Raw genomic sequence first — 57671 nt, forward strand, 5'->3', positions numbered from 1 at the left:
CATCGACAACTATGTCCAGGCGGGCCTGGTCTACAAGGGGCTGTTCGATGCCCGGGCCAAGGATGACATCGGCTTTGCCCTGGCCCGGGTCCATGTCAACCCGGCGTACCGCAAGAACGCCCAGGCCAGCAACCAGGCCCGGGCGCTCTACGACTACGACAACCCGAGCTACCTGCCACCCCAGGACACCGAATACAGCGCCGAGCTGTACTACGGCGTGCACCTGGCCAACTGGCTGACCGTGCGCCCCAACCTGCAATACATCCGCCACCCCGGGGGCGTGAGCCGGGTGGACGACGCCCTGATCGGCGGGATCAAGATCCAGAGTTCGTTCTAAGGCCGACAGGCACACAACGACGCCATTCACAGTTTTCAGCTGAACCAAGCCCGCGCCTGATCGTCATCTACAGTGAACATGCGCGGGAACACTCTAAACGTCACGGAGAACCACACTATGAGCACTGAGGGTGCTTCAAGTCCGAGCCGCTTGCTGCCAAGCCTGCTCGGGATCTTGCTGCTGCTAATGGGCCTGGCCTTGCTGGCCGGGGGGATCAAGCTGAGCATGCTCGGCGGCTCGCTGTACTACGTTTTGGCCGGTATCGGCCTGACGTTGACCGGCCTCTTGCTGCTGGCCGGTAAACGCGCAGCACTGGGCCTGTACGCCCTGGTACTGTTCGCCAGTACCGTCTGGTCGCTATGGGAAATCGGCCTGGACTGGTGGCAACTGGTGCCACGCCTGTCGCTGTGGTTCGCCCTCGGCGTGGTCCTGCTGCTGCCCTGGTTCCGTCGCCCGCTGCTGCGCGATGGCCCGGCCCCGCTGGGCACCGCTGCCCTGAGCGTGGCCGTGGTCCTGGCCGGTGGCGCCGCCATTGGCAGCCAGTTCACCAACCCCGGGGAAATCTCCGGTGACCTGGGCCGCGACACCGCGGACATGACCAGCACCGCGCCGGCCATCCCCGACGGTGAATGGCAGGCCTACGGCCGCACCGAGTTCGGCGATCGCTACTCGCCGCTGAAGCAGATCACCCCGGCCAACATCGGCAAGCTGCAGGAAGCCTGGCGCATCCGCACCGGCGACATGCCGACCGACAAGGACCCGGTGGAAATCACCAACCAAAACACCCCGCTGAAGGTCAACGGCAAGCTCTATGCCTGCACCGCCCACAGCAAGGTGCTGGCCCTGGACCCGGATACCGGCAAGGAAATCTGGCGCTTCGACCCGCAGATCCAGGGCCCCAACGGCGACGACTTCCGTGGCTGGGCACACATGACCTGCCGTGGCGTGTCGTACTACGACGAAGCCAACTTCAAGAACGCCGACGCCATCAGCCAGCCGGCCACCCTGTCCCCCGCGGGCCAGGCCATCGCTACCAGCTGCCCGCGTCGCCTGTTCCTGCCTACCGCCGATGCGCGCCTGATCGCCATCAACGCCGACACCGGCAAGGTCTGCGAAGACTTCGGCACCAAGGGCGCCGTGGACCTGAAGGCCGGTATCGGCCCATTCACCCCGGGCGGCTACTACTCCACCTCCCCGGCGGCCATCACCCGTAACCTGGTGATCATTGGCGGCCACGTGACCGACAACGAGTCGACCAACGAGCCGTCCGGCGTGATCCGCGCCTTCGACGTGCACGACGGCCACCTGGTGTGGAACTGGGATTCGGGCAACCCGGACGAGACCACTCCGCTGCCGGAAGGCAAGACCTATACCCGCAACTCGCCGAACATGTGGTCCCTGGCCAGCGTCGACGAGAAACTGGGCATGGTCTACCTGCCACTGGGCAACCAGATGCCTGACCAATGGGGCGGCAACCGCACCGCGGGCGCCGAGAAATTCAGCGCCGGCACCGTGGCCCTGGACATCGACACCGGCAAGCTGCGCTGGAACTACCAGTTCACCCACCACGACCTGTGGGACATGGACGTGGGCAGCCAGCCGACCCTGCTCGACATGAAGACTGCGGACGGCGTCAAGCCGGCGCTGATCCAGCCGACCAAGCAAGGCAGCCTGTACGTGCTGGACCGTCGCGATGGCACCCCGATCGTGCCGATCCGTGAAGTACCGGCCCCCACCGGCGCTGTCGAAGGCGACCACACCGCGCCAACCCAGGCCCGTTCGGACCTGAACCTGCTGCCGCCGCCACTGGACGAGAAAGCCATGTGGGGCGCGACGCCGTTCGACCAGATGCTGTGCCGCATCCAGTTCAAGGAGCTGCGCTATGAAGGCCAGTACACCCCGCCGTCGGTGCAGGGCAGCCTGATCTACCCGGGTAACGTGGGCGTGTTCAACTGGGGCAGCGTGTCCCTGGACCCGGTTCGCCAACTGCTGTTCACCAGCCCGAACTACATGGCCTTCGTTTCCAAGCTGGTGCCGCGTGCCGAAGTGGCTGCCGGGAGCAAGCGCGAAAGCGAGACCTCGGGCGTGCAACCCAACACCGGCGCGCCTTACGCGGTGATCATGCACCCGTTCATGTCGCCGCTCGGCGTACCTTGCCAGGCTCCGGCCTGGGGCTACGTGGCCGGTATCGACCTGACCACCAACAAAGTGGTGTGGAAGCACAAGAACGGCACCAGCCGTGACAGCTCGCCGATCCCGATCGGGCTGCCGATGGGCGTGCCGAGCATGGGCGGCTCCATGGTTACCGGTGGTGGCGTGGGCTTCCTCAGCGGCACCTTGGACCAGTACATCCGCGCCTATGACGTGAAGAACGGCAAGGAGCTGTGGAAGTCCCGCCTGCCAGCGGGTGGCCAGGCCACGCCGATGAGCTACACCGGCAAGGATGGCAAGCAGTATGTGCTGGTGGTCGTGGGCGGCCACGGCTCCCTGGGCACCAAGATGGGCGACTACATCATTGCCTACAAACTGTCGGAATAAGCTTTACCGGCAGGCATGAAAAAGGTGGCTACCTTCTGGTAGCCGCCTTTTTTTGTGCCGTTCGCCCTCTGCGTAGGAGCTGGCTTGCCAGCGAAGGCGCGGGCCCGGGCGCTGCATGGCTTGCGGGCCTCTTCGCCGGCGAGCCGGCTCCTACAAGGGGCTTGTCATTCCATCTTGCTCGACCGGCAGCCCTTCAAAGGAAGGTCACCGAAAATTCCTACAACTCACGTCCCATCGCATCACCTTGCCCCTCAAGGGCTCTGCCCTTAAGGTCTGGGGGGTCATTGAAAACTCAGTGACAGGGGTGTGGAAGCCCCCCATATCGTCAGGCGCGCAAAGCACCAGCAAATGCCTGACCTGTTTGTAGCCTGCACTTTGGACAAAGCCGTGGAGCAATACATGCCCCTCACCAGCAACGACTACAACATCCCCGCCCTGCTGGTGGACACCCAGGCCCCGCTGGACGCTCTCCACGAAGCCGCCGCGCACCGCATCCGCTCGGCCACCCAGTTGCTGGAGAACATCGCCAGCCACGACAACCTGCAGAGCAACCCGGCCCTGCTCCAGGACTTCGCCCAGCTGTGCGTCATCCCCCTGCGCGATGGCTGCGACCTGCTGGACGTACTGGGCCGACGCCTGCAGGAACAACTGCTGACCTGACCCCGGCTCCAGGACCGGCAGCGCCTCGCCGGCCCTCTCAAGCGGCCGTGCTCGCCTGCCCAGCAGTCCCGTAATTGCAAAGAGACATTAGCCCATTTGTGCTAATCGACCCTCCCCCAACCCAGGGCTATAGTGCCGGGCAACCATCTGATCTCCCCACCGCTGCCAGCCTGCCGTGTCGGGAGCGGCTGCGCCGTTGAAAACACAACAACACCAAGGAAGATTCATCATGAAACTCCAGTCCAGCCTCCGCCCCGTTGCCCTGCTCAGCCTCCTGGCACTCGCCCTGGGCGGTTGCGCCATCGCCAAACCGAGCAACGACGACCTCAAGAACCGCGCCCAGATCACCCTTGGCAAGCCGGTTTCCACGGTTTCCAACGTACGCAGCGACGCGTCCCAGACCTACTTCACCGCCAGCACCAGTGCCGGCGAATACAATTGCGTACTGCCCAGCGGCGGCATGGTCGCCTTCGCCACCATGGGTGGAGCGGTAGCGCTGCCGGCCGAGTGCAGCAAACAATAAACCGCTAGCCCCTGGGCCAACCAGGTTCGCCGCGGCGGGCTGCCCCGGTGTAGCAGCGGGACAGCGTCGGGCGAGCACCGCTCCCTCCTGAAAAGGTCCTGAGTTGATGAAACCCCGTCTCTTCATGGTGACAGGCCTGGCCCTGCTCGCCTGTACCCTGATTGCCTGCGCGCCGCGCCAAGGGCGAACCCTGGATGAATACCCGCCTGTCAAGATTCCCACCGTGCAGTACCCCGACGAGCCCTTCGACACCCAGGCCGCGCGCGCCGCGCTGCAACCCGGCACCGCAACGCTCACCGGCAAGTTCTGTATCGTCGGCAATGACGGTATCGAAGACAGCCGCGACGTCGAGATCTATCTCTACCCGGCCACCCCGCACCTGCAGGCCTGGCACAAGTTGCGCGCGTCCCAACCCGAAGGCGCCCCGGTGAGCATGGTCCCCGAGGCCCTGGCCGTGCACCGGGTGACCCGCACCGACGGCAACGGCATCTTCCAGTTCACGGGGCTGCAACCGGGCCGCTACTTCGTCCAGGGCCACGATATGGTGTACGGCACCAGCCGCTGGAACGAGTACGTGGGCACCGGCCAGAGCAACACCAACTACGGGCCGGTGACCACTCACTACTACACCGAGCGCAGTTCGATCTCTTCGTACTCGGGCATGCTGGATGACTTCGTCGAACTGGCCAGCGGCGAGAACAAGAAGCTGACCATGACCAACTACCCCCTGCTTATCCCGTGCCGGACCTGGTAACCGTCTCTGGCGCCGCAGCCCTGTGGGCAGGCACCAGCGGTGCCTCGCGCAGGGCTCGCAAGGTGCTGCGCAGTTCCACCGGCCGCACCGGCTTGGACAGGATGGCGATGTTGCGGTCGTGCAGGGCGGCGTGGATTTTCTCGATGTCGTGCCCGGTGATGATCAGCGCCGGCACTTCCCAGCCCCGCTGCTGGCGGATGCTGTCGATGCATTCGATACCCGAGGCCCGGGTGCCCAGGTCATAGTCGGCGACGATAATGTCGCAATCGGTCAGTAGGTTCTCCCCGCTCGATTCGGCCTGGACCACGCAGCCCCAGCGCTCCAGCAGCGCCGAAGTGGCCAGCAGCACGTTACGGTCATCCTCCACCAGACAGACCCGCAGCCCGGTCAGCAAGCCGCTCTGCAACGCCTCGTCACGACCGTGCAAACGCTGTGGCGCGGCCAGTGACAGGCCGTGCAGGCTGACCGTGGTGCCGTGGTCGACCCGCGAACGAATCGTCACCTGCAGGTCAGTCATCTGCCCCAGGCGCTTGACGATGGACAGGCCCAGGCCGACGCCTTCGACGTCCTTGTCCCGTACCTGGCGAACCCGGTAGAACTCATCGAAGATCTTCGGCAGATGCTCCTCGGCAATCCCCCGGCCCTGGTCATAGATGACAATGGCCAGGCCTTGGCCACGCCGGCGTACGCCAATCAGCACCGGCCGTTCCGCGGCGTACTTGAAGCAATTGGACAGCACGTTCTGCACCATGGTCGCCAACAGCCCCGGGTCGACCCGCACCCAATGGGCGCAAGGCCGCAGCCGCAGTTCGACACCCGCCCAGCGCGCCGCCTCGGAATTCTGGCGCACCAGGTCGCGCAGCAGTTCGCCCAGGTGGACGGTTTCGTACTTGGGCTGCACCCGCCCGTTGTCCAGGGTGTAGAGGTCGAGGATCGAGCGGAACAACTGCGAGACGTTGAGCAGCGAACGATCGATGTTGTCCACCAGGCGCCGCTCATCCACCCCCAGGCTGGCTTCGCGCAGGCAGGCGGTGAACAGGCCGATGGAGTGGATCGGCTGGCGCAGGTCATGGCTGGCCTGGGCCAGGAAACGGGATTTTTCCAGGTTGGCGGCAATCGCCTCTTCCGAAGCCAGGCGAGTGCGCTTGAGCAGGATGTGAGCGTACACCGGGATCACCGTGCTGGTAATCATCAGCATCAGCACCATGTAGGGCTGGGCCTGCCAATAGGGGGTCAGCAGGTAGACCATGAACAGCGCGAACAGCGCCAGCACGGTGGCGATGGCCAGGTAGCGCGAGCCGAAACGCATGCCATTGCCCAGGTTGACCCAGACCATCACCGCATAGATCGGCAGCGCCCCCTCGCCGCCTACCACCAAGCCGTAACAGGTGCCGGTGTAGTCATAGACCATGCCCAGGATGCGCCGCGCCGGGTAGTGCCCGGGCCAACGGGCAATGGCCATGCGCAGCACGATCGACCCCAGCATGAACAGGGAAATGTAGATCATCACCGGCACGTAGGGATCCACATCCTGCCCCGGCAGGAAGCCGATCACGCCAAACCAGACCAGGGCGCATCCGGCGACGATAATCCGCAGGGTGGCCTGATCGAGTTCACTGTCTTTCTCAACTTTCATGCAATCACCTCCTTGTGCAATATGCGCTGCCGTGGTCTTTTGCCGTTCGGCAAACTGGCCCATAGGACACGACCAGCGGGCAGTTACAACACCGTGCGCCAAGTTAGCATGCCCACAGGACTGGATGTTTCAAGGAGTTTCAAACATGACATGCCGGATTATCGTCGCCGACGACCACCCGTTGTTTCGCGAAGGCATGCTGCGCACCATCCAGCGCTTGCTGCCCGATGCCGTGCTCGAAGAGGCCGGCGACCTGGCTGCGGTAATGGCCCTGGCCGAGAGCGGCGAGGAGCCGGACTCGCTGATTCTCGACCTGCGCTTTCCCGGCCTGACCTCGGTCAGCATGATTGCCGGCCTGCGCCAGCAATTGCCGCGCACCTCGATCATCGTGGTGTCGATGGTCGACAACCAGGACCTGATCGCCGAAGTCATGGCCGCCGGGGCCGACGGTTTCATCGGCAAGAGCATCAGCCCGGACGAGATCGGCCAGGCGATACAGGCCATCCGCGAAGGCGAAGTGGTGGTCAAGTACGCGCCTTCCGGCCTGCTGCTGCCCCTGGACGCCTGCGCCGAAGTGAGCCAGCTGACCACCCGACAACAGGAAGTCCTGCGCCTGATCGCCCAGGGCAAGACCAACAAGGAAATCGCCCGAGAGCTGGATATCTCGCCGTTCACCGTGCGTATCCACGTGTCTTCCCTGCTGCATACCCTCAAGGTGCCGTCGCGCGCCGCGGCGGCGGTGAAGTTCGCCGGCACCTGGTAAACCGGGACAATCGGGGCCGCGCTATCGGGCGGCCTGCACCAGAATGCCAAGACACTGTTGGTCAGCGCGCGCCGTTAATGCTGGGAAGACCTGCGCAAATGAGGCAGCATCGGTTCTGGCACGCCGGTATAAACGCCATGGCATTGGGCGGCACGCCAGGAACAGCGTGCTGGCGCGACCGCCCTCGCAGGAGAAAGACATCATGAGCACGGATAAACGTGATGAGTTGTTTGAACGGTTACACCACTGGTTCGGTGACTCGGAAGCCGCCAACTGGAACGAATACACCACCGAGCAGGTGGCCAAGGGAGTCCTCCACGCCTTTACCCCGTCGCAATGGCAACGCCTCGGCGAAACCCTGCTGTCGCGCCCCGAGTACTGGCAGCACCGCTGCGCGGTGTCCCTGGGAGAGTTGCGCAGCCCGCCAGCCATCGAGCTGCTGAAACGCCTGCTGGTGGATTCGCCCTACCTGGACGTGAGGGTCATGGCGATCTATGAACTGGACTGGTCGGAAGCGGCCATCGAGCCCCGCTATGCGCCCTGCATCCTGGAAATCATGGACAACCTCAGTGAGGAAGGCATAGAGCCGGAGCTGCAAAGCCTGTTGACCAAGGCCGAGTCCGCCGCCCCCTGAGCGCGCCCCCTGGATGGCCATTCGGCCATCCAGCTATCAGCTCGACACCCGGGAGTTCACCAGCCAGCGCTCAAAGGCCTCGGTCGGCAACGGTCGGCTGATCAGATAGCCCTGCACCGTGTCGCAGCCCCAGCTTTCCAGCAATTTCAGGCAATGCTCATATTCCACGCCTTCGGCCACCACCTTGAGCCCCAGCTTGTGGCTCATTTCAATGGTGGAACGCACGATCACCGCATCGCCGCTGGTTTCATCCAGATTGCGGATGAACGACTGGTCGATCTTCAGCTCCTGCACCGGCAGGCGCTGCAACTGCGCCAGGGATGAATAACCGGTACCGAAATCGTCCACCGACAGGCTGATGCCGCAGCCGCGCAAGCGTTGCAGCACGGCCAGGGCCTGCTCCGGGTCGCGCATGATGGCGCTCTCGGTGATCTCGAACACCAACTGTTCGGCTGCCACCTGATAGCCCTCAAGGTAATCGCTGACCCGTACCTCCAGGCCGTCGTCCTCCAGGTCGCTGGCCGATATGTTCAGTGACAGGCGTACGGGCAGGGCCCGGCGGTTCCACTCCGCCAACTGGCGGATACAGGCTTCGATGACCCAGGCGGTGAGGCTGTGCATGCTGCCGGTGCGCTCGGCCAGGGGAATGAATTCCGCCGGCGAGACCACGCCGAACACCGGGTGCTGCCAGCGCAGCAGGGCTTCGGCCTGGTGCAGGTAGTCCCGGCGCAGATCGAGCTTGGGCTGGTACAACAGGAACAGCTCACCTTCGGCGGCCGCCCGGCGCAGGTCGCGGATCAAGCTGATCTGCCGCTGGTGAGCCAGGTCTCGGTCCTGCTGGTAGACCTGCAAGTAACCGGGCTTGAGCGAAGCATCATGGCGGGCGATGGCGGCGCGGCTGATCAGTTCCTCGGCGGACTTGCCGTCGGCGGGGTACACCGCCATTCCCATGCAGATCTGCCGGCGCACCTCATCGCCCTGGATCAGTTGCGGCCGGCTGAGCAGGTCATGCAGCCGGTCAGCCATGGCCATGGCCCCGTCCAGTTCGGTGTCCTCCAGCAACAGGAGGAATTCACTGGCGGTGATCCGGGCCGCCGTATCGCCCTGGGACAATACTTCCCGCAGGCGCCGGCTGAGCTCGCCCATCATCTGGTCCAGGCCTTCTGTGCCAAAGCCTTCGTTGATCGCCCGATAGTTGTCGATGCCCAGGTAGAGCAGCACCACATTGCGCCGGGCGGCAATGGCTTTGGTCAGGCGTTCGATGGCCAGGGCCCGGTTCGGCAGCCCGGTCAGCGGATCATGCAGAGCGTTGTGGGCCAGTTGCCGTTCGCGGGTGGCAATGGCGCTCTGCATGGCGTTGAAGGCATCTGCCAGCACCCCGAACTCGTCGCTGCGCTTGATGGTTACCGGGGCCTGATAGTTACCGGCACCGATGCGTCTTGCCGCCTGGGCCAGGTCTTCCAGGGGCCGCGATACCCGCCGCGCCATCAGCAGGGCGCAGACCAGGGAGACCACCAGCGCCACCATGGCGATCCACATGAACTCCCGGTCCAGCGGGGCAAAGGCCTGCAACGCCTGCTCCAGGGGACTTTGCAGCAAGGCCATGACCCGCGGATCGCCGGCATCCCCGGTATTGGCCAGTTGCAAGGCCTGGTTGAGGAAACGCTGGCCATGGGTCTCGCTCAACTGCGGCAGGGATTGCCACAGGGAGTCGGCCAGGACATTGATGATGGGCGACCAGAAGAACTCCGGCTGGGTGCTGAACAGCTCGCCGGGATGCTGACCATCGACCGTCAGAAACGACACTTCCAGGTTGCTCATGGAGCGCAGTTCCTGGGCAAACAGCTCATCCATGGGAAAGCCCATCACTACTCGGGCGATGGGTAGCGACTCCAGCACTTCCCCCTGGACCAGCAGATAGGGCCGGCCCTTGATTGCGACGAAGAGCATGTGGGTGTTGTGCCGCATGGCCCGGCGCAGGGCCTGGTCGTAGGGAAAGTGCTGGTCCCGGGCGATCACCGGCAGGGTGCTGGCGATGACCCGGCCCTCGGGGCTGAGCACGAACATCTCGCTGGAGCGGATGCCGCCGCTATGCTGGGCCAGGGCGGCAAGGATATCCACCGGCTTGCCGCTGAGCACCGCCCGGCGAAACTCGGAATCCACCACCAGCCAGTCGACACCGTACTGCAGGTTGCGACCGCGCAAGTCCAGCAGCCGTTCGAATACCCGGGTGCCGATCTTCAGTTGCAATTGCGCCTGGCGCTCCACCGCTTGGGTGGTGGCGGTCTTGACCGCGAAATACACCGCGGCAATCAATACCAACAGCAATAGCGCCAGCACCCCGACAATCCTTGCCTGAAAGGTTCGGCGCCACTTCATAAGGCTGCTCTCAGTCGCTCCAAGTCCCCGGCGGGCCTTGAAAAGGCCGACGCGGATAACCCCTGCCGGAAGCTGAAAAATCCCTTCTTCATACCCATCCCTCTGAGAAGCTGAATGCGCGCGTCAAATAAATGCCAGCTTCATTCCGGCATTCCGGGCAATCAGATTAATCCTCAAACTACACAAGATCACGCAATAAAACAGGTGACATCGCAGTCATTTTATTGACAACCCATGTCAAGCAGCCCCTTCAAGTGAGCTTGAATCCCTTCGCAAAAACCCCCAGGCATGCAGCAAGAACAGCCTAGACCGCGGCTATGCAACGCTTCTCTGCCAGGGCAAGGGGCGATGCAGCGGCATTTCCCACCGATTCGGAAAAACGCTGAAACCAGTCCCCCATTGAAACCCGCGGCGACCTGCCCCATCTAAGCTGCATAGTCCATCGCGCAGGAGCCTCCATGAGCGACCAGCAAGAATTTCCCGAAGATCCACGTGACTACGTCGATCCGGAAAACACCGAACACCAGGCTGCCCATGGCACCGGCCTGGCCCTGCCCGGACAGAATCTGCCGGACAAGGTCTACATCATCCCGATTCACAATCGTCCCTTCTTTCCTGCGCAAGTATTGCCGGTCATCGTCAATGAAGAGCCCTGGGCCGAAACCCTGGAACTGGTGAGCAAATCCGAGCATCACTCCCTTGCCCTGTTTTTCATGGACACCCCGCAGGAGGACCCGCGACACTTCGATACCTCCGCGCTGCCGGAGTACGGCACCCTGGTCAAGGTCCATCACGCCAGCCGTGAAAACGGCAAGCTGCAGTTCGTTGCCCAGGGCCTGACCCGGGTGCGCATCCGCACCTGGCTCAAGCACCATCGTCCGCCCTACCTGGTGGAGGTCGAGTACCCCCATCAGCCCAGCGAGCCCACCGACGAGGTCAAGGCCTACGGCATGGCGCTGATCAATGCGATCAAGGAGCTGCTGCCGCTCAACCCGCTGTACAGCGAAGAGCTGAAGAACTACCTCAACCGCTTCAGCCCCAACGACCCGTCGCCCCTGACCGACTTCGCCGCCGCCCTGACCTCCGCCACCGGCAACGAACTGCAGGAAGTGCTGGACTGCGTGCCCATGCTCAAGCGCATGGAAAAAGTCCTGCCGATGCTGCGCAAGGAAGTCGAAGTGGCGCGCCTGCAGAAAGAGATTTCCGCCGAGGTCAACCGCAAGATCGGCGAGCACCAGCGCGAGTTCTTCCTCAAGGAGCAGCTCAAGGTGATCCAGCAGGAGCTGGGGTTGACCAAGGATGACCGCAGCGCCGACCTGGAGCAGTTCGAACAGCGCCTGACTGGCAAAGTGCTGCCGCCCCAGGCGCAGAAACGCATCGACGAGGAAATGAACAAGCTGTCGATCCTGGAGACCGGTTCGCCGGAATATGCGGTTACCCGCAACTACCTGGAATGGGCCACGGCCGTGCCCTGGGGCGTCTTCGGCGACGACAAGCTCGACCTCAAGCACGCGCGCAAGGTGCTGGACAAGCACCACGCCGGGCTCGACGACATCAAGAACCGGATCCTCGAATTCCTCGCGGTGGGCGCCTACAAGGGCGAGATCAGCGGCTCCATCGTGCTGCTGGTAGGCCCACCCGGTGTCGGCAAGACCAGCGTCGGCAAATCCATCGCCGAATCCCTGGGGCGGCCGTTCTACCGCTTCAGCGTCGGCGGCATGCGTGATGAAGCCGAGATCAAGGGCCACCGCCGCACCTACATCGGCGCCCAGCCGGGCAAGCTGGTGCAGGCCCTCAAGGAAGTGGAGGTGATGAACCCGGTGATCATGCTCGACGAGATCGACAAGATGGGCCAGAGCTACCAGGGCGACCCGGCCTCGGCCCTCCTGGAGACCCTGGACCCGGAGCAGAACGTCGACTTCCTCGATCATTACCTGGACCTGCGCATGGACCTGTCCAAGGTCCTGTTCGTGTGCACTGCCAACACCCTGGATTCGATTCCCGGCCCGCTGCTGGACCGTATGGAAGTGATTCGCCTGTCCGGCTACATCACCGAAGAAAAACTGGCCATCGCCAAACGCCACCTGTGGCCCAAGCAGCTGGAAAAGGCCGGTGTCGCCAAGACCAGCCTGAGCATCAGCGACAGCGCCCTGCGCACGGTGATCGATGGCTACGCCCGGGAAGCCGGGGTGCGCCAGCTGGAGAAACAACTGGGCAAGCTGGTACGCAAGGCCGTGGTCAAGCTGCTGGACGAGCCGGACGCCACGATCAAGATCGCGCCCAAGGACCTGGAGGCTTCCCTGGGCATGCCGGTGTTCCGTAACGAGCAGGTCCTGAGCGGCACCGGGGTCATCACCGGCCTGGCCTGGACCAGCATGGGCGGCGCCACCCTGCCTATCGAGGCCACGCGCATTCACACCCACAACCGCGGCTTCAAGCTCACCGGGCAACTGGGGGATGTGATGAAGGAATCGGCGGAGATCGCCTACAGCTACGTCAGCTCGCACCTCAAGCAATTCGGCGGCGACAGCAAGTTCTTCGACGAAGCCTTCGTCCACCTGCACGTTCCCGAAGGCGCCACCCCCAAGGACGGCCCCAGTGCCGGGGTAACCATGGCCAGCGCCCTGCTGTCCCTGGCGCGCAACCAGCCGCCGAAGAAAGGCGTGGCCATGACCGGCGAGCTGACCCTCACCGGCCACGTGCTGCCGATTGGCGGGGTGCGCGAGAAAGTCATCGCCGCGCGGCGCCAGAAGATCCACGAGCTGATCCTGCCGGAGCCCAACCGCGGGCATTTCGAAGAACTGCCGGACTATCTCAAGGAAGGCATCACCGTGCATTTTGCCAAGCGTTTTGCCGACGTGGCCAAAGTGCTGTTCTAACCCCTTTCGCCGCAAGCCGGCTTCTGCAGGGCCCCCCTCGCAGGAGCCGGCTTGCCGGCGAACAGGCCATAACCGCCAACCTTTATTCCCCTCCCCACACCGCCCATCATCTTCAGTTATGCTCGCCGTTCGTCATGAATGATCGGAGCTTCCTGCCCCATGCCCACACCCCGCCTTCTTGCCCTGCTCAGCCTCGCCCTGCTGACCGCTTGCGCCAGCCAGCCCAAGCAGAACGTCACCGTTGAAAACCAGAGTGAATGCCCGCTGCAACTGCACAATGGGCAGAACCTGATCCTCACCCTGCCAAGCAACCCCACCACCGGTTATCGCTGGGCGATCCAGGATTCGGCCGGCGGCATCCTGCGCAAGGTCAGCCCCGAGGTCTACAGCAACCCCGAAGACACCGGCCTGGTGGGCAGTGGCGGGCAGTCGACCTGGCGTTTCCAGGCCTTCGCCAGCGGCCAGGGCCGGCTGCTGCTGACCTACCAGCAACCCTGGGCACCGGAAGAGGCCCCGGTGAAGGCCTTCGACTGCTCGATCACGGTGAACTGACATGGGCTGGCTGATACTGGCGCTGATGGGCGCCGCCACCTTCCTCTACGGCGTCAGCGTGCATGCCACCCTGCTCTGCCTGCTGGTCAAGCCACTGCCGGTGCTGGCCCTGCTGGGCTGGCTGCACGATGCACCGCCCGGGGACTACCGGCGCTGGATCATCATCGGCCTGCTGTTCTCGGTGCTGGGGGATGTCCTGCTGGCCTGGCCCACGGACCTGTTCGTGTTCGGTCTCGGAGCCTTCCTGGTGGCGCACCTGGCCTACCTCAAGGCCTACCTCAGTGACTGCCGGCGCCCGGCGCTGCTGCCCTTGCTGGTGGCACTGGCCATTGGCGCGGTGCTGTTGAGCATCCTGATCTCCCACGGCCTGGGGCCGTTGTTGGTGCCGGTGATCGTCTACGCCCTGACCATCAGCGCCATGCTCTGGCGCGCCCTGGCACGCCTCGGCTCAGCGGTGCCCACGCGGTCCGCGGTACTGGCAGCGCTGGGCGCCCTGAGCTTTGCCTTCTCCGACAGCCTGATCGGCATCAGCCGCTTCGTGCTGGCCTTCGACGCCGCGCCCTACCTGATCATCATTTTCTACTGGCTGGGCCAGTGGGGCATTGCCGCTTCGGCGTTCAGCCAGAAGCCGCGCTGAGCCGCCTGCGCCGGCAGGCCGGTCCCTACTCTCCGTAGGAGCCGGCTTGCCGGCGAAAGGACCACACCTTGCGTCGCCCTTGCGCCCCTGAAGGCCCTGCGGGCCTTATCGCAGCCTGCGGCAGCGGCTACAATGCCGCCCTCTTTTTATCTCCATCGCCGGAACCGCCGTGAGCAAAGAACCCGACCGCCTTTTCGCCCAGCCACTGGCCCAGGTGCCCGACTTCGCCTTCAACGAGGATGTAGTACGGGTGTTCCCGGACATGATCAAGCGCTCGGTGCCGGGTTACCCGACCATTGTCGAGAACCTCGGGGTGCTGGCGGCGCAGTTCGCCCAGCCCAACAGCGTGCTCTACGACCTGGGCTCTTCCCTGGGGGCAGTGACCCAGGCCCTGCGCCGCCATGTGCGCACGGATGGCTGCCGGGTCATCGCGGTGGACAACTCCGCAGCCATGGTCGAACGTTGCCGGGAATACCTCAACGGCCAGGATTCGATGTTCCAGGAGCTGCTGCCGGTGCAGGTGATCGAGGGCGATATCCTGGCCCTGGAATTCCAGCCAGCCTCGGTGGTGGCCCTGAACTTCACCCTGCAGTTCATCGCCCCCGAGCAGCGTCTGGCCCTGCTGGGGCGCATCCGCCAGTCACTGCTGCCCGGTGGCGCGCTGATCCTTTCGGAGAAGCTGCGCTTCAACGATGGCCAGGAACACGCCCTGCTCACCGACCTGCACATCGCCTTCAAGCGCGCCAACGGCTACAGCGAACTGGAAATCGCCCAGAAGCGCAGTGCCATCGAAAACGTCATGAAGCCCGACAGCCTCGAAGAACACCGCGAACGCCTGCTGGCTGCCGGGTTCTCGAAAGTCGTGCCGTGGTTCCAATGCCTTAACTTTGCCTCGTTGATTGCCCTGCCATGATTGATCTGTCCCCCCTCGCTCGCCGTCTGGCGGGTACGCCCCTGGCCACCTGGGCCAATGGGCTGCAAGCCCAGCTCGACGCCAAGATGGAAAAAGGCCATGGCGACCTGGAGCGCTGGCAAAGCGCCCTGGATGCATTGCCCAAGATCCAGCCCAGCGAAATCGACCTGATCAATGGCCTGCGCCTGGACACCGACTGCGACGACGCCACTCGGGCGCAGATGCGCACCGCACTGATGGGCCTGTCGCCGTGGCGCAAGGGCCCGTTCGACCTGTTCGGCGTGCACGTGGACACCGAATGGCGTTCGGACTGGAAGTGGTCGCGGGTCGCCCCGCACCTGGACCTTGAGGGCAAGCGCATCCTCGATGTCGGCTGCGGCAATGGCTACTACATGTGGCGCATGCTTGGCGCCGGCGCCCACAGCGTGATCGGCGTCGACCCCAACTGGCTGTTCTTCTGCCAGTTCCAGGCGGTGCAGCGTTACTTGTCGGAGCCTTCGGTGTGGCACCTGCCGTTCCCCTTCGAAGACCTGCCGGCCAATCTGGAAGGCTTCGACACCGTATTTTCCATGGGGGTGTTCTACCACCGCCGTTCGCCCATCGAGCACCTGCTGGCGCTCAAGGACTGCCTGGTCAAGGGCGGTGAACTGGTGTTGGAAACCCTGGTGGTGGAAGGCGATCAGCACCAGGTGCTGGTGCCGGAAGACCGCTACGCGCAGATGCGCAACGTGTGGTTCCTGCCGTCCGTACCGGCCCTGGAACTGTGGCTGCGGCGCGCCGGGTTCAGCGACGTGCGGTGCGTGGATGTCAGCGTGACCAGCGTCGAGGAGCAGCGCGGGACCGAGTGGATGAAGTATCAGTCCCTGAGCGACTTCCTGGACCCCACCGACCACAGCAAGACCATCGAAGGCCTGCCGGCGCCGATGCGTGCGGTGATAGTCGCCAAGAAATAACCCCGCCTTCCCCCGCAGGAGCTGGCCGGGCGGCGTTCCGCTTGCCAGCGAAGGCGCCCGCCAGAACGGCGCAAGGCTCAAGAGCCTCTTCGCCGGCAAGCCGGCTCCTACGGTTTTGTGTAGGCCGCGAACCGGTTTGCGATCAGCGCGCTCGACGCGCCTTGAAGAATTCGCTCAGCACCGTGCCGCACTCCTCGGCCAGCACCCCGCCCTCGTACAGCACCCGATGGTTGAGAAACCCTTGGGTGAAGAACTGCCCCTGGCTCTGCACAATGCCGGCCTTGGGTTCCAGTGCGCCGTACACTACCCGGGCAATGCGCGAATGGACGATCAGCCCGGCGCACATGCTGCAAGGTTCAAGGGTCACGTACAGGGTGCTGCCGGGCAGGCGATAGTTGCTCACCGCCTGGGCCGCTTCGCGGATCGCCACCATCTCGGCGTGGGCGCTGGGATCGCTGCCGCTGATGGGGCAGTTGTAGCCACGGCCGATGATCTGCCCATCCAGTACCAGCACCGCACCCACCGGCACTTCCCCCAGGGCGGCGCCCTGCGCGGCCAGGGCCAGGGCTTCACGCATGAAGTCCTGGTCGCGGCTGCGGTCGATGATCGGCGCCGGGCGTATCTGGCGCATCACACCACCTCGATGGCGGCCATAAGGCCGGTTTCCATGTGGTCGATCACGTGGCAGTGGAACATCCAGACCCCCGGGTTATCCGCCACCAGGGCGACCCGGGCACGCTCGTTCTTGCCCAGCAGGTAGGTGTCGGTGAAGTAGGGGGTGATCTTCTTGCGGTTCGAGGCAATGACCTTGAAGCTCATGCCGTGCAAGTGGATCGGGTGCTGGTACTGGGTCATGTTCTTCAATTCGAAAATGTAGCTCTTGCCCTTTTTCAGGGTGGCAATCGGGCGGTCGGCGCAGGTCTTGTCGGTGATGTCCCAGGCCTGGCCATTGATCTGCCACAGGCTTGGCGGCTTGCCATTGTCCACGTTCACCGAGACCGAGCCAACCCATTCGAAATTGAAGTTGAGCTTCTCGGCGTTGTCGAGATTCGGCTCGGCCACGGGGTTGGCCGGCAAGGCGGCAGGCCACTGGGTGGGCGCGTCGTTGTTGGCCACCGAGCGCAAAGTGCCCAGGCGCACCGGTCCGTTGCGCAGGGACAACTCCACACCGGCCGCCGGCGCCTTGATCGCCAGGCAGATGCGCATGCCCGGGCCCAGCCAGTATTCCTTGCCCAAGGGGCGCGGCTCTATGGGGTTGCCGTCCAGGGCGTAGATCTGCGCTTCGACATCCGGGATGTTGATGCGGTAGGTCAGGGTGTTGTCCAGGTTCAGCAGGCGCACCCGGGTGATCTGCCCGGCCGGCAGGTCGATCACCGCCTGGGACACACCGTTGATGGTGGACAGGCGCCCGGCCGTACCACCGCGCGCCGCCTCCCGAGGGATGCTGAAGGGCATGAACGCGCCTTCTTCATCCACGTGCCAGCTTTTCAGGCTCAGGGTGCGCTCGTACTTGAAGCCGGTGGGTTCGCGTTCTTCGATGATCAGCGGGCCCACCAGGCCGCGACCCAGTTCTTCGCTGCTGTTCACATGGGGGTGATACCAGTAGCTGCCGGCATCCGGCACGCGGAATTTGTAGTCGAAGTATTCGCCGGGCAGCACCGGCAGTTGCGAGACGTAAGGCACGCCATCCATTTCCAGGGGCAGGCGGATGCCGTGCCAGTGGATGGTGGTGGCCACGGGCAGGTGGTTGATGAAGCGTACCCGCAGCCACTCGCCCTGCCGCACCCGCAGTTCGGTACCCGGCGCCGAAGGGCCGAAGGCCCAGGCCTCGGTCTTGTGCCCCGGCACCAGCTCCACGTCCAGTGGCGCGGCGATCAGCTCGTAATCGTGCCCCGCCTCGGCGTCAGCCATCTTTCCCAGCCAATAACGCGATGCGCCGCCCGCTCCCACGCCCACCACTACCAGACCGGCCAGACCACCGAGTATTTGTCGACGGGTAAAGGACATGGACTCAACTACCTCACGTATCAGCCGCGGGCCCAGGCCCGCAAAAGGCGAATACGATACACCCGCAGTTGAGAAACAGTAAGGCCGGCGCGGCGACGGGACGCAGGCGAGACGGGGAAACGATGGGTGTTTTCGAGAGTCTGCTCGCTGGCAAGCCCGTTGCTCTTGCAGGAGCCGGCTGGCCGGCGAACAGCCCCCTCAGCCCTGCAATCCCAGCAGCAGATGCACCACGCCACCGGCCAGGGGCATCACCGCCGGTACCCCCGCCACGCGCAAGGCGCTGCTGTCCAGCAGTTGCGGATCATGCAGCTCAAGGCGCAGGCGGGTCAGGGCCAGGGGTTGCTGGCTCTTGATGTTGGCGCTGCCACCCAGCGCCGCCAGAATTGCGTCATCCAGAACATTGCCGTTGGCCCTGGGGGCCTTCGGCTGATCAGGGATCAGGTCCGGAGTCAGGGCTTTCCAGAACGCGCGTTGCAATTTCTCGAACATTTTCAGTTCTCCAGAACCAGTGAATCGGCGGCGACTTGCTGCTTGTGCAGGTATTCACGTACCTGAACCGCGTCCTCCAGATCGATAATCCGAGCTGCCAGCGCCTGGCATTCGCTCAGATCCAGCTCGCGTACCCGGGCCTTGATGGCCGGAATCAACGGCACGCTCACCGACAGTTCGTCCACCCCCAGGCCCAGCAACAGCGGCACTGCCAGGGTCTCGGAAGCCAGTGCACCACAGACTCCGACCCACTTGCCGTGGGCATGGGCGGCCTGCACCGTTCGCGCGATCAGGCGCAGCACCGACGGGTGGAAGCTGTCGGCCTGACTGGCCAGGCGCGGATGATCACGGTCCATGGCCAGGGTGTACTGGGTCAGGTCGTTGGTGCCGATGGAGAAGAAATCCACCTCCGGAGCAAAGCGGTCTGCCATCAGGGCCGCCGAAGGCACTTCGATCATGATGCCCAACTTGGGCCTTTCCGCCAGGCCCAGGGCCCGAACCTCGTCATCCAGTAGCTGCCGCGCCTGACGCAGCTCCGCCAGCTGGCTGACCATGGGCAACATGATGTGCAGGCGTGCCTGCCCGGCGCTGGCGAGAATCGCCCGGAACTGCTCCCGCAGCAGTTCGGGACGCTCCAGGCACAGGCGGATGCCCCGCAGGCCGAGAAAAGGGTTGGCTTCACTGTCCATGGGCACATAGGCCAGGGGCTTGTCGCCGCCCACGTCCAGGGTGCGCACCACCAGATTGCGCTCAGGGCCCAGGGCCTGGGCGATGGCCCGATAGGTTTCGGCCTGCTCCTCTAGACTGGGGGCGTGGCTGCGGTCCTGGTAGAGGAACTCCGAACGCAACAGGCCGACGCCCTCGCCTCCCAGGCTCATGGCCTGCTCGGCCTCCGCCAGAGAGGCAATGTTGGCCGTGACCTCCAGATGATGACCATCACGGGTCACCGCCGGTTGCGCCGCCTGGGCCAGGTCCTGACGCTGGCGCAGGCGTTGCTGCTGACGCAGGGCCTCCAGTTGCTGCAAGCGTTGCGGGTCAGGGTCCGTATGCAGTTCGCCACGATCGGCATCCAGCAGCACCCGGGTGCCGTTGGCCAGGGACAGGACCCGGGGCGACAGCCCACAGATCGCCGGCAGGCCCAGGGCTCGGGCGAGAATCGCCACGTGGCTGGTGGCACCGCCGCCGACAGTGGCAAACCCCAGCACCTTGGCCGTGTCCAGGCTGGCGGTCTGCGAGGGGGTCAGTTGCTCGGCAATCAGAATGGCCTGGTCCGGCAAGCTCACGGCATGCTCTTGCACCCCGAGAATCAGCTTGAGCACCCGTTGGCCGACATCCGCCAGATCCACCGCGCGCTCAGCCAGCAGCGTACTGCCCAGGCCCTTGAACAGCTCGGCGGTAACCTCGATGGCACTGTTCCAGGCAAAGGCGGCGCTCTTGCCGGCGACGATCAGGGCTTGGGCCTGCTGCAACAGGCTCGGGTCGTCGAGGAGTTCCTGGTGGGCACGGAAGATTTCCTGCTGTGCTTCACCCGGGGCATTGTCCCGCAGCTGTTGCAGGCCCCGCACCGCCTCTCGCAAGGCCCGCTCAAGGACTTCGCGCTCCTGCTGCGGGTTCGCCGCCCACTCGCTTATCTGCAGGCGCTGCTCAGCCACATGGACCACCTGGCCGACCGCCGAACCCGGTGACGCACAGACACCCCGCAGAACCGTCTCCAGCGACTCATCCCGCGCCGCTACTGGCTCAGGACTCGGCGCCGCAGCACTGACTTTCTCGCCACAACCCGAGGCCAGCAGCTCCACCAGAACCTGGATCGCCTGCTCGGCATCCGCACCCGCAGCACTGACCTGCAAGACATCGCCCTGCACCGTCTGCAACGCCATGATCGACACCAGGGACTTGGCATTGGCCGAGTCCTGGCGCCGGTGTAGGCAGATATTCGCGGCAAAGCCCTTGGCGGCCTGGGCCAGCAACGCCGCCGGACGTGCATGCAGCCCCTGGGGGTTGCCCAGGATCAGCGGTTTGGAAAACAGCGCCTCAGTTTCAGCGTCCTCGGCCTTGGCACCTTCCTCTGCGCAGGCCGGCTCGATCTGCAACACCGGCTGTCCCAGCTCCACCAGCAGGCTGTCGGACACCAGCCCCGTCACCGCCTCGCCACTGACCACCAGCATCAGGGTCAACAGGCTGCGAGCGTGCCGGGCCAGATAATCAGCATCGAACTCGATCAGCGGCTGGCCTGCCGAGACCTGCTGACCCTCCTCGACCAGACAGGTGAAGCCCTTGCCCGCGAGATTCACCGTGTCCAGCCCGATGTGCATCAGCACCTGCTGCCCCTGTTCACCAGTGATGCTCACCGCATGGCCGCTGTGCTGCAGGTTGCTGATCACCCCGGACAGAGGTGCGCAGAGGGTCTGGGAAGTCGGGTCGATACACACGCCGTCGCCGATCACCCGGCTGGAAAACACCGGGTCGGGCACCTGCTCCAGGGGCAGCAGCACCCCGGACAGGGGCGCGAGCAATTGCAAGGGTTGGGTTATGGCCATGACGTCACCTGCTAATGATTCCTTGAAGTGCCGATGGAGCGCGAGCCCCGACAGCATCGCTTATTTCCACCAGTACTCGACCTGCAAACCGACGTTCGCCCCGTGCCGGGCGGTGCCGAAGACACCACTGTCGGACAGCGCGGAGCCAGCCGCCAGTTCGTTGGCCGCGCGTTTGGCGGCCTCGTTCCAACTGGCATAGGTGTAATACAGGCGCACCTCGGGCCGCGCCCAGAACTCCGGCCCCTTGGGCGACCAGGTGGGCGCGAAGGTGAACTTGCTGAGTTTGCGGGTGCCACCGGGCGCCTCCACCTGATCATGACCAAACTCGGTCACCAGCTTGAACTGTTCGGTGATGGCATAGGCCGGGCGCACACCCAGGGAGATCCAGTTCTGGTCCTGGCCGTCGGGGCGAATGTCCTTCTGATAGACCGCCTCTACCTGGCCGCCGAAGCGCGGGGTGACCTGCCAATCGAAGAACTCCACCAGGCGATAGCTCTTGTTGCCGTCATCCAGGTAGGGATTGCCGGTGTAGCCCAGGCCGGTACCGGGCCCCTCACCGTATTGCAGGGCCAGTTTGTTCTTGCCGCCGAAAAAGTCTTTCTGCACATGCTGGGTGGTGATCGCCCAGCCATTGTGGGCACCACGGCGATCGGGCTTTTCCAGGTAACTCAGGCCCAGCTCCAGCTCGCCGCCGGGGTTGGTCTGGAAGCCGGCAACGTTGAAGTCGTGACGGCTCACGGCTTGCTTCTGGTAGAGGTTGTCCTTGCGGGAAAAGGCGTAGCTGTATTTCAAATCGCCGATGCGCACGTCCTCGACCCCGCCGCCGGTGGCGCTCTGGTTCCAGTAGTAGAAGTCGGAAATATGGATGTCGTTACGCTTGTAGTAACGGCGCCCGGCCCACAGTGAGCCGCCATTGAGGCTGGGCAGGTTCGACCACTGGGCGTACATCTGCGGCATGCGCGCCGAGCCGTTCTCGCCCTGGAAGGTCAGGTTGCGGTCGTAGCGGTTGTAGAGCGAGGCCATGCCGTCGACGCTGAGTACCGAACCGTCCTCCAGGGTGTACAGGTCCTGGCGCAGCTCAAGCTCGGCGTACTGCTCGCACTCGTTGCCCAAGCGGTACTTGGAGGGCGCGCCGGGTAGCTGAAAGCAGGATTGCGGGCCGCTGTTGACCGAAGTGCCAAGGCCGCTGCGCAGGTAGCCGGCGAACTCCAGGGCCTGGGCCGGAAAGGGCATTGCCAGGCACAGGCAGGACGCCGCCAGGCCGCGATTTATTGTTGTTTTCATAAGCCACCCCATTATTTTTATTGTGATATTTCGATCCGCAGAAGCCGGCTTGCCGACGAACGAAGCCCTGCGCTGTATCTGCAACAGCGCATTCACGGCAGACGCAAACCGCCCGGCAGCTTCTGCGAGGATTGTCAGCAGTCGGTCAGGTGCAGGACGAAGGACTCATAGGGCCGCAGCAGCAAATGCCGACTGCGGGCGCCATCCCCCGGGTAGTTGCTGATCAGCAGACGCTGCTGCATGCCCGGCTCGATGACCTCCTGCGGCAATTCAACCTCGCACGGCGAACCGTAGAAGTTGTTCACCACCAGCAGTCGCTCGCCCTGCCCTTCCCGCACGTAGGCCCAGACCTGCATATGCTCGGGCAGCAATTGGCGATAGACGCCGTGCTGGATCAAACCCTGCTCACGGCGCAACGCGATCAATTGGCGATAGTGGTGCAGCACTGATTGCGGGTCGTCGAGCTGTGCCTGGACATTGATCTGGCCAGCGTTGGCCGCAACCTCGATCCAGGGGGTGCCGCTGCTGAAACCGGCATTGGCACCGGCATTCCACTGCATTGGCGTGCGCCCGTTGTCCCGGGACTTCTGCTGGATCGCCGCCATGATGGCCTGCGGCTCTTCACCGGCCTCGCGCTTGAGGCGGTAGATATTCAGGGTCTCGACGTCGCGGTACTGCTCGATCCGCTCGAAGTGCGGATTGGTCATGCCCAGCTCTTCGCCCTGATAGATAAAGGGCGTGCCCTGCAGCAGGTGCAATGCGGTGGCCAGCATTTTCGCCGACACCACGCGGTGTTCGCCGTCGTCGCCAAAGCGCGATACCACCCGGGGCTGGTCGTGGTTACACCAGAACAGCGCATTCCAGCCGCCGCCAGCCTGCATGCCGCATTGCCAGTCGGACAGGATGCGCTTGAGTTCAAGGAAGTCGAAATCGGCCCGCACCCACTTCTGCTGATTGGGGTAATCCACCTTCAGGTGATGGAAGTTGAAGGTCATGGACAGCTCCTTCGACTCCGGGTTCGAGTAGCGGATGCAGTGTTCCAGGCGGGTGGACGACATCTCGCCGACATTCACCAGGTCATGGCCGGCGAACACTTCCCGATGCATTTCCTGCAAGTACTCATGAACGTTCGGGCCATCGGTATAGAAGCGCCGGCCATCGCTCTGGTCCTCGGGGAAGTCCGCAGGCTTGGAGATGAGGTTGATCACGTCGAGGCGAAAGCCGCCGACGCCCTTGTCCCGCCAGAAGCGCATCATCTTGAAGACTTCGGCGCGCACCCGTGGGTTGTCCCAGTTGAGGTCGGCCTGAGTGTGGTCGAACAGGTGCAGGTAGTACTGGCCGGTCTGCGCTTCGTATTCCCAGGCCGAGCCGCCGAACTTGGACTCCCAGTTGTTGGGCTCATCGCGCCAGATGTAGAAGTCCCGGTAGGGGTTGTCCAGGCTACTGCGGGCCTGCTGGAACCAGCCGTGCTCGATGGAAGTGTGGTTGACCACGATGTCCAGCATCAGCTTGATCCCGCGCTTGCCGGCCTCCTCGATCAGCAATTGGCAGTCGGCCATGCTGCCGTAGCTGGGGTCGATGGCGTAGTAGTCGCTGATGTCATAGCCATTGTCGCGTTGCGGCGAACGCAGGAACGGGGTCAGCCACAGGCAATCGACCCCCAGCCAGTGCAGGTAGTCGAGCTTGTCTACCACTCCCAGCAAGTCGCCGGTGGCCTGCCCTTGGTGGCTGTGAAAACTTTTCGGGTAGATCTGGTAGATCACCGAACGCTGCCAGTCTTGCATGGGGGAATCCTTTGGAAAGTGCGAGGGCATTCGCCGGCGAACCGGCTCCTGCAGGGCCGGTCAGGCCACTCGATAGCCGGGACGGATGATCTTCAGGCTCAGGCCGCAGGTCAGGACGAAAGGCACCACCAGGGCGACGACCATGCCGATCACGAACATCGGGATGTATTGCGGAATGATCGAGATGAACCCCGGCAGCCCACCGACGCCGATGGCCGAGGCCTGGACCTTGTTCAGCGAGAGGAAGATGCTGCCCAGGGCCGAACCGATCAGCGCGGCATAGAACGGAAACTTGTAGCGCAGGTTGACGCCGAACATCGCCGGCTCGGTGATGCCGAAATAGGCCGAGATCGCCGAGGTCGAAGCCATGCTGCGGTCCCGGGCATTGCGGCTCATGGTGAACACCGCCAGGGCCGCGCTGCCCTGGGCCAGGTTGGACATGACGATCATGGGCCAGATAAAGGTGCCGCCCTGGGTGGAGATCAGTTGCAGATCGACCGCCAGGAACATGTGATGCATGCCGGTGATCACCAGCGGCGCATAGAGGAGGCCAAAGATCGCCCCACCCACCACCGGCGCCAGGTCGAACAGGGTGACCACGCCTTCGGTGATCAGGATCCCCAGATGGCGGGTCACCGGGCCGATGACCGCCAGGGCCAGCACCCCGGTGACCACGATGGTGGTGATGGGCACCACCAGCAGGGTAATGGCGTTGGGCACCCGGGCCCGCAGCCATTTTTCGATCACGCTCATCACATAGGCTGCCAGCAGGATCGGCAGGATCTGCCCCTGGTAGCCGACCTTCTCGATCTGGAACAGGCCGAGGATGTCGAAGTACGGCAGGCTCTGGCCATCCAGCCCGGCCACGGCCTTGCCGTAGTTCCAGGCGTTGAGCAGGTCCGGGTGCACCAGCATCAGGCCCAGGACGATGCCGAGGATCTCGCTGCCGCCGAAGCGCTTGGCCGCCGACCAGCCCACCAGGGCCGGCAGGAACACGAAGGAAGTGTTGGCCATCAGGTTGATCAGGCTCCACAGCCCGTCCAGGCCCGGGTAGGCCTCGAGCAGGGTCTGGCCCTCGATGAACATGCCCTTGGCACCCAGCAGGTTGTTCACCCCCATCAGCAGGCCGGCGATGATCAGGGCCGGCAGGATAGGCATGAACACATCGGAGAACACCCGCACCAGACGCTGCATGGCGTGGGTCTTCTGCGCGCCCTTGTCCTTCACATCGGCAATGGTCGAGGCCGCAAGGCCAGTCTGCTCACGCAGCGCCGCATAGACCTTTTCCACTTCGCCGGGGCCGATCACGACCTGGAACAGGCCGCCGGTGAAGAACGATCCCTTGACCAGGTCGATCTGATTGAGCGTGGCGCTGTCGACCCGGCTCGGGTCCTTCAGGGCCAGGCGCAGGCGGGTCACGCAATGGGCAGCCTGCTCGAGGTTGTCGGCGCCACCGAGGCTGTGCAGCAACTCGCTGGCGATCGTTGAATAGTCGTGGCTCATGCTCGTTCTTCCACCTGAGATTTTTGTTATTGGCAGCACGCCGAGGAGGAAACTACTCGTCTGTACGAGTTAAATCAACAACTCGTACAGACGAGTTTGGATTTTTCTTCGGGCCAACGCTCGAAATGTGCTTTTCCGAGCCGACTCCGGCCTGCCAGGTACATGGACAAATACCCCGCGCAGCCCTTAAGGTGCCTGCCTTGAGCACAGCGCGGCACAGAGCCATCCCATGAGCAAATACAACCAGATCTACAGCGATCTGCTTGCCAGCATCACCACCGAACGTCTGGAGCGTGGCGCCCGCCTGCCTTCGGAAAGCGAACTGATGGACAGCTACCAGGCCAGCCGCGGCACCGTGCGCAAGGCCATCGAACTGCTGCAGGAGCGCGGCTTCGCGCAGAAGATCCACGGCAAGGGCACCTTCGTGCTCTCGCCCAATCCCATCGAGTTCCAACTGGGCGGCATCGTCAGCTTCCAGGAAACCTATCCAGGCCTGGGGGATGACGTCAGCACCGAGGTGGTGGAGTTCAGCCAGTTTCCTCTCGAAGGCCCGCTGCGGGCCCATCTGCAAGCCGAAGAAGGCAGCCTGATCACCCGGATCAAGCGGGTCAGGCGCATTGACGGCAAACGGGTGATTCTCGACATCAACCACTTTGTCGCCGATCTGATTCCAGGGCTGGACCGGCAAATCGCCGAGCAGTCGATCTATGCTTACATCGAACAAACCCTGCAATTGAGCATCAGCTACGCCCAACGCACCATCGAGGCCAGCCCGCGGAGCAAGGACGACCAGCAGTTGCTCGACCTGGACGGCCAGAGCCACGTGATCGTGGTGAGCAACCAGACCTTTCTCCAGGACGGGCGTCAGTTCGAGTACACCGAATCACGGCACACCCTGGACAAGTTCTACTTCTCCGACGTGGCGCGGCGCTAAGCCCCACCCTGCCCCATCAGCCCAGCAAGGCCACCAGTTCATCGCTGAGGGGGCCGATGCGCTGCGACTCCTTGGCGGTGTTCACCTGCTGCGCCACCCGCGCCACCTCGATCACCGGGTGCTTGAGGGCGTAGCCGCCCTTGCTGTCCAGCCAGCTCAGGACCTCCGCCAAGTGCCACAGCGAAGCGCTGCCTTCATGGATCGCCAGGGGAAAACTATCGGCATGGCCGAGCATCAGCTTGCGCATGTTCTGCCGGGACACGCCGACGATCTCGGCGATCTCGCTGAGACCGACAAAATCCGGGCTGGCCTCCACCAGCCGCGCTTCGGGAATGATCCGCTTGATATCCCCCAAGGCACTGAGCAGCGCCGCCTCGGCACTCTCGGCTTCGCGACTGAACTCCAGGGCCAGGCGCCCGGCCAGGCCGCTGCCCACCAGGACGTCGGTGCAACCCGCCGCACCGAGGCGCTCCACCAGTTGCAGCGGATCACAGCCCTCCCGCGGCAGCAGGTAGTTGAGGGTGAACAGGTATTCCATGGTGCTTACTCCTTGCGGGCTGCCGGCGACTTGGCTCCACGCAGCTGGTTCAGGGTGCAGTTATCGATCACCCGGCATAACGCCCGGGCGTGCTGGGTCGGATTCTTCGGCGTGCGCCATACGCTGGTGATGCAGAACTCGCCACAGCGACACACTTCGTTGTTGTACGGACAGTAGATCCGCCCCCAGGCATGACCACCGCCGACCTCGATGCGCCAGCCCTGCCATTCGGCGTAGCGCAGGGCCATTTCAATGTCCTTCTTGGGATGAGTTGCACGAGCCATCCATAGCCTCCAGTATCGCCAGTCACACAAGGTTGTCAACCGACAACCTTGTACCCTCCGATCAAACCCCGCCGCGAACAAGCCGCAGCAAAAACAGGCGGGGGGAGATCCAAGGGTAGAGAGAAGCCCAGGACAAGGGGCCGAGCATGTCTTACGTGATATTGCCGGAAGGCGAAAAAGCGCCGCCTCTAAAGGTCCTGCAACACAAATGCCGATGTGTACCGCAGGCAATCCCCCAGAAACGACAATGGCGATCGACACCCGAAGGTCCCGATCGCCATTGGCTAACGCGAATGGATCAAGCGTCGATCACTCGGCCCCGATCATTCCCACTCAATCGTGGCCGGTGGCTTGCTCGACACGTCGTAAGTGACGCGGGAGATGCCTTCGATCTCGTTGATGATCCGGCCGCTGACGGTTTCCAGCAGTTCGTAAGGCAGGTGCGCCCAACGTGCGGTCATGAAGTCGATGGTTTCCACGGCGCGCAGGGCCACGACCCAGGCGTAACGACGGCCATCACCTACCACGCCCACGGATTTCACCGGCTGGAACACCACGAATGCCTGGCTGACCTTGTGGTACCAGTCGGCCTTGCGCAGCTCTTCGATGAAGATGTGATCGGCGCGACGCAGCAGGTCGGCGTATTCCTTCTTCACTTCACCGAGGATGCGCACACCCAGGCCCGGACCCGGGAACGGGTGACGGTAGACCATGTCGTACGGCAGGCCCAGTTCCAGGCCCAGACGACGGACTTCGTCCTTGAACAGCTCGCGCAGTGGCTCGACCAGCTTGAGGTTCATTTCTTCCGGCAGGCCGCCCACGTTGTGGTGCGACTTGATCACGTGGGCCTTGCCGCTTTTCGCGCCAGCCGACTCGATCACGTCCGGGTAGATGGTGCCTTGGGCCAGGTACTTGATGTTTTCCAGCTTGCAGGATTCGGCATCGAATACGTCGATGAAGGTACGGCCGATGATCTTGCGCTTCTTCTCCGGGTCGGCTTCGCCGGCCAGGTTATTGAGGAACTGCTCCTCGGCGTTGGCGCGGATCACCTTGACGCCCATGTTCTCGGCGAACATGGCCATTACTTGCTCGCCTTCGTGCAGGCGCAGCAGGCCGTTGTCGACGAAGACGCAGGTCAGCTGGTCGCCGATGGCCTTGTGCAGCAGGGCCGCGACCACCGAGGAGTCGACGCCGCCTGACAGGCCCAGCAGGACGTTGTCGGTGCCAACCTGGGCACGGATCTGGGCAATCGCGTCCTCGGCGATCTTCGACGGGGTCCACAGCGCTTCACAGCCGCAGATGTCGAGGATGAAGCGCGACAGGATGCGACCGCCCTGCTTGGTGTGGGTCACTTCCGGGTGGAACTGCACGCCGTAGTAGCGCAGGTCGTCGTTGAACATGCCGGCAATCGGGCAGCTCGGGGTGCTGGCCAGGATGTGGAAGTCTTCCGGCATCTTGGTGACCTTGTCACCGTGGCTCATCCAGACGTCTAGGCCGAACAGGCCGTCGGCGTCGACGTGGTCTTCGATGCCGTCCAGCAGGCGGCTCTTGCCGACTACATCAACCCGGGCATAGCCGAACTCACGCAGCTCGGAACCTTCGACCTTGCCGCCCAACTGCTCGGCCATGGTCTGCATGCCGTAGCAGATGCCGAAGACCGGAACGCCCAGGTCAAACACCGCCTGCGGGCAGCGAGGGCTGTTGGCTTCGTGCACGGATTCGGGGCCGCCGGCGAGGATGACGCCTTTGGGAGCGAATTCGCGGATCGCTTCGTCGTCCATGTCGAACGGATGCAGTTCGCAGTAGACCCCGATCTCGCGCACACGGCGGGCGATCAGTTGGGTGTACTGGGAACCGAAGTCGAGGATCAGGATACGGTGAGCGTGAATGTCGAGGGCCATGGTCAGTCTCGTCTAATTTCAGAAACGACACGGGGCTGAAAAACACAGCCCCGGTTACTAAATTCGTCAATCGCCTCCGGGCCTTGGCCTGGAGGCGATCACTATCAACCTACGCGATAGTTTGGCGCTTCCTTGGTGATCTGCACGTCGTGGACGTGGGATTCAGCCATGCCGGCACCAGTGATGCGGACAAACTCCGGCTTGGTGCGCATTTCTTCGATGTTGGCGCTACCGGTGTAGCCCATGGAAGAACGCAGGCCGCCCATCAGCTGATGGATGATCGCGGTCAGGGTGCCCTTGTATGGCACGCGACCTTCGATACCTTCCGGCACCAGCTTCTCGGCACCCGCGGAGGAGTCCTGGAAGTAGCGGTCGGAAGAGCCCTGGGCCTGGGACATGGCGCCCAGGGAACCCATGCCCCGGTAAGCCTTGTAGGAGCGGCCCTGGAACAGCTCGATCTCGCCTGGAGCCTCTTCGGTACCGGCGAACATCGAACCCATCATCACGCAGGAAGCACCGGCGACGATGGCCTTGGACAGGTCACCGGAGAACCGGATACCGCCGTCGGCGATCAGCGGCACGCCAGTGCCTACCAGCGCCGCTGCAACATTGGCGATGGCGCTGATTTGCGGCACGCCAACACCGGCAACGATACGGGTGGTGCAGATCGAGCCCGGGCCGATACCGACCTTGACTGCGTCGGCGCCAGCTTCGGCCAGGGCCTTGGCGGCAGCGCCAGTAGCGATGTTGCCGCCGATCACCTGCACTTGCGGGAAGTTCTCCTTGACCCATCGAACGCGGTCGATCACGCCTTTGGAGTGACCGTGGGCGGTGTCCACCACCACCACGTCGACACCAGCATTGACCAGCGCAGCAACGCGATCGCCAGTGTCCTTGCCAGTACCGACCGCAGCGCCGACGCGCAGGCGACCCTGGTCGTCCTTGCTGGCCAGAGGGTAAGCCTTGGCTTTCTCGATATCGTTGACGGTCATCATGCCCTTGAGGGCGAAGGCGCCGTCGACGATCAGTACACGCTCGATGCGGTGCTTGTGCAGCAGCTCGCGGACGGCGGTCTTGTCGGCGCCTTCCTTGACCGTGACCAGGCGCTCTTTAGGCGTCATCACTTCACGGACGCTGACTTCCAGACGGCTTTCGAAACGCACGTCGCGGGAAGTCACGATGCCCACCAGGTCGCCGTTGTGCAGTACCGGCACACCGGAGATGTTATGCATGCTGGTCAGTTCGAGCAGGTCACGCACAGTGGCGTCGGCCTCGATGGTGATCGGGTCCTTGACCACACCGGCTTCGAAACGCTTGACCTTGCGCACTTCGGCAGCCTGCTGCTCGATGGTCATGTTCTTGTGGATGATGCCGATGCCGCCTTCCTGAGCCATGGCGATTGCCAGACGGGCTTCAGTGACGGTGTCCATGGCGGCGGAAACCAGTGGAATATTCAGCTCGATGCCACGGGTCAAACGGGTCTTAAGACTGACTTCATTAGGCAGTACTTCGGAATAACCGGGCACTAGGAGAATGTCGTCGAAGGTGAGGGCTTCTTGGCTGATACGCAGCATCGCGGGGGCTCCCGGGCGGGAAAATGGAAGCGCGCCATTATACTCAGACAGCTACCCGGGCTCAATGTAAAACTCTGGCTAATATCGCTGGAGTGATAGATGGAGATATCCGCGCGCTACAACTCGACCTTGACCCAACTTATCGGCTGATCCAGCCATTCGGCGAACTCGTCGATAAAGCTCTGTTTAAAACCCGCTTCGGCCCAGTTGTTGAAGATGAAGCCCAAGTTGGAAAAACCGCATTCCTGAAGAAACAGAAAGCCGTTGATGTCATCTTCATGACCGCACTCGGGACAGGTGAAGTTATCGGTGCGCCCCGGCATCCAGTCTTCCAGGCTCTCGAACAGCGCTTCGCCGATTTCCTGCCGGCACTCGGCACAGCCGGCTTCTTCGAGAAAGCCCTTGGCCGGGGTGTAGATGCAGCGTTTGGTGATGATCTCCAGGCCATTGATCGGCTCGCCGAAGGGCAGCGCCTCTGGCCGCAGCACCACCTCCCGTGCCCCGGCGGCAATGGCGTGCCCCATGCGATTGCCCGTGCGCCCGCAGGTGCTGAGGCTTTCCTCGACGATGTTCTTGCGCACCAGCCAGCGCACGATCGCCCGGGCCCGGGGCTCGTGCACCGGCAGGGTGGAAATTTTCGGGACGAGGATGCTTTGGGAGTTCATGGATAAGCCTGGAACATGCGGGGACGGTACTCACGCTTTCGCCGGCAAGCCGGCTCCTGTCATCAATTGTAGGAGCCGGCCTGCCGGCGAACGAATTCAAAGGCCCGCAGCTTAATCCCTGGCCCCAGCAGGTCAAGTACTCAGGTAACGGCCGATCAAGGCAACGCCACTGGCCAGCACCAGCCAGGTCACCAGGCGTACAAAAGCCTCCCGGGACAGTTTCATCGTCAGCCGGCGGCCAATCCACAACCCCAAGGCCATCGCCGGCAACAGGCATAGCGCCAATAGCAGCAGCGGCAACTCGGCATAGACCCCGGCCAGGGCGAACAGGCTCAGGCGCACCACGGTGCTGCAACTGATCAGCGCGCTCTGGGTCGCCCGCGCCGGGTCCTTGGGCAGGCGGCTGTTCAGGTAGATGGCATATAGAAAGCCGCCACTGCCGAAGAGGGCGCCAAACAGCCCACCGACAATCCCCATCGGCACCGCCCAGCCAGCCGCCAGTTGGGTCGGACGCGCCTTCACCCACAGGCTGTAGATGGCATAAGCACTGATGAACAGCCCCATCAATAGCAGCAATAGATCGGATTTGAGGTTGAGCAGGAAGATCACCCCCAAGGTGCAACCTACTGCCATGCAGGGCAACAGGCGCAGCAACTCCGGCCTGGCCACATCCTTGCGCGACGGCAGAAGGTTGCCAAAGGCCGCGACAAAATCCAGGAGCACCAGCAGCGGCACGATCTTCGACAGCGGCATGAACAGGATCAACACCGGCCCGGCCACCAGGGCCGTACCGAACCCGGCAATGCCGAACACTATGTACGCCAGCGCGATACCCAGGCCGATCACCAACCAACTGCCCGGGCCGAAAGACCACTGGTTCAAACCCTCGATTACCACGCTCATCGCTGCGACTTCCCAGTTGAATACGCAGTGACTTTAGCCAGCAGTGAGCCTTGCGACTAATATCGTCCAAGTCGCCAACTCATCGCAAAAAGGCATGCCTCGTGATTTCGACCCGCCAACTGCGCTATTTCGTGGAAATCGCCGAATGCGGCAGCTTCAGCGCCGCCGCCGAGCGCCTGTTCGTCGCCCAGTCAGCCCTCAGCCGGCAGATCAAGGAGCTGGAAAACCAATTGCAGACCCCACTGTTCGAGCGCACCGCGCGCCTGCCGCGGCTGACGGCGGCCGGTGAAGCGTTTTTCCCCAAGGCACGCAACCTGCTGAGCGAATTGCACCAGGCCAGCGAACTGGCCACTCAGGTAGGCCTGGGGCAATTGGGCACCTTGCGCCTGAGCCACTCCAGCACCGTGCCCATGAGCGGCCGGCTACTCCAGGGCATCGGCAGCTACTTGCAGCATTGCCCTGGAGCCTCGATGGACATCGCCAAGCTGTCTTCCGAGGCGCAACTGGAAGAGTTGGCGCAGGGGCACCTGGATATCGGCCTGTTGCGCCTGCCGGTGTTACGTCAACGGGCAGGTGTACAGATCACGCCCCTGTTCGCCGAACCCTTGCTGCTTGCGGTGCCACCTCAGCACCCACTGGCGCTGGACCCTCCGGCCGGGGGCGTCGACCTGGCCCAGCTTCGCGAGGAAGCCTTCATCTCCATCCCCCACCCCCAGCGGGGCGGCTTGAGTTACCTCTCGGCCGAGCTGTGCATGCGCCAGGGCTTTTTTCCCAGGGCGGCGCGGGTGATGTCGCGCAAGACCACCCAATTGCAACTGATCCAGGCCGGCTTCGGCATCGCCCTGCTGCCCGAGTCGATGCAGGACATCGCCCCGGCCAGCATCCGCTTCCTGCCGCTGGCGGATGCCGATTGCCAGAGCACCGTGGCCCTCGCCTATCGACAGGAGCCGACGCCCCTGGTGGCGCAATTCGTCGAACATTTTCGCAATCACTTGTAGTTGATTTGCGTTGTTCCATTCAGAGACAGGCCTTTAAACTGCGCCCCATGATTAAAGATCCCTTCGCACGACTCGGCCTGGACCGCGAGGTCCTCACCGTCACCCAGCTCAACGGCCGCGCCCGGGTGCTGCTCGAGGACGTGTTCAGCAATATCTGGGTGGAGGGCGAGATCTCCAACCTCGCCCGCCCGGCTTCCGGCCATGTGTACTTCACCCTCAAGGACAGCGGCGCCCAGGTGCGCTGCGCACTGTTCCGGCAGAACGCCGCACGGGTCCGCCAGGCGCTGAAGGACGGCCTGGCGGTCAAGGTGCGGGGCAAGGTCTCGCTGTTCGAAGGGCGCGGTGACTACCAGCTGATTCTCGACACCGTGGAACCGGCCGGTGATGGCGCCCTGCGCCTGGCTTTCGATGCCCTGAAAGACAAGCTGAGCGCCGAAGGGCTGTTCAGCGCCGAACGCAAAGTGCCACTACCGGCCCATCCGCAACGCATCGGCATCATCAGTTCGCCCACCGGCGCGGTGATCCGCGACATCATCAGTGTGTTCCGGCGCCGCGCACCGCAGGTCGTGCTGACCCTGATCCCTACCGCCGTGCAGGGTCGCGAGGCTACGGCGCAGATCGTCCGGGCCCTGCAGCTGGCCGACGCCCGGGGCTTCGACGCGCTGATCCTGGCCCGTGGCGGCGGCTCCCTGGAGGACCTCTGGTGCTTCAACGAAGAAGCCGTGGCCCGTGCGGTGGATGCCTGCGTGACACCGATCGTCAGCGCCGTCGGCCATGAAACCGACGTCTCCATCAGTGATTTCGTGGCCGACGTTCGCGCGCCCACGCCTTCCGCAGCAGCCGAACTGCTGGCCCCCGATTCCAGTGACCTGCAACGCCGGGTCGACAACCTGCATCGACGCCTGGTGATGCGCATGCGCGACCGGCTGGTGCGCGACCGGCTGCGCCTGGACGGCCTGGCCCGACGCCTGCGCCATCCCGGCGAACGCCTGCGCCAGCAGGCACAGCGCCTGGACGACCTGGACATGCGCCTGCGCCGCGCCTTCGAGCGCAGCCTCAATACCCGTCGCGAACGCTTGATCCGCCTGGAAACCCGCCTCGGAGCCCAGCATCCGGGGCGGCAACTGGCACTGCTGCGCCAGCGTCTGGACAGCCTGGCCGAACGCCTGCCCCGGGCCATGCGCGAAGGCCTCAAGGGCCGCCGCCTGCAATTGCACAGCCAGATGCAGACCCTGCATGTGGTCAGCCCCCTGGCCACCCTGGGGCGCGGTTACAGCATCCTGCTGGACGATCGCGGGCAGGCCATTCGCAGTGCCGGCCAGACCCGCCCAGGCCAGCGCCTCAGTGCCCGCCTGGGCGAAGGCGAGCTGCAAGTACGCGTCGAAGACAACCACCTGACGCCCGTCACCCTTTCTCTACTGGATTGATCCATGCCGCGTTTTCTCTACTCCCTGCTGTTGCTGTGCCTGGCCTTCAATGCTCACGCCGACAGCTACATCACCCGCCTGCTGAACAAACCCGTGCCCGGTGGCGTAGCGGTGGTCGACCTGGGCAGCGCCGCCCAGGCGCCCAAGGCCAGCTACCAGGGCAAGCCGGTGCTGGTGGTGAAGGAGCAGAACAACTGGCTGGCGATTGTCGGCATCCCGCTGACGGTCAAGCCCGGCACTCAACAAGTAAGCGCCGGCGGGCGCAGCCTGAACTTCGTGGTCGGCAACAAGAAATACCCGGAGCAGCACATCACCCTGAAGAACCAGCGCCAGGTCAATCCGAACCCGGCGGACCTCAAGCGCATCGACGGCGAGTTGGCGGAACAGATCCGCGCCTACCGCAGCTTCAGCCCCAACACCCCAAGCAACCTGCTGTTGGACAAGCCGGTGAATGGCCCCCTGTCGAGCAAGTTCGGCGTACGCCGTTTCTTCAACGGTGAAGAGCGCAACCCTCACGCGGGCCTGGACTTCGCGGTGCCGGCAGGCACACCGATCAAGACCCCGGCGGCGGGCAAAGTGATCCTGATCGGCAACTACTTCTTCAACGGCAACACCGTGTTCGTCGACCACGGCCAGGGCTTCATCAGCATGTTCTGCCACATGTCGAAAATCGACGTGAAGATCGGCCAGTCCCTGGCCCGTGGCGCCGTGGTGGGCAAGGTGGGGGCGACCGGCCGCGCCACCGGGCCGCATATGCACTGGAACGTCAGCCTGAATGATGCGCGGGTCGATCCGGCCATCTTTATCGGGGCCTTCCAGCCCTGATCGCGCAGCGCCGCTTGCCTGCATCAGGCATTGATTCAGCGGCGAGCCGACGCCCACAGGGATTGCGCAGCCCTACTCGACTGCGCAATCGTTAGTATTCTTTCAAAGAATACCCAGCATAAAATCTCGATATAGCTTTGTTTTCGAGTATTCCTCTCAATTTTTTTCGACTGCTTGCCATCTCTCACCCCAGTGGTTAGGGTTGAGCACATGAAAACCTCTCACACCCTCATTCAGCGTCGTCAACACCGGAGCCTCTGCCTCGTCAGCGCACGACTGCCAGGCTGAATCGCGGTGCCTCATCCCCCTGCGTCAACCTCACTCTTGATTCACCGGCAGGCCGCCTCTTTTCGGCCCGGACAATAAGGATTTCTCCATGACCATGCTCAAAGACCCATCCTCCAAGTACCGCGCGTTCCCGACCATCAACTTGCCGGACCGTACCTGGCCGTCGAAAACCATCACCAGCGCGCCGATCTGGTGCAGTTCGGACCTGCGTGATGGCAACCAGTCGTTGATCGAACCGATGGATGCCGTCAAGAAGCTGCGCTTCTGGAAGACCCTGGTGGCTGTGGGTGTGAAGGAAATCGAAGCTTCTTTCCCGGCCGCTTCGCAAACCGACTTCGACTTCGTGCGCACCCTGATCGAAGGCGGCCACATTCCGGACGACACCACCATCCAGGTATTGACCCAGGCCCGTGAAGACTTGATCGCCCGCACCTTCGAGTCCTTGCGTGGAGCGAAAAAGGCCATCGTCCACCTGTACAACGCCACCAGCCCTTCGTTCCGCCGCATTGTCTTCAACCAGGACAAGGCCGGTGTGAAAGAGATCGCGGTGAATGCGGCCAAGCTGTTCGTCAAATACGCCGCCCAGCAACCGGAAACCCAGTGGCAGTTCGAGTACTCGCCAGAGACCTTCAGCGCCACCGAGCTGGAGTTCGCCAAGGAAGTCTGCGACGCCGTGGTGGAAGTCTGGAACGCCACGCCAAGCAACAAGGTGATCCTCAACCTGCCGGCCACCGTTGAAGTCGCCACACCGAACATCTACGCCGACCAGATCGAGTGGTTCTGCCGCAACATCAACCGTCGTGACAGCGTGCTCATCAGCCTGCACACCCACAACGACCGCGGTACGGGCGTGGCCGCCACCGAGCTGGGCCTGATGGCCGGCGCCGACCGTGTCGAAGGCTGCCTGTTCGGCAACGGCGAGCGTACCGGTAACGTCGACCTGGTCACTGTGGCCTTGAACCTCTACACCCAGGGTGTGAACCCTGAACTGGATTTCTCCGATATCGACGGAGTGCGCAAAGTCGTGGAAGAGTGCAACCAGATTGCCGTGCACCCGCGTCACCCTTATGTCGGCGACCTGGTCCACACCGCGTTCTCCGGCTCGCACCAGGACGCGATCCGCAAGGGCTTCGCCCAGCAGAAAGCCGATGGCTTGTGGGAGGTGCCGTACTTGCCGATCGACCCGGCCGATATCGGTCGCAGCTATGAGGCGGTGATCCGCGTCAACAGCCAGTCGGGCAAGGGTGGTATCGCCTACCTGCTCGAGCAGGAATACGGCATCAGCTTGCCACGCCGCATGCAGATCGAGTTCAGCCAGGTGGTGCAGCGGGAAACCGACCGCCTGGGCCTGGAAATGACCGCCCAGCAGATCCACGCGCTGTTGCACAGCGAGTACTTGCAGGCCAACACTCCCTACGCGCTGGTCAGCCATCGCTTGCAGGAAGAGAACGGCCACAGCGCCGTGGAAGTGGAAGTCTCGAGCAAGGGCCAGGGCGAGACCAACCTCAGTTGGCGCGGCAAGGGCAACGGTGCCCTGGAAGCGCTGGTGGCCGGGCTGCCGGTTCCGGTGGAGATCATGGACTACAACGAGCACGCGATCGGCGCCGGCACCAACGCCAAGGCGGCGGCCTACATCGAACTGCGGGTCAACGGTGAGCGCGCCGTGCACGGCGTCGGTATCGACGAAAACATCACCACCGCCAGCTTCAAGGCGCTGTTCAGTGCGCTGAACCGCTCCTTGAGCGAGCAGCAGGCCAAGGCAGCCTAAAGGCTGCCAAAAGCGAAAGGCCCCGAGGAGCTCGACTCCCCGGGGCCTTTTTTATGCCGGAACAGATAACACCAGCTAAATGTCAGCAACGACTGTTTCAGGCATGCACATCAACGCTGAACATGGCTTGCAGCAAAGCCGCCTGCAGCACCTGCAAGGTGCTGTTGGTCACGGCGATCTGCGCCTGGACTTCCATCACCTGCTGGGCTTTCTGTTCGTCGCTGGCCTGGCCCTTCTGCACGTTGGCCAATTGGGCCTGCTGTTCGGTCAGGGTTTTCTGGGTCTGCTCGATCTGTTTCTGCAGCGCCTTGACCGGATCACCACCGGCCTTTACCGCATCGATATTGGCATCGCCAGAGTTGACCCGCAGTTCCTTATCCTGACCGTCCTTGCTGTCATCCACCGGCGCCAACGGGCTGGTGCTGTTGCCTTCGGCTTCAGTCGAAGCAGTTTTGGGTGCCGACAGGGGGTAAGGATTGACGATGGTGGCAGTGATGGTAGTCATGATTGATTCCTCCTGAACTGATCCTGCTATCGGCCTTCACCCTCAAAGCTTGATATTCACAACCTGTAAAAAAGTGTGCCGTGCCGAAGCGATCCTAAGTGAACATGAAGGTATCGGCGTCGAGGTTCGCCGGAAAACGCGCACGGTAAGCCGCCAGTTCACCCGCGTTCAGGCACACCTGGAAGACGCCATCGGCCTCCCCGGCGCTGAGCAGGGTTTCGCCCTGATAGTCCAGAACCTGGCTGTCTCCGGTATAGGCAAAGCCCTTGCCGTCGGTGCCCACCCGGTTCACCGCCGCAACGTAGCAGAGGTTTTCAATGGCCCGGGCTGGCAGCAGGCGATTCCAGTGCAGGCGGCGGGCACCCGGCCAATTGGCGGTGTAAAGCAGCAGGTCGGTGTCCTGGGCGTCCCGGCTCCACACCGGAAACCGCAGGTCGTAGCAGATCAGCGGGCGAATACGCCAACCCTTGAGCTCGAACTGTACCTGCCGTTCCCCCGGCGTGTAGTGATTGTGCTCGCCGGCCATGCGAAACAAGTGGCGCTTGTCGTAGTGCCAGACCTCACCGTCAGGGCGCGCCCACAGCAAGCGATTGCGATGGCTGCCATCCGCTGCCTGGATTATCACGCTGCCGGTGATCACCGCATTCAGCTTCTTCGCCTGGCCACGTAGCCATTTGCTGGTAGGGCCATTCTCCGCTTCCGCGAGAGTCGCGGATTCCATGGAGAATCCGGTGGTAAACATTTCCGGCAGGATGATCAGATCTGCACCACGGGCCTGCTCCAGCAACTGCTCGAAATGCTCGAAGTTGGCCTGGCGGTCATGCCAGGCCAGGGTGGTCTGGATCAGGGCCAGATTCAGATCGGGTAATGCACTCAGATCACGCATAGTTTCTCCGCTGCTTGGCGCAACGTCTCCTCGCGCTTGGCGAAACACAGACGCACCAGGCGCTGCCCCTGGGGCGGCTGCTGATAGAACACCGACACCGGAATGGCCGCCACGCCGTGTTCGCGGGTCATCCATATCGCCATGTCGACATCATTCAAGTCTGGACGAATCTGCGAATAGTCCACCAATTGAAAATAGGTACCCGACACCCGGTTGAAGCTGAAGCGCGATGCGCTCAACAGATCGCAGAACAGATCACGCTTGGCCTGGTAAAAAGCCGGCAACTCTTCGACATGTTCCGGGTGCTCGGCCATGAAGTCCGCCAGAGCGTACTGCAAAGGCGTGACCCCGCAGAAGCTGACATATTGATGCACCTTGCGCAGCTCGGCGCTCAGGGCCGGTGGTGCAACCACATAACCGGTCTTCCAGCCGGTCACGTGATAGGTTTTACCGAACGAACTGACTACAAAGGCACGCTGATACAGCTCCTCATGGGCCAGCACACTGACATGAGGCACGCCATCGAACACCAGGTGTTCATAGACCTCGTCACTGACCAGGTAGATATCGCGATCACGGATCAACGCCGCCAGCTGCTCCAGCTCGGCCCGGCTGATCAAGGCACCACTGGGGTTGTGCGGCGAATTGAGGATGATCATCCGCGTGCGCGGACTCAGGGCTTCGCCGAGTTTCTGCCAATCGAGGGCAAAGCCCTGCCCTGCCAACGGCACATGCACACAACGCCCACCGGCCAGCTCCACCGACGGCTCATAGCTGTCGTAACTGGGGTCGAACACAATGACTTCGTCACCGCGCTGGATCACCGCCTGGATGGCACAGAAGATTGCCTGGGTCGCACCGGGGGTGATGGTCACCTCAGCGTCCGCATCGACCTGGACGCCATAGCTGCGGGCGATTTTCGCGGCGACCTGCTGGCGCAGTGCCGGTAGGCCAGTCATGGGCGCGTACTGGTTATGGCCATTGGCGGCATGCCAGCCAAGCGCATCACGCAGGGCTTGCGGGCCATCGAAATCAGGAAAGCCCTGGGACAGGTTGAGCGCTCCGGTTTCCACCGCGAGCTGGGACATTTGCGTGAAGATGGTGGTGCCGACATTCGGCAACTTACTGATGATCATGAGGATTCCCTGCTGAGCAGTCCGCACTACGGCGGCGCGGAGGTCCCCGAGAATAGCCCAAACGCCAGGCATGAAAAAGGGCGCCCGGGGCGCCCTCTTATCCACACAGATCCCGTAGGAACTGGCTTGCCAGCGAAGCTCTGAAGCAGGTCCGGAGCTTCACCGGCAAGCCAGCCCCTAAGCCGGTCAGCGCTTGTCGCGGCGCTTCTTGTCGGCCTTCTTGTGGTGCGACATCAAGCGACGCTTCTTGTTGACCTGGCGGTCGGTCAGCGTGTTCTTGTTGCCTTCGTACGGGTTCTCGCCGCCCTTGAACTCGATGCGGATCGGCGTACCTACCAGCTTCAAGACTCGGCGGTAGGTGTTTTCCAGATAGCGCACATAAGACTTGGGCACCTTCTCCACCTGGTTGCCGTGGATCACGATCAGCGGCGGGTTGGCACCACCCAAGTGGGCGTAGCGCAGTTTGATCCGGCGATTGTTGACCATGGGCGGCGCGTGCTCGCCAACGGCATCTTCGAGGATCTGCGTCAGGCGGCTGGTGGGCCAGCGGGTTACCGCCGACTTGAAGGAGTTCTGCACCGACTGGTAGAGGTTGCCCACACCGGTACCGTGCAGCGCCGAGATGAAGTGGATATCGGCGAAGTCGACGAAGAACAGCCGGCGTTGCAGCTCGGTCTTCACATAGTCGCGCTCGCTCGGCTGCATGCCGTCCCACTTGTTCAGGGCGATCACCAGGGCCCGACCGGCTTCCAGGGCAAAGCCCAGCAGGTTCAGGTCGTGGTCCACCACACCTTCGCGGGCGTCCATGACAAAGATCACCACGTTGGCGTCCTTGATCGCCTGCAGCGTCTTGACCACCGAGAACTTTTCAACTTCCTCGTGGATCTTGCCGCGCTTGCGCACACCGGCGGTGTCGATCAGGGTGTACTTCTCGTCGTTGCGCTCGAACGGGATGTAGATACTGTCGCGGGTGGTGCCGGGCTGGTCATAGACGATCACCCGGTCTTCACCGAGCATGCGGTTGACCAGGGTCGACTTGCCGACGTTGGGACGACCGATGATGGCGATCTTGATCCCGTCCTTCTCGCTCGGGCCCGGAATGCGCTTGGCTTCCTCACCCTCGGCAACGATCTCTTCCTCGCCTTCTTCCGGCTCGTCAGCGTCATCCTTGGGGAATTCGCTCAGGGCGATTTCCAGCATCTGGGTGATACCGCGGCCATGAGCACCGGCGATCGGGATGGCATCGCCCATGCCCAGCGGCGCGAACTCGGCGCGGGCCATGTCCGGGTCGATGTTGTCGACCTTGTTGGCGATCACGTAGGAAGTCTTGTTACGTTTGCGCAGGTGCTCGCCGATCATCTGGTCGGCCGCGGTAAACCCGGCCTTGGCGTCCACCAGGAACAACACCACATCAGCTTCTTCGATGGCCAGCAGCGACTGCTCGGCCATCTTTTCATCCATGCCATGCTCGTCACCGGAGATACCGCCGGTGTCGATCAGAATATAGGTACGCCCTTGCCACTTGGCCTCACCGTATTGGCGATCACGGGTCAGACCGGACAGGTCGCCGACAATGGCGTCGCGAGTCCGAGTCAGGCGGTTGAACAAGGTGGACTTGCCGACGTTAGGTCGGCCCACCAGGGCGATTACGGGAACCATGCGGCTCTCCACTGCGTTAATTCAGAAAATACAAAAGCCGCTGCGAGGCAGCGGCTGGTGCTCGGGGCAGCACTGTAGGAGCGAGCGTGCTCGCGATTAACTCCATGGCGCCGCGCTCGTCCAGCAAGCTGGCGTCACCTGGCATCCATCGCGAGCACGCTCGCTCCTGCAGTTCGCTTGGGGATCACCCCAAGCATAGTCAAACCATTACTTGATGGTCAGGGCTTCCAGTTTGCCGCTGTTGCCATACACATAAATCATGTCGCCCACCACCAGCGGACGAGCACGCAGACCGTCGCTATCGATGCGCGTACGACCGACGAAGCGACCGTCAACCTGGCTCAGCAGGTGCAGGTAACCTTCCAGGTCGCCCACGGCCACGTAGCTGGAGAAGACTTCCGGTGCCGACAGTTGGCGGCGAGCCAGGGAGTCGTTGCTCCACAGCGCGGTAGTCGAACGCTCGTCCACGCCTTCCACGGTACCCGAGGACAGGCTGACATAAACGCTGCCGAACCCTTGGGCCACACCGGCGTAGCTGGAAGCATCACGCTGCCACAGCGGACGGCCGCTCTCCAGGTCCAGGGCAACCACACGCCCCTGGTAGCTGGCAACGTACAGGGTGCCACCGGACAGCAGCAGGCCACCGTCGATGTCCACGACCCGATCCAGTTCGGAACGGCCTTGTGGAATGGCTACACGCTGCTCCCACACCGGCACGCCGTTGCGAATATCCAGCGCGACCACCTTGCCGGTGGAAAGACCGGCCAGGGCCAGACGGTTGGTTGCCAACGGCGCACTGGTGCCCCGCAGGGTCAACACCGCTGGAGTGCTGTCGTAGAGCCAGATCTGGTGACCGGTGCTGGCTTCAAGGCCAATCACGCGGTCGTCCTGAGTCTGCACCACCACCACGTCACCGTTGGTAGCTGGCGGAGCCAGCACTTCACTGGTCACACGGGCACGCCATTTCTCTTCACCGCTGGAGGCATCCAGGGCAACCACTTCGCCTTTCAGAGTGCCGATCATGACCAGCCCATAACCCACGCCAACGGCGCCGGAAACAGGCAGTTCGAGATCTTTCTTCCATTTGACGTCGCCATTCATGCGATCCATGGAAACCACCACGCCGGTCACGTCAGCGGCATAGATGGTGTCACCATCGATGGCTGGCACCAGCATGTTGTAGGTTTCGCCCTGACCGTCACCGATCGAACGGCTCCACTGCTTCTGCAGGACCACTTCTTCTTTGAAGTCGACCAGTTCCGCCGGTGGCAGTTCTTTCTTGCTGTTGCTGCTGCAACCCGCGGCCAACAAGGCCAGAGCCAGCAATGCTGCATGTTTCCAACGGATCACGTCATGCATCCCCTTTGGCCAGGTCGTCCAGCTTGATTTGTAGGCCACCGACTGCCGCTTCATCCGAGAGCGCCGCCTTGGCTTTTTGGTATGCCGCATGGGCTTCGTCCACACGGCCCAGCTGGACCAGCAGATCGCCCTTGAGTTCTTCACGAGTCGCCAGGAATGCCTTGTCGGCATCGCCGTCGAGCAGCTTCAGAGCCTCGTCGGCCTTGTTCTGCGCCGCCAGTACCTGTGCCAGGCGCTGACGCGCCACTTCACCCAGGGTCGGGTTGGCGGGCTTGTCGGCCACGGCCTTGAGCTGTGCCGCTGCATCGTCCAGCTTGCCGGTGTCTACTGCCACTTTGGCCACGAACAGGTTGCCGTACTGCGCGTAGGCAGTACCGCCGAACTCGCTGTTGAGCTTGCCCGCCAGGTCCGTAACACGAGCCGCATCAGGCTTGCCATCCGGCGTCAGGGTAGTTTCCAGCAGTTGCTGATAGAGCACCGAAGCGCCTTGCGACTGATTGTTCTGATACTTGTGCCAGGCTTGCCAGCCGAACACGATAACCAGGGCCAGCAGGCCGCCAGTCACCAAGGGTTTGCCGTTACGCTGCCACCAGTCTTTCAATTCCGCCAGCTGTTCATCTTCGGTACTCGACACCCCAATACTCCTTATTCGCTAAATCGGCTGTTTGACAGCTTCAACCCTGCACGACGCAGGTGGCCAGGTGCGCAGCGAGTGCATCCCAGGCAATGCTTTGTTGTTCGCCCTGGCCACGCAGGGGTTTGAAACCTACCACTTGCTGGGCCAATTCGTCGTCACCGAGGATCAGCGCATACAGCGCGCCGCTCTTGTCGGCCTTCTTGAATTGGCTTTTGAAGCTGCCAGCACCGGCATTGATCTGAAGACGCAGGTTCGGCAATTGATCGCGAACACGCTCGCTCAGCGCCAGAGCGGCCAGTTCGGCGGCCTCACCGAAGGCGCAGAGGTAAACGTCGACCTGACGCGAGATCTCTTCCGGGACCTGCTCCAGGGTTTCCAGCAGCAGCACCAGACGCTCGATCCCCATGGCAAAGCCAACGCCCGACGTAGGCTTGCCGCCCATCTGCTCCACCAGGCCATCGTAACGGCCACCGGCACAGACAGTGCCCTGGGCACCGAGCTTGTCGGTGACCCATTCGAAAACGGTCTTGCTGTAGTAATCCAGCCCACGCACCAGCTTGGGGTTGATCACATAGGGGATACCCGCAGCATCCAGGCGGGCCTTGAGGCCTTCGAAGTGCACGCGGGACTCTTCGTCCAGGTATTCGGCCAGCTTGGGCGCATCCACCAGCACGGCTTGAGTGTCCGGGTTCTTGGTATCCAGCACCCGCAGCGGGTTGGTCTTCAGGCGGCGCTGGCTGTCTTCGTCCAGCTTGTCCATGCGCGCCGACAGGAACTCCACCAGCGCGTCGCGATAGCGCGCGCGCGCTTCGGCGGTACCCAGGCTGTTGAGTTCGAGCTTGACCGCATCACGGATGCCCAGCTCGCCCCACAGGCGCCAGGTCAGCACGATCAGTTCAGCATCGATGTCTGGCCCGTCGAGGTTGAATACCTCGCAACCGATCTGGTGGAACTGGCGATAACGGCCTTTCTGCGGGCGCTCGTGACGGAACATCGGGCCGATGTACCACAGCTTCTGCACCTGGCCACCGCCGGTAATGCCGTGCTCCAGCACTGCACGGACACAGGCAGCGGTGCCTTCCGGACGCAAGGTGAGGGAGTCGCCGTTGCGATCTTCGAAGGTGTACATCTCTTTTTCGACGATGTCGGTCACTTCACCGATGGAGCGTTTGAACAGCTCGGTGAACTCAACGATCGGCATGCGGATCTGCTTGTAACCGTAGTTATCCAGCAGGCGCGCCACAGTACCCTCGAAATAACGCCACAGGGGCGTCTGCTCGGGCAGGATGTCATTCATGCCACGAATGGCTTGCAGAGACTTGCTCACAAAAAATCCTTAAATACGTTCGGTTAGCCGCGAGCGATCAGCGCTGCGTCGGCCTCGACCTTTTCGGCCGCCTTCTGCCGGATCAGCTTTTCAAGCTCGTCCACCAGATTGTCATTGGTCAGTTTCTGTGCCGGCTTGCCATCGATGTAGATCAGGTTCGGTGTACCACCGGTCAGGCCGATGTGCGCCTCTTTGGCTTCACCCGGGCCGTTGACCACGCAACCGATCACTGCAACATCCAACGGCACCAGCAGGTCTTCAAGCCGTCCTTCCAGTTCGTTCATGGTTTTCACCACATCGAAGTTCTGCCGCGAGCAGCTCGGGCAGGCGATGAAGTTGATGCCACGGGAACGCAGGTGCAGGGACTTGAGAATGTCGTAGCCGACCTTCACTTCCTCGACCGGGTCGGCCGCCAGCGAAATGCGAATGGTATCGCCAATTCCTTCGGCCAGCAGCATACCGAGGCCGACGGCGGATTTCACTGTGCCTGAACGCAAACCACCGGCTTCGGTGATCCCCAGGTGCAGGGGCTGGATGATTTCCTTGGCCAGCAGGCGGTAGGCCTCGACGGCCATGAACACGTCCGAGGCTTTCACGCTGACCTTGAAGTCCTTGAAATTCAGGCGTTCCAGGTGTTCTACGTGACGCAGCGCCGACTCCACCAATGCAGCCGGGGTCGGTTCGCCGTATTTTTTCTGCAGGTCTTTTTCCAGGGAACCGGCGTTGACCCCGATACGGATCGGGATCCCGCGATCACGGGCAGCATCCACCACCGCGCGTACCCGGTCTTCACGACCGATATTGCCCGGGTTGATCCGCAGGCAATCGACGCCCAGTTCGGCCACGCGCAGCGCGATCTTGTAGTCGAAGTGGATGTCGGCCACCAGCGGTACCTTGACCTGCTGCTTGATCCGGCCGAACGCCTCGGCGGCGTCCATGTCCGGCACCGAAACCCGCACGATATCGACACCGGCGGCTTCCAGGCGGTTGATCTGGGCGACGGTTGCGGCCACGTCGTTGGTGTCGCTGTTGGTCATGCTCTGCACCGCAATCGGGGCATCGCCTCCGACCGGTACCGAGCCGACCCAGATCTTGCGGGATTCGCGACGCTTGATTGGAGATTCGCCGTGCATGACTTATTGACCTAACTTCAGGCGAGCAGTCTCGCCACTGGTGAACGGGGCGATATCCACCGCCTGACCGTTGTAAGTGATTTGTGCGCCACGGGCATAGCCCAGACGTACGGCAAAAGGCGGCTTGCCGCTGACATCGACATTTTCACCCTTGCGCTTGAGGGCGCTGAGCAGAACCTTGCCGTTGGCATCGATGACCTGGGCCCAGCAGTCGGCACTGAACTGGATCTGTACCTGGCCCGCGCCTGCAACTGCAGTTGCCGCTGCGCTGCCCGGTGCAACCGCAGCAGCAGGCGCGGTCGGCGTGACAGGCGCTTGTGCCACGGCAGCCGGTGCGACAGGCGCCGGAGCCGGCGCGTTGTGCACGGGAGCTGCAGGGACGGACGCAGTGGCAGCCGGCGCCGGAGCGGTCGAAACGGCTGGGGCGGCAGGAGTTTCGCTCGCTGCCTGGCCTTCGCTTTGAGCGGCATTGTCCAGCGCTTCGCTCTGCCCCTCGGCAACCGCCTGGTCTTCGGGCTCGTCGATAGGATGAATCTGGGTAGTGCCGTCGGCGCCTTCGACCTCGACATGCTCGGGGCTCAGGGAGACCGGCTCCTTGCCGCGCTGGGAGGACTGATCCTGCCACCAGATGAAACCGCCACCAACCACCGCCACCAGCAGCAGCAAACTGACAATGCGCAAGATAGTGTGGGAAACCCGCACCGGCTCTTCGATGCGCCCCAGGGCATGGACGCTGCTGCCCTGGGAGTCGGTACCGGTGTATTGATCGAACTCCTGGACCAGTACCGCCTGATCCATGCCCAGCAATTTGGCGTAGGCACGAATATAGCCACGGGCGAAAGTGTGCCCCGGCAGCTTGTCGAAGGCGCCAGCTTCCAGGTTGCTCAGGGAGCTCACGGTGAGGTTGAGTTTGTGGGCCACTTCGGCCAGCGACCAACCATTGCTTTCGCGGGCCTGACGCAGGGTCTCACCGGGGTTTACGCGAGTCACTGCTTGAACTTCGGGATGGGCCGCTTTCATCATTGCTCCGACAGGTATTGCTGATATTCCGGCGTACCGGGATAAAGTCGTTTTAGTTGCAGACCGTAACTGGCGGCCTTGTCGCGATCTTCGAACACCGTTGCCAGCCGAACGCCGAGCAATAGACTACGTGCATTTTGCTCGCCGAGCAGGCTAAAACGATCGTAATAGTCGCGCGCGGGCACATAATGCCTGTCTTCGTAAGACAACTCAGCCATTTCCAGCAATGCACGGGGCTGTTGATGATTGAGACGCAAGGCCTTTTCCAGCTGCAGCTGGGCCAGATCACGCTGGCCGAGCCTTGAAGCGGTCATGCCGAGGTTTTCAAACACTCGGGAACGTTCGGGGTACAGAGTATCAGCAGCGGCTTGCTCAAAGCGCTGATAAGCCTCTTTGTAACGTTTTTCCTGGAACAGAAAGCTGCCGTAGTTATTGAGGATCCGGGCACTGTCCGGACGCGCCGCCAGGGCCTGGCGAAAATGCTCGTCGGCCAGGGCCGGTTCCATCTCGGCCTGGAACACCAGTGCCAGGGCAGCATTGGCGTCGGCATCGGCGGGGGCCAGTTCCAGGGCTTTCTTCAGTGGCACCTTGGCCCGCTCGCTCATGCCCTGCTGCAAGTAGCCCAGGCCCAACTGCACATAGGCCTCGCGCGCCTCGTCGCGCCCCTTGCTGGTGTTCATCGGGTTGGAATCACCCGACAGAACACAGCCAGCACACAGGCTGGCAACAAGCAGGAGCAGCGCAAAGCGCAGGGCCATGGAGATCCTCTCTCAGGTACGGGTTGCGGCGCTTTGCGGCATATCGGCGTCGGCGCTCAACTCACGCACGGCGATATAGCGTTCGCTACGACGGGTGCGGTCCAGCACCTGCCCGACCAACTGACCGCAGGCGGCATCGATGTCTTCACCACGCGTGGTGCGCACGGTGACGTTGAAACCGGCGTGATGCAGCTGGTCCTGGAAGCGACGAATGGCATTGTTGCTCGGACGCTCGTACCCGGAATGCGGGAACGGGTTGAACGGGATCAGGTTGATCTTGCACGGTACATCCTTGAGCAGCTCGATCATCTCCACCGCGTGCTCAAGCTTGTCGTTGACGTCTTTGAGCAGGGTGTACTCGATGGTCAGCACACGCTTCTCACCCAGGGCCGACATGTAGCGCTGGCAGGACTCGAGCAGCATCTTCAGCGGGTACTTCTTGTTGATCGGTACCAGCTGGTTGCGCAGCGCATCATTGGGTGCGTGCAGAGACAACGCCAGCGAGACGTCGATGTGCTTGGCCAGCTCATCGATCATCGGCACCACGCCGGAGGTCGACAGGGTTACACGGCGCTTGGAGATACCGTAGCCCAGGTCGTCCATCATCAGGTGCATGGCAGCGATGACGTTGTCGAAGTTCAGCAGCGGCTCACCCATGCCCATCATCACCACGTTGGTGATGGCACGGTCGACGGTCGCCGGGACGCTGCCAAAGGATTTGTTGGCAATCCACACCTGGCCGATGACTTCGGCGGCGGTGAGGTTGCTATTGAAGCCTTGCTTGCCGGTGGAGCAGAAACTGCAATCCAGGGCACAGCCCGCCTGGGACGAAACGCACAGAGTGCCGCGCTTGCCCTGGGGAATGTAGACGGTCTCGACGCAGCTGCCGGACGCCACGCGCACCACCCATTTACGGGTGCCGTCGCTGGAGATGTCCTCGCTGACCACTTCCGGACCGCGAATCTCGGCAACAGCCTTGAGCTTTTCGCGCAAGGCCTTGCCGACATTCGTCATGGCGTCGAAATCATCGACGCCAAAGTGGTGAATCCATTTCATTACCTGACCGGCACGGAAACGCTTCTCCCCGATTGAGTCGAAGAATTTCTCCATTTCCGGTTGAGTAAGCCCCAACAGGTTAGTTTTGCCGATCGATGCAGTCATGGTTTCACCTCTCACGCGCAAGCCTTACTCAGCGAGCGGTTACTTCAGTAGCTGCGAAGAAGTAAGCGATTTCGCGAGCAGCGGCAGCTTCGGAGTCCGAACCGTGAACGGCGTTGGCGTCGATGGACTCGGCGAAGTCAGCACGGATGGTGCCGGCAGCAGCTTCTTTAGGGTTGGTAGCGCCCATCAGCTCACGGTTGCGAACGATGGCGTTTTCGCCTTCCAGAACCTGAACAACAACCGGGCCGGAAGTCATGAAGGCAACCAGTTCGCCGAAGAAGCCACGCTCGCTGTGCTCAGCGTAGAAGCCTTCAGCTTCAGCCTTGGACAGTTGCTTCATTTTCGAAGCTACAACGCGCAGGCCGGCTTCTTCAAAACGGGAAACGATCTTGCCGATAACGTTTTTTGCAACAGCGTCAGGCTTGATGATGGAGAAAGTACGTTGAACAGCCATGGTGTAACTCCAGAAACGGTGATTAAAGCGAAAAATTAAACCCGCGAATTATACGCGGGTTTATAGGGATTGCCTAACTGCGTAGCCCGCGGATTCAGTCAGCTTCGTCGATCCAGGCGGCCTGAATTGCTTCAAGAACCTTCTCGCCTCCGCGAGCCGGATCGTCGCTGAACTCCGGCAGTGCCAGAACCCATTGGTGCAGATCGACAAAGTTCACATAACGCGGATCCACATCCGGCTTGGACTCAGCCAGTTGGATCGCGATTTCCAGTACATCAACCCACTTGAGGCTCATGCCAGTTCCTTGAAATCAGTGCGGCGCTTCGGCTGCATGGTTGAGCGAGTATTTTGGAATTTCGACGGTCAGGTCTTCATCGCCGACGATGGCCTGGCAGGACAGGCGCGACTGCGCTTCCAGGCCCCAGGCCTTGTCCAGCAGGTCTTCTTCCAACTCGTCAGCCTCGTTCAGCGAGTCGAAGCCTTCGCGAATGATGCAATGGCAGGTGGTGCAGGCACAGACGCCGCCACAGGCACTTTCGATCTCGATGTGGTTGTCGTGCGCCACCTCGAGCACCGAGACGCCAGGCTCGACCTCTACAACCAGGCCGTCCGGACAGAACACGGCGTGTGGCAGAAAAATGATCTGCGGCATCAGTTATTCCTCGATTTCATTCAGGTTGCGCCCCGCCAGCGCGGCTTTCACCGTCGAATCCAGGCGTCGGGCAGCAAAGGCATCGGTCACTTGCGACAGACGCTTGGTCTGCTGCTCGATGGCGTAACCATCGGTGCCACGCATCAATTCACTCAATTCCTGCATCTGCAGCTCGATGACCATGCGTTCTTCGGCGTCCAGCAGACGCTCGCCATCGGCGTCCAGGGCACCTTGCACCGCCTCGATCAGGCGCTGAGCATCAACCTGCTGCTCGCGCAGTACTCGGGCCACCTTGTCGTCGCCGGCGTACTGGAAGGAATCCTTGAGCATCTTGGCGATCTCGCCGTCGGTCAGACCGTAGGATGGCTTGACCTGGATGCTGGCTTCGACGCCCGAACCCAGCTCTCGCGCAGAAACGCTGAGCAGGCCATCGGCGTCGACCTGGAAGGTCACGCGGATCTTCGCCGCACCGGCCACCATCGGTGGGATGCCGCGCAATTCGAAACGCGCCAGGGAGCGGCAGTCGCTGATCAGCTCGCGCTCGCCCTGCAGCACATGAACCATCATGGCCGTCTGGCCATCCTTGTAGGTGGTGAAGTCCTGGGCACGGGCAACCGGAATGGTGGTGTTGCGCGGAATCACCTTCTCCATCAGCCCGCCCATGGTTTCCAACCCCAGGGACAGCGGAATCACGTCCAGCAGCAGCAATTCGCCGCCTTCGCGCTTGTTGCCGGCCAAGGTATCGGCCTGGATCGCGGCCCCAATGGCCACCACTTGATCCGGATCGATCTCGGTCAACGGCTGGCGACCGAACATTTCAGCCACCGCCTCACGCACACGCGGCACACGGGTCGAACCGCCCACCATGACCACCGCCTGCACCTCATCCAATTCGACATTGGAGTCGCGTACAGCACGACGACAGGCCTTGAGGCTGCGGGCAACCATCGGCTCGATCAGGGCGTCGAAGGCGTCGCGAGTCAGGGCGGCACGCCAATCGCCATACACCACTTCCACGGACGCGGCGCCGGTCAAGGCTTCCTTGGCCGCACAAGCGGCTTGCAACAGACTGCGCTGGGTACCCGGGTCGAGGTCGGCGGACAGGCCCGCGCCCTCGATGATCCAGCCGGCAATGGCGTGATCGAAGTCATCGCCGCCCAGGGCAGTATCGCCACCGGTAGCCAAGACTTCGAAGACGCCGCCGGTCAGGCGCAGAATGGAAATATCGAAGGTGCCGCCACCCAAGTCATAGATCGCCACCACGCCTTCGGCATGCTGATCCAGACCATAAGCCACAGCCGCCGCGGTCGGCTCGTTGAGCAGGCGCAGCACATTCAGGCCGGCCAGCTTGGCCGCATCCTTGGTGGCTTGACGCTGGGCGTCGTCGAAATAGGCAGGAACGGTGATGACCGCACCTACCAGCTCGCCACCCAGGGCCGCCTCAGCACGCTGACGCAATACCTTGAGCACTTCAGCCGATACCTCCACCGGGCTTTTCGGCCCCTGGATGGTCTCGATGAACGGCATGTGCGACTCGCCCTCGACGAAGCGATAGGGCAGTTGCTCACCCAGCTGCTTGACGTCGGACAGGCCGCGCCCCATCAGGCGCTTGACCGAAAGCACGGTATTCAAAGGGTCGGTAGGTGCAGCCAGGCGGGCAGACTCGCCCACCTCGACGCGGTCGGCGTGATAACGCACCGCGGACGGCAGAATCACCTGCCCCTGCGCGTCGGCCAGCGGCTCGGAAAGACCACTGCGCAAGGCAGCGACCAGCGAATTGGTAGTGCCCAAGTCGATCCCCACAGCCAGACGACGCTGGTGCGGTTGAGGACTTTGGCCGGGTTCGGCGATCTGCAGTAGGGCCATGCTTATCTGGACTTATCTGTATATCAGGCGTGCGACCGGAGCGGCACTGGGTTAATCGTCGAGGCGCTCTTCTAACTGGCGCACTTCGTAGGTGAGCTTGTCGAGGAACTGCATGCGCCGCATCAGGCGCTCGGCCTGCTCGCGTTGCGCTGCATCATCCCAACAGGCTGCGAAGCTTTCATTCAGTTCATCCTGGGCTGTCTTGAGCCGACGCTTGAATGCCGCCACTCCGGCCAGGTCGGCGCTGTCCTGCAAATCCTCGAGTTCTTCGCGCCATTGCATCTGCTGCAGAAGAAACTCCGGATCATGCACCGTGACTTCCAACGGCAACTCGCCGCCATTCAAAGCCAGCAGGTAACGGGCGCGCTTGGGCGGGCTCTTGAGGGTCTGGTAAGCCTCGTTGAGGCTTGCCGACTGCTCCAGGGCCAGGCGCTGCTCGCGCTCGGAAGCATCGGCAAAACGGTCTGGATGAACCCCACGCGCCAACTCGCGGTAGCGCGCGGCCAACTGCTCGAGATCCAGGCGGAAGCTCGGTTGCAGCTCAAATAAAGCGAAATGACAAGGAGTACCCACGACAAGCCTCAGATGTTGAAGCTTTCGCCGCAGCCACACTCACCGCGCACGTTGGGGTTGTTGAACTTGAAGCCTTCGTTCAACCCTTCCTTAACGAAATCAAGTTCGGTGCCGTCCAGATAGGTCAGGCTTTTCGGATCGATGATCACTTTCTCGCCGTGACTCTCGAATACCTGATCGTCCTCGCCAATCTCGTCGACGAACTCCAGCACGTAGGCAAGGCCGGAACAGCCCGTGGTGCGAACACCCAGACGAATCCCATCACCCTTGCCGCGCCCGTTGAGGGAGCGTCGCACGTGTTGAGCAGCCGCTTCTGTCATGCTGATAGCCATCGTGACTCCTTACTTGTCGCCAAATCTGTGAAAGCCGATCGGTCAGATCAGGCCTTTCTTCTGCTTGTAGTCGCGTACGGCGGCCTTGATGGCGTCTTCGGCGAGTACCGAGCAGTGAATCTTCACGGGAGGCAGGGCCAGCTCTTCAGCCAGCTGGGTGTTCTTGATGGTTTCGGCTTCATCCAGGGTCTTGCCCTTCATCCACTCAGTGGCCAGGGAGCTGGAAGCAATGGCGGAACCGCAGCCATAGGTCTTGAACTTGGCGTCTTCGATGATGCCCTGCTCATTGACCTTGATCTGCAGGCGCATCACGTCGCCGCAGGCAGGAGCGCCGACCATGCCGGTGCCGACATCCGGATCTTCCGCGTTCATCTTGCCGACGTTGCGCGGGTTCTCGTAGTGGTCGATGACCTTTTCGCTATAAGCCATGATTCTTAATCCTCACTCATCAGAGAGTCGCTCTTGGGTTCTGCAAATCGCCGTTATCGGTACGCTCTACAGAACCCTGTGCGGCGACTTATATTCAGTGCGCCGCCCACTCGATCTTCGAGATATCGACGCCATCTTTGTACATGTCCCATAGCGGCGACAGAGCGCGCAGCTTGGTAACGGCTTCGCAGACTTTCTGCGCCGCGTAATCGATTTCTTCTTCGGTGGTAAAGCGGCCAAAGGTGAAGCGGATCGAGCTGTGAGCCAGCTCGTCGTTGCGACCCAGGGCACGCAGCACGTAGGAAGGCTCCAGGGAGGCCGAAGTACAGGCCGAACCGGAAGACACTGCCAGGTCCTTGAGGGCCATGATCAGCGACTCGCCTTCAACGTAGTTGAAGCTCAGGTTCAGGTTGTGCGGTACGCGGGCAGTCATGCTGCCGTTGATGTACAGCTCTTCCAGGTGCTCGACCTGCTTGTAGAAGCGGTCGCTCAGGGCCTTGATGCGCAGGTTCTCGGCAGCCATGTCTTCCTTGGCCACGCGGAAGGCTTCGCCCATGCCGACGATCTGGTGAGTAGCCAGGGTGCCGGAACGCATGCCGCGTTCGTGACCACCGCCGTGCATGGTGGCTTCCAGGCGCACCCGCGGCTTGCGGCTGACGTACAGCGCGCCGATCCCTTTCGGGCCGTAGGTCTTGTGGGCGGAGAAGGACATCAGGTCGACCTTCAGGGCCTGCAGGTCGATGTCGACCTTGCCGGTGGACTGGGCGCCGTCGACGTGGAACAACACGCCCTTGGAGCGGGTCAGTTCGCCGATGGCAGCGATGTCGTTGATGGTGCCGATCTCGTTGTTCACATGCATGATCGAAACCAGGATGGTGTCGTCACGCAGGGCTGCTTCGACCATGGCCGGAGTGATGAGGCCGTCTTCGCCCGGCTCGATGTAGGTCACTTCGAAGCCTTCACGCTCGAGTTGGCGCATGGTGTCCAGGACAGCCTTGTGCTCGATCTTCGAGGTGATCAGGTGCTTGCCCTTGGTGTGGTAGAAATGCGCGACACCCTTGATTGCCAGGTTGTCGGATTCGGTAGCACCGGAAGTCCAGACGATTTCACGCGGGTCGGCGTTAACCAGGTCGGCCACTTGGCGACGGGCGTTTTCCACCGATTCTTCGGCTTTCCAGCCAAACACGTGGGAGCGGGACGCCGGGTTACCGAAGTTCCCGTCGACCAGCAGGCATTCACTCATTTTCTGCGCGACGCGCGGATCAACCGGGGTGGTCGCTGAGTAATCAAGGTAAATCGGCAATTTCATGGACTCTCTCCTAAATCAGGCTGGCTGGCGTGCCGCTAGCTCTTTGGCTGTCATTCGACGGCGGACGCTTCAATCTTGTCCAGGCGCGGCGCCTTGCCATTACAACGGCGCTGGTCCTGACGCTGGGCTACTTCTTGCACCTCACGGCGAGTGACAAGGTCAGCCAAGCTGATACCGCTTAGAAATTCGTGGATCTGCAGGCTCAGATCGCACCACAGGTGGTGCGTCAGGCAGGTGTCGCCGGCATGGCAATCACCCAGCCCCTGGCATTTGGTTGCATCGACCGATTCGTTCACCGCATCGATCACCTGGGCCACCTGGATCCCCTGCATGTCGCGGGACAGCTGATAGCCGCCACCAGGACCCCGGACGCTGGACACCAGATTGCTACGGCGCAACTTGGCGAAAAGCTGTTCGAGATAGGACAGGGAAATGCCTTGGCGCTCGGAGATATCGGCCAGGGAGACCGGGCCATGTTGCGCGTGCAACGCCAGATCAAGCATGGCGGTCACGGCGTATCGGCCTTTAGTAGTCAGTCGCATGGACAAGTACCACGGAGTTTCGGAATGGAGGCGAGTATGCAATACCCGAGTAATCAGGTCAACTATAAGACCAACTACTTTAGTCGGATTTACCCGCAAAAGAGCGCGCGAATCATAGCAAAGTCTGCGACGTAATGGCACAGCGCGATGGCAACAACTGACCTGCGGGTCGCTTATGGCCTCTCGGGGGCTTTTTCGCCGGCAAACCGGCTCCTGCAGGAGAAGCCGGTTTGCGGGGCATCAGCCGACCTGGCTGTCGCCCTTGCCCTTGACTTCAGCAAAGTCTTCTTCACGCAGGGCAGGCAAGTCCTTGGCGCAGTAGTCACTGCCCAGATCCTTCAGCGCGCCACACATCCCCTCCAGACGACCATCGACCGCTTGCAGGTGATCAAGCAACTGACCAATGGCCCGCGCCACGGGGTCAGGCATGTCTTCGCTGACGCCATAGGCATCGAAGCCGAGCTTTTCGGCCATGGCCTTGCGCTTGGCTTCCTGCTCATCATTGGATTTCATGATGATCCGCCCCGGAATCCCCACTACGGTCGCACCGGCCGGCACCGCCTTGGTCACCACGGCATTGGAACCGACCTTGGCCCCGGCCCCGACCGTGAACGGCCCCAGCACCTTGGCGCCAGCCCCCACCACCACACCATCTTCCAGGGTCGGGTGGCGCTTGCCTTTATTCCAACTGGTGCCACCCAGGGTCACCCCCTGGTAAAGCGTGACGTCATCACCGATCTCGGCGGTTTCGCCAATGACGATGCCCATTCCATGGTCAATAAAGAAGCGACGACCGACCTTGGCCCCCGGATGAATCTCGATCCCGGTCAGCCAGCGCCCGAAGTTCGAGACCAGCCGCGCCAGCCACTTCCAGCCCATCCCCCACAAGGCGCCGGACAGGCGATGGATCCAGATCGCATGCATCCCCGGGTAGCAGGTCAGCACCTCAAAGGCGTTGCGCGCTGCCGGGTCACGATGGAAAACACTTTGGATATCTTCACGCAGACGTTCGAACATCACTGATCCTTCCGCTTCTGTAGCTCCCCACGAGCCGCTTTCTGGGTTTCCGTGAGGATGCCTCGCAATATATTCATTTCCGCCCGGCTGACCGAGCTGCGACCGTACAACCGACGCAAGCGCGCCATCAAGTGTCGAGGTTTCTCCGGATCGAGGAAGTCGATGGCCACCAGGGTTTGCTGCAGGTGCTCGTAGAACCGCTCCAGCTCATCCATGGTTGCCAGCTCATCACTGCGCGGCGACGCCACCTCATCCTTCTCCACCTTGCTCGGCTGGCCCTGGGCTGCCAACCAGGACATGCGCACTTCATAGGTCAGCACTTGCACCGCCGTGGCCAGGTTCAACGAGCTGAACTCCGGATCCGACGGGATATGCACATGGAAATGACATCGCTGCAGCTCGTCATTGGTCAGGCCGGAATCTTCACGACCGAACACCAGAGCGATCTGCGCCCCCTGCCCGGCCTCCTCCACGACCTTGAGGCCCGACTCGCGGGGATCCAGCAGCGGCCAGGGAATGCGCCGATCACGAGCGCTGGTGCCGAACACCAGGGTGCAACCCGCCAGAGCATCCTCCAGCGTCGCCACCACCTGGGCATTTTCGAGAATATCGGTGGCACCAGAAGCCCGCGCATCCGCCTCATGGGACGGAAATACCCGCGGCTCCACCAGCACCAGCCGCGACAAGCCCATGTTCTTCATGGCACGCGCAGCCCCGCCGATATTGCCCGGATGACTGGTATTGACCAGGACGACACGAATGTTCTGCAGCAAGGGAGGCGCTCTCGGACACGGGAAGGGGGAGCAAATATTACAGAACAGGCTGCACCACCGCCTCAAAAATAACCATCTGCCAATTCCGCTGCCTTATTGAGAGCCCGCGATAGGAGCGCCCGATACCCGCCGAGGAAATGCGCCACACAGCGGATCAATGCAATCAAAGCGAACGCCGACCTTCATCTGCAAAAGTTTTCTGCTAGAATGCTCGGCTTTCTTTAACAACCTTAGGTGACCTATCCATGCAGCCAATGCTGAATATCGCGCTGC

55 protein-coding genes (2 of these 55 cut by a window edge) are annotated in these 57671 nt (G+C 62.5%); 18 read left to right on the top strand and 37 right to left on the bottom strand.

Going from position 1 to position 57671, the window contains the following annotated elements:
* From BLS75_RS11200 to BLS75_RS11220, 5 genes are all read left to right on the top strand, one after another.
* Nucleotides 1-337: the 3' end of a carbohydrate porin gene (locus tag BLS75_RS11200; RefSeq protein ID WP_072450856.1), read on the top strand. 1037 nt of this gene lie to the left of the window's left edge; only the last 337 of its 1374 coding nucleotides appear in the window; the start codon falls outside the window, past its left edge; its stop codon occupies nt 335-337.
* Nucleotides 338-454: 117 nt separating this feature from the next.
* A complete protein-coding gene (locus BLS75_RS11205) occupies nt 455-2875 on the top strand; it encodes a glucose/quinate/shikimate family membrane-bound PQQ-dependent dehydrogenase (protein WP_015636854.1) in 2421 nt (806 codons plus the stop codon).
* 348 nt (nt 2876-3223) lie between these two features.
* A complete protein-coding gene (locus tag BLS75_RS11210) occupies nt 3224-3535 on the top strand; it encodes a hypothetical protein (RefSeq protein ID WP_072450857.1) in 312 nt (103 codons plus the stop codon).
* A 229-nt stretch (nt 3536-3764) separates the two neighbouring features.
* On the top strand, nt 3765-4058 hold the full coding sequence (locus BLS75_RS11215; RefSeq protein WP_015636856.1) for a hypothetical protein: 294 nt from the start codon (nt 3765-3767) through the stop codon (nt 4056-4058).
* A 106-nt stretch (nt 4059-4164) separates the two neighbouring features.
* A complete protein-coding gene (locus BLS75_RS11220; RefSeq protein WP_072450858.1) occupies nt 4165-4812 on the top strand; it encodes a carboxypeptidase-like regulatory domain-containing protein in 648 nt (215 codons plus the stop codon).
* On the opposite strand, the gene BLS75_RS11225 is transcribed toward BLS75_RS11220, so the two are convergent.
* Nucleotides 4790-6448 carry an ATP-binding response regulator gene (locus tag BLS75_RS11225; protein WP_053153562.1) on the bottom strand — a complete coding sequence of 553 codons (1659 nt, stop codon included), beginning with the start codon at nt 6446-6448 and terminating at the stop codon, nt 4790-4792. The two genes, BLS75_RS11220 and BLS75_RS11225, sit on opposite strands and share 23 nt — an antisense overlap.
* Nucleotides 6449-6593: 145 nt before the next feature.
* On the opposite strand from BLS75_RS11225, the gene BLS75_RS11230 reads away from it, so the two are divergent.
* Both BLS75_RS11230 and BLS75_RS11235 read left to right on the top strand, forming a co-directional pair.
* Nucleotides 6594-7211: a LuxR C-terminal-related transcriptional regulator gene (locus tag BLS75_RS11230; protein WP_072450859.1), complete on the top strand. Its 618-nt coding sequence runs from the start codon at nt 6594-6596 to the stop codon at nt 7209-7211.
* A gap of 202 nt (nt 7212-7413) precedes the next feature.
* Entirely contained in the window at nt 7414-7845 is a 432-nt protein-coding gene (locus BLS75_RS11235; protein WP_072450860.1) for a hypothetical protein, read from the top strand.
* Between the two features lie 36 nt (nt 7846-7881).
* Here the strand turns inward: BLS75_RS11235 and BLS75_RS11240 are convergent, their stop codons facing one another.
* Nucleotides 7882-10224, bottom strand: a complete 2343-nt coding sequence (locus BLS75_RS11240) for a putative bifunctional diguanylate cyclase/phosphodiesterase (RefSeq protein WP_072450861.1) — start codon at nt 10222-10224, stop codon at nt 7882-7884.
* 458 nt (nt 10225-10682) lie between these two features.
* On the opposite strand from BLS75_RS11240, the gene lon reads away from it, so the two are divergent.
* From lon to cmoB, 5 genes are all read left to right on the top strand, one after another.
* Nucleotides 10683-13103 (top strand): endopeptidase La, encoded by a 2421-nt coding sequence (gene lon, locus BLS75_RS11245; protein ID WP_011063176.1) that lies wholly within the window; start codon nt 10683-10685, stop codon nt 13101-13103.
* A gap of 159 nt (nt 13104-13262) precedes the next feature.
* Nucleotides 13263-13655 (top strand): protease inhibitor I42 family protein, encoded by a 393-nt coding sequence (locus BLS75_RS11250; RefSeq protein ID WP_011063177.1) that lies wholly within the window; start codon nt 13263-13265, stop codon nt 13653-13655.
* 1 nt (nt 13656) lies between these two features.
* On the top strand, nt 13657-14292 hold the full coding sequence (locus BLS75_RS11255) for a lysoplasmalogenase (protein WP_011063178.1): 636 nt from the start codon (nt 13657-13659) through the stop codon (nt 14290-14292).
* Nucleotides 14293-14461: 169 nt separating this feature from the next.
* Nucleotides 14462-15205 carry a carboxy-S-adenosyl-L-methionine synthase CmoA gene (gene cmoA, locus BLS75_RS11260; protein WP_019093109.1) on the top strand — a complete coding sequence of 248 codons (744 nt, stop codon included), beginning with the start codon at nt 14462-14464 and terminating at the stop codon, nt 15203-15205.
* Nucleotides 15202-16158, top strand: coding sequence for a tRNA 5-methoxyuridine(34)/uridine 5-oxyacetic acid(34) synthase CmoB (cmoB, locus tag BLS75_RS11265; RefSeq protein WP_072450862.1), 957 nt, complete (start codon nt 15202-15204; stop codon nt 16156-16158). The genes cmoA and cmoB overlap by 4 nt, the downstream gene beginning before the upstream one ends.
* A gap of 142 nt (nt 16159-16300) precedes the next feature.
* Here the strand turns inward: cmoB and tadA are convergent, their stop codons facing one another.
* From tadA to treP, 7 genes are all read right to left on the bottom strand, one after another.
* A complete protein-coding gene (gene tadA, locus BLS75_RS11270) occupies nt 16301-16789 on the bottom strand; it encodes a tRNA adenosine(34) deaminase TadA (protein WP_041119721.1) in 489 nt (162 codons plus the stop codon).
* Nucleotides 16789-18165 (bottom strand): multicopper oxidase family protein, encoded by a 1377-nt coding sequence (locus BLS75_RS11275; protein WP_072450863.1) that lies wholly within the window; start codon nt 18163-18165, stop codon nt 16789-16791. The genes tadA and BLS75_RS11275 overlap by 1 nt, the downstream gene beginning before the upstream one ends.
* 198 nt (nt 18166-18363) lie before the next feature.
* Nucleotides 18364-18654, bottom strand: coding sequence for a PTS sugar transporter subunit IIB (locus BLS75_RS11280; protein WP_072450864.1), 291 nt, complete (start codon nt 18652-18654; stop codon nt 18364-18366).
* A gap of 2 nt (nt 18655-18656) precedes the next feature.
* A complete protein-coding gene (gene ptsP / locus BLS75_RS11285; protein ID WP_072450865.1) occupies nt 18657-21194 on the bottom strand; it encodes a phosphoenolpyruvate--protein phosphotransferase in 2538 nt (845 codons plus the stop codon).
* Nucleotides 21195-21254: 60 nt separating this feature from the next.
* Nucleotides 21255-22478 carry a maltoporin gene (locus BLS75_RS11290; RefSeq protein ID WP_072450866.1) on the bottom strand — a complete coding sequence of 408 codons (1224 nt, stop codon included), beginning with the start codon at nt 22476-22478 and terminating at the stop codon, nt 21255-21257.
* A gap of 134 nt (nt 22479-22612) precedes the next feature.
* On the bottom strand, nt 22613-24262 hold the full coding sequence (treC, locus tag BLS75_RS11295; protein WP_072450867.1) for an alpha,alpha-phosphotrehalase: 1650 nt from the start codon (nt 24260-24262) through the stop codon (nt 22613-22615).
* A gap of 60 nt (nt 24263-24322) precedes the next feature.
* The gene (gene treP, locus BLS75_RS11300; RefSeq protein WP_072450868.1) at nt 24323-25765 is read right to left on the bottom strand and encodes a PTS system trehalose-specific EIIBC component; all 1443 of its coding nucleotides are present in this window, start codon (nt 25763-25765) and stop codon (nt 24323-24325) included.
* Nucleotides 25766-25994: 229 nt separating this feature from the next.
* On the opposite strand from treP, the gene treR reads away from it, so the two are divergent.
* Entirely contained in the window at nt 25995-26699 is a 705-nt protein-coding gene (gene treR / locus BLS75_RS11305) for a trehalose operon repressor (RefSeq protein ID WP_011063188.1), read from the top strand.
* Nucleotides 26700-26715: 16 nt separating this feature from the next.
* On the opposite strand, the gene BLS75_RS11310 is transcribed toward treR, so the two are convergent.
* From BLS75_RS11310 to BLS75_RS11335, 6 genes are all read right to left on the bottom strand, one after another.
* Nucleotides 26716-27237: a helix-turn-helix transcriptional regulator gene (locus BLS75_RS11310; RefSeq protein ID WP_072450869.1), complete on the bottom strand. Its 522-nt coding sequence runs from the start codon at nt 27235-27237 to the stop codon at nt 26716-26718.
* 5 nt (nt 27238-27242) lie between these two features.
* On the bottom strand, nt 27243-27521 hold the full coding sequence (locus BLS75_RS11315) for a hypothetical protein (RefSeq protein ID WP_026019975.1): 279 nt from the start codon (nt 27519-27521) through the stop codon (nt 27243-27245).
* Nucleotides 27522-27844: 323 nt separating this feature from the next.
* On the bottom strand, nt 27845-29422 hold the full coding sequence (gene guaA / locus BLS75_RS11320; protein WP_011063192.1) for a glutamine-hydrolyzing GMP synthase: 1578 nt from the start codon (nt 29420-29422) through the stop codon (nt 27845-27847).
* A gap of 104 nt (nt 29423-29526) precedes the next feature.
* Nucleotides 29527-30996, bottom strand: coding sequence for an IMP dehydrogenase (gene guaB, locus BLS75_RS11325; RefSeq protein WP_072450870.1), 1470 nt, complete (start codon nt 30994-30996; stop codon nt 29527-29529).
* Nucleotides 30997-31112: 116 nt separating this feature from the next.
* Complete coding sequence (locus BLS75_RS11330) at nt 31113-31661, bottom strand: sugar ABC transporter ATPase (RefSeq protein ID WP_072450871.1); 549 nt, start codon at nt 31659-31661, stop codon at nt 31113-31115.
* A 132-nt stretch (nt 31662-31793) separates the two neighbouring features.
* A complete protein-coding gene (locus tag BLS75_RS11335; RefSeq protein WP_011063195.1) occupies nt 31794-32564 on the bottom strand; it encodes a sulfite exporter TauE/SafE family protein in 771 nt (256 codons plus the stop codon).
* 101 nt (nt 32565-32665) lie between these two features.
* Between BLS75_RS11335 and BLS75_RS11340 the strand changes: the two genes are divergently transcribed.
* From BLS75_RS11340 to leuA, 4 genes are all read left to right on the top strand, one after another.
* Complete coding sequence (locus BLS75_RS11340) at nt 32666-33562, top strand: LysR family transcriptional regulator (RefSeq protein WP_072450872.1); 897 nt, start codon at nt 32666-32668, stop codon at nt 33560-33562.
* 47 nt (nt 33563-33609) lie between these two features.
* A complete protein-coding gene (xseA, locus tag BLS75_RS11345) occupies nt 33610-34989 on the top strand; it encodes an exodeoxyribonuclease VII large subunit (protein ID WP_011063197.1) in 1380 nt (459 codons plus the stop codon).
* Nucleotides 34990-34992: 3 nt separating this feature from the next.
* Nucleotides 34993-35814 (top strand): peptidoglycan DD-metalloendopeptidase family protein, encoded by an 822-nt coding sequence (locus BLS75_RS11350; RefSeq protein WP_072450873.1) that lies wholly within the window; start codon nt 34993-34995, stop codon nt 35812-35814.
* 376 nt (nt 35815-36190) lie between these two features.
* A complete protein-coding gene (gene leuA / locus BLS75_RS11355) occupies nt 36191-37870 on the top strand; it encodes a 2-isopropylmalate synthase (protein ID WP_011063199.1) in 1680 nt (559 codons plus the stop codon).
* A 97-nt stretch (nt 37871-37967) separates the two neighbouring features.
* On the opposite strand, the gene BLS75_RS11360 is transcribed toward leuA, so the two are convergent.
* The 22 genes from BLS75_RS11360 to trmJ all read right to left on the bottom strand — a co-directional run bounded on the left by BLS75_RS11360 (nt 37968) and on the right by trmJ (nt 57398).
* Entirely contained in the window at nt 37968-38375 is a 408-nt protein-coding gene (locus BLS75_RS11360) for a hypothetical protein (protein WP_072450874.1), read from the bottom strand.
* Nucleotides 38376-38469: 94 nt separating this feature from the next.
* Nucleotides 38470-39261 (bottom strand): amidohydrolase, encoded by a 792-nt coding sequence (locus BLS75_RS11365; protein ID WP_011063201.1) that lies wholly within the window; start codon nt 39259-39261, stop codon nt 38470-38472.
* Nucleotides 39249-40397: a pyridoxal phosphate-dependent aminotransferase gene (locus BLS75_RS11370; RefSeq protein WP_072450875.1), complete on the bottom strand. Its 1149-nt coding sequence runs from the start codon at nt 40395-40397 to the stop codon at nt 39249-39251. The genes BLS75_RS11365 and BLS75_RS11370 overlap by 13 nt, the downstream gene beginning before the upstream one ends.
* A gap of 186 nt (nt 40398-40583) precedes the next feature.
* Nucleotides 40584-42056: a ribosome biogenesis GTPase Der gene (gene der, locus BLS75_RS11375; RefSeq protein WP_011063203.1), complete on the bottom strand. Its 1473-nt coding sequence runs from the start codon at nt 42054-42056 to the stop codon at nt 40584-40586.
* Between the two features lie 207 nt (nt 42057-42263).
* Nucleotides 42264-43415, bottom strand: coding sequence for an outer membrane protein assembly factor BamB (gene bamB / locus BLS75_RS11380; protein ID WP_011063204.1), 1152 nt, complete (start codon nt 43413-43415; stop codon nt 42264-42266).
* On the bottom strand, nt 43408-44049 hold the full coding sequence (locus tag BLS75_RS11385; protein WP_011063205.1) for a tetratricopeptide repeat protein: 642 nt from the start codon (nt 44047-44049) through the stop codon (nt 43408-43410). Before BLS75_RS11385 ends, bamB begins: the two co-directional genes overlap by 8 nt.
* 40 nt (nt 44050-44089) lie before the next feature.
* On the bottom strand, nt 44090-45379 hold the full coding sequence (gene hisS, locus BLS75_RS11390) for a histidine--tRNA ligase (protein ID WP_072450876.1): 1290 nt from the start codon (nt 45377-45379) through the stop codon (nt 44090-44092).
* 23 nt (nt 45380-45402) lie between these two features.
* Entirely contained in the window at nt 45403-46512 is a 1110-nt protein-coding gene (ispG, locus tag BLS75_RS11395) for a flavodoxin-dependent (E)-4-hydroxy-3-methylbut-2-enyl-diphosphate synthase (protein ID WP_011063207.1), read from the bottom strand.
* Between the two features lie 3 nt (nt 46513-46515).
* Nucleotides 46516-47532: a RodZ domain-containing protein gene (locus tag BLS75_RS11400; protein WP_015636879.1), complete on the bottom strand. Its 1017-nt coding sequence runs from the start codon at nt 47530-47532 to the stop codon at nt 46516-46518.
* Nucleotides 47532-48290 carry a type IV pilus biogenesis/stability protein PilW gene (gene pilW / locus BLS75_RS11405; RefSeq protein WP_011063209.1) on the bottom strand — a complete coding sequence of 253 codons (759 nt, stop codon included), beginning with the start codon at nt 48288-48290 and terminating at the stop codon, nt 47532-47534. The genes BLS75_RS11400 and pilW overlap by 1 nt, the downstream gene beginning before the upstream one ends.
* Before the next feature lie 12 nt (nt 48291-48302).
* Nucleotides 48303-49451: a dual-specificity RNA methyltransferase RlmN gene (gene rlmN / locus BLS75_RS11410; RefSeq protein ID WP_011063210.1), complete on the bottom strand. Its 1149-nt coding sequence runs from the start codon at nt 49449-49451 to the stop codon at nt 48303-48305.
* Between the two features lie 28 nt (nt 49452-49479).
* Entirely contained in the window at nt 49480-49905 is a 426-nt protein-coding gene (ndk, locus tag BLS75_RS11415; RefSeq protein ID WP_011063211.1) for a nucleoside-diphosphate kinase, read from the bottom strand.
* A 94-nt stretch (nt 49906-49999) separates the two neighbouring features.
* On the bottom strand, nt 50000-50200 hold the full coding sequence (gene iscX / locus BLS75_RS11420) for a Fe-S cluster assembly protein IscX (RefSeq protein WP_011063212.1): 201 nt from the start codon (nt 50198-50200) through the stop codon (nt 50000-50002).
* Nucleotides 50201-50215: 15 nt separating this feature from the next.
* Nucleotides 50216-50557 carry an ISC system 2Fe-2S type ferredoxin gene (gene fdx / locus BLS75_RS11425; RefSeq protein WP_011063213.1) on the bottom strand — a complete coding sequence of 114 codons (342 nt, stop codon included), beginning with the start codon at nt 50555-50557 and terminating at the stop codon, nt 50216-50218.
* A 3-nt stretch (nt 50558-50560) separates the two neighbouring features.
* On the bottom strand, nt 50561-52423 hold the full coding sequence (gene hscA, locus BLS75_RS11430; RefSeq protein WP_072450877.1) for a Fe-S protein assembly chaperone HscA: 1863 nt from the start codon (nt 52421-52423) through the stop codon (nt 50561-50563).
* 51 nt (nt 52424-52474) lie between these two features.
* Nucleotides 52475-52996: a co-chaperone HscB gene (hscB, locus tag BLS75_RS11435; protein ID WP_011063215.1), complete on the bottom strand. Its 522-nt coding sequence runs from the start codon at nt 52994-52996 to the stop codon at nt 52475-52477.
* Nucleotides 52997-53004: 8 nt separating this feature from the next.
* Nucleotides 53005-53328, bottom strand: coding sequence for an iron-sulfur cluster assembly protein IscA (iscA, locus tag BLS75_RS11440; protein ID WP_007929524.1), 324 nt, complete (start codon nt 53326-53328; stop codon nt 53005-53007).
* Nucleotides 53329-53370: 42 nt separating this feature from the next.
* On the bottom strand, nt 53371-53757 hold the full coding sequence (iscU, locus tag BLS75_RS11445; protein WP_007929523.1) for a Fe-S cluster assembly scaffold IscU: 387 nt from the start codon (nt 53755-53757) through the stop codon (nt 53371-53373).
* A gap of 94 nt (nt 53758-53851) precedes the next feature.
* Nucleotides 53852-55066 carry an IscS subfamily cysteine desulfurase gene (locus BLS75_RS11450; RefSeq protein WP_015636881.1) on the bottom strand — a complete coding sequence of 405 codons (1215 nt, stop codon included), beginning with the start codon at nt 55064-55066 and terminating at the stop codon, nt 53852-53854.
* Nucleotides 55067-55116: 50 nt separating this feature from the next.
* Complete coding sequence (gene iscR / locus BLS75_RS11455) at nt 55117-55608, bottom strand: Fe-S cluster assembly transcriptional regulator IscR (protein ID WP_011063217.1); 492 nt, start codon at nt 55606-55608, stop codon at nt 55117-55119.
* A gap of 240 nt (nt 55609-55848) precedes the next feature.
* Nucleotides 55849-56625 carry a serine O-acetyltransferase gene (gene cysE, locus BLS75_RS11460; protein WP_011063218.1) on the bottom strand — a complete coding sequence of 259 codons (777 nt, stop codon included), beginning with the start codon at nt 56623-56625 and terminating at the stop codon, nt 55849-55851.
* A complete protein-coding gene (gene trmJ / locus BLS75_RS11465) occupies nt 56625-57398 on the bottom strand; it encodes a tRNA (cytosine(32)/uridine(32)-2'-O)-methyltransferase TrmJ (RefSeq protein ID WP_019094261.1) in 774 nt (257 codons plus the stop codon). Before trmJ ends, cysE begins: the two co-directional genes overlap by 1 nt.
* Before the next feature lie 245 nt (nt 57399-57643).
* Here trmJ and suhB point away from each other — a divergent pair, with 245 nt between their 5' ends.
* On the top strand, nt 57644-57671 hold the beginning of the coding sequence (gene suhB, locus BLS75_RS11470) for a type III secretion system regulator SuhB (RefSeq protein WP_044464852.1). The gene runs 788 nt beyond the window's last position; only the first 28 of its 816 coding nucleotides appear in the window; its start codon is at nt 57644-57646; the stop codon falls past the right edge of the window.

This window comes from Pseudomonas sp. NFPP12 (assembly GCF_900103205.1).
GTDB classification, from domain to species: domain Bacteria; phylum Pseudomonadota; class Gammaproteobacteria; order Pseudomonadales; family Pseudomonadaceae; genus Aquipseudomonas; species Aquipseudomonas protegens.

Coding starts and splice junctions, on each gene's coding strand:
- BLS75_RS11235 (WP_072450860.1), top strand. CDS start 7,414: ATGAGCACGGATAAACGTGATGAGTTGTTTGAACGGTTACACCACTGG.
- fdx (WP_011063213.1), bottom strand. CDS start 50,557: ATGCCGCAGATCATTTTTCTGCCACACGCCGTGTTCTGTCCGGACGGC.
- BLS75_RS11255 (WP_011063178.1), top strand. CDS start 13,657: ATGGGCTGGCTGATACTGGCGCTGATGGGCGCCGCCACCTTCCTCTAC.
- ispG (WP_011063207.1), bottom strand. CDS start 46,512: ATGCACGGCGAATCTCCAATCAAGCGTCGCGAATCCCGCAAGATCTGG.
- BLS75_RS11315 (WP_026019975.1), bottom strand. CDS start 27,521: ATGGCTCGTGCAACTCATCCCAAGAAGGACATTGAAATGGCCCTGCGC.
- tadA (WP_041119721.1), bottom strand. CDS start 16,789: ATGCGCCAGATACGCCCGGCGCCGATCATCGACCGCAGCCGCGACCAG.
- iscR (WP_011063217.1), bottom strand. CDS start 55,608: ATGCGACTGACTACTAAAGGCCGATACGCCGTGACCGCCATGCTTGAT.
- BLS75_RS11280 (WP_072450864.1), bottom strand. CDS start 18,654: ATGTTCGAGAAATTGCAACGCGCGTTCTGGAAAGCCCTGACTCCGGAC.
- BLS75_RS11365 (WP_011063201.1), bottom strand. CDS start 39,261: ATGCGTGATCTGAGTGCATTACCCGATCTGAATCTGGCCCTGATCCAG.
- BLS75_RS11335 (WP_011063195.1), bottom strand. CDS start 32,564: ATGAGCGTGGTAATCGAGGGTTTGAACCAGTGGTCTTTCGGCCCGGGC.
- BLS75_RS11215 (WP_015636856.1), top strand. CDS start 3,765: ATGAAACTCCAGTCCAGCCTCCGCCCCGTTGCCCTGCTCAGCCTCCTG.
- BLS75_RS11350 (WP_072450873.1), top strand. CDS start 34,993: ATGCCGCGTTTTCTCTACTCCCTGCTGTTGCTGTGCCTGGCCTTCAAT.
- BLS75_RS11210 (WP_072450857.1), top strand. CDS start 3,224: ATGCCTGACCTGTTTGTAGCCTGCACTTTGGACAAAGCCGTGGAGCAA.
- rlmN (WP_011063210.1), bottom strand. CDS start 49,451: ATGACTGCATCGATCGGCAAAACTAACCTGTTGGGGCTTACTCAACCG.
- BLS75_RS11360 (WP_072450874.1), bottom strand. CDS start 38,375: ATGACTACCATCACTGCCACCATCGTCAATCCTTACCCCCTGTCGGCA.
- der (WP_011063203.1), bottom strand. CDS start 42,056: ATGGTTCCCGTAATCGCCCTGGTGGGCCGACCTAACGTCGGCAAGTCC.
- guaB (WP_072450870.1), bottom strand. CDS start 30,996: ATGCTGCGTATCAGCCAAGAAGCCCTCACCTTCGACGACATTCTCCTA.
- treR (WP_011063188.1), top strand. CDS start 25,995: ATGAGCAAATACAACCAGATCTACAGCGATCTGCTTGCCAGCATCACC.
- cmoB (WP_072450862.1), top strand. CDS start 15,202: ATGATTGATCTGTCCCCCCTCGCTCGCCGTCTGGCGGGTACGCCCCTG.
- BLS75_RS11205 (WP_015636854.1), top strand. CDS start 455: ATGAGCACTGAGGGTGCTTCAAGTCCGAGCCGCTTGCTGCCAAGCCTG.
- BLS75_RS11225 (WP_053153562.1), bottom strand. CDS start 6,448: ATGAAAGTTGAGAAAGACAGTGAACTCGATCAGGCCACCCTGCGGATT.
- hscA (WP_072450877.1), bottom strand. CDS start 52,423: ATGGCCCTACTGCAGATCGCCGAACCCGGCCAAAGTCCTCAACCGCAC.
- bamB (WP_011063204.1), bottom strand. CDS start 43,415: ATGCATGACGTGATCCGTTGGAAACATGCAGCATTGCTGGCTCTGGCC.
- BLS75_RS11275 (WP_072450863.1), bottom strand. CDS start 18,165: ATGTCCTTTACCCGTCGACAAATACTCGGTGGTCTGGCCGGTCTGGTA.
- BLS75_RS11400 (WP_015636879.1), bottom strand. CDS start 47,532: ATGAAAGCGGCCCATCCCGAAGTTCAAGCAGTGACTCGCGTAAACCCC.
- iscX (WP_011063212.1), bottom strand. CDS start 50,200: ATGAGCCTCAAGTGGGTTGATGTACTGGAAATCGCGATCCAACTGGCT.
- pilW (WP_011063209.1), bottom strand. CDS start 48,290: ATGGCCCTGCGCTTTGCGCTGCTCCTGCTTGTTGCCAGCCTGTGTGCT.
- BLS75_RS11220 (WP_072450858.1), top strand. CDS start 4,165: ATGAAACCCCGTCTCTTCATGGTGACAGGCCTGGCCCTGCTCGCCTGT.
- ndk (WP_011063211.1), bottom strand. CDS start 49,905: ATGGCTGTTCAACGTACTTTCTCCATCATCAAGCCTGACGCTGTTGCA.
- cysE (WP_011063218.1), bottom strand. CDS start 56,625: ATGTTCGAACGTCTGCGTGAAGATATCCAAAGTGTTTTCCATCGTGAC.
- lon (WP_011063176.1), top strand. CDS start 10,683: ATGAGCGACCAGCAAGAATTTCCCGAAGATCCACGTGACTACGTCGAT.
- BLS75_RS11310 (WP_072450869.1), bottom strand. CDS start 27,237: ATGGAATACCTGTTCACCCTCAACTACCTGCTGCCGCGGGAGGGCTGT.
- treP (WP_072450868.1), bottom strand. CDS start 25,765: ATGAGCCACGACTATTCAACGATCGCCAGCGAGTTGCTGCACAGCCTC.
- treC (WP_072450867.1), bottom strand. CDS start 24,262: ATGCAAGACTGGCAGCGTTCGGTGATCTACCAGATCTACCCGAAAAGT.
- BLS75_RS11370 (WP_072450875.1), bottom strand. CDS start 40,397: ATGATCATCAGTAAGTTGCCGAATGTCGGCACCACCATCTTCACGCAA.
- BLS75_RS11330 (WP_072450871.1), bottom strand. CDS start 31,661: ATGAACTCCCAAAGCATCCTCGTCCCGAAAATTTCCACCCTGCCGGTG.
- iscU (WP_007929523.1), bottom strand. CDS start 53,757: ATGGCTTATAGCGAAAAGGTCATCGACCACTACGAGAACCCGCGCAAC.
- iscA (WP_007929524.1), bottom strand. CDS start 53,328: ATGGCTATCAGCATGACAGAAGCGGCTGCTCAACACGTGCGACGCTCC.
- BLS75_RS11230 (WP_072450859.1), top strand. CDS start 6,594: ATGACATGCCGGATTATCGTCGCCGACGACCACCCGTTGTTTCGCGAA.
- BLS75_RS11450 (WP_015636881.1), bottom strand. CDS start 55,066: ATGAAATTGCCGATTTACCTTGATTACTCAGCGACCACCCCGGTTGAT.
- BLS75_RS11240 (WP_072450861.1), bottom strand. CDS start 10,224: ATGAAGTGGCGCCGAACCTTTCAGGCAAGGATTGTCGGGGTGCTGGCG.
- BLS75_RS11290 (WP_072450866.1), bottom strand. CDS start 22,478: ATGAAAACAACAATAAATCGCGGCCTGGCGGCGTCCTGCCTGTGCCTG.
- xseA (WP_011063197.1), top strand. CDS start 33,610: ATGATTAAAGATCCCTTCGCACGACTCGGCCTGGACCGCGAGGTCCTC.
- guaA (WP_011063192.1), bottom strand. CDS start 29,422: ATGGCCCTCGACATTCACGCTCACCGTATCCTGATCCTCGACTTCGGT.
- BLS75_RS11250 (WP_011063177.1), top strand. CDS start 13,263: ATGCCCACACCCCGCCTTCTTGCCCTGCTCAGCCTCGCCCTGCTGACC.
- leuA (WP_011063199.1), top strand. CDS start 36,191: ATGACCATGCTCAAAGACCCATCCTCCAAGTACCGCGCGTTCCCGACC.
- ptsP (WP_072450865.1), bottom strand. CDS start 21,194: ATGGCCATAACCCAACCCTTGCAATTGCTCGCGCCCCTGTCCGGGGTG.